Source organism: Curtobacterium sp. ISL-83 (assembly GCF_018613895.1).
Classification (GTDB): domain Bacteria; phylum Actinomycetota; class Actinomycetes; order Actinomycetales; family Microbacteriaceae; genus Curtobacterium.
Genome location: NZ_JAGGPH010000002.1, coordinates 1 through 57671, shown reverse-complemented (window position 1 = coordinate 57671; position 57671 = coordinate 1). Strand labels below are relative to the sequence as shown.

Genomic DNA, 57671 nt, shown 5'->3' with positions numbered 1-57671 from the left:
CCGCGCCAGAGGCCGCCGGGACGGCCGCCTTCTGCGCGGGTACGATGCGACGGATGGTCTGGATGTCCGAGTCCTTCAGCCAGTTGTCCACGATCCGGACGTCCTTGCCGGGGTGCGGTGCGTGCAGGACCTTGCCGTCGCCGACGTAGATCACGATGTGCCCCTCGCCCTTCGGGATGATCAGGTCACCGGGTTGTGCCTGCGCGAGGGACGGCACGGCGACCCCCATGTCCGCCTGGTCCGGGACGACCCGCGGCATCTTCACGCCGAGGTCCTTGAACACGGTCTGCACGAGTCCCGAGCAGTCCATGCCCGAGGTCGTCGTGCCGCCGAAGACGTACGGGACGCCGAGGTACTTCTTCGCGTCGGCGACGACGTCGGCGCCGGTGGCTCCGCTGCCGGTCGCGATCGTGCCCGCACCCGCGTCCACCGAGGTCGCCGTGGACACCCCGGCGCTGCCGGCGGGCGTCGGAGCGGCGGCCGTGGGCGTGCCGGTCGTGCTGCCGGTGGCGGTCCCCGTCGCGGTGGCGAGGGCGTCCGCGAACGCGGTGGAGGACGCGGCCGTGCCGGCGGTCGGGCTCGCGGCCGAGGCGCCGGGCATCCCGCTCTGCAGGGCCTGGATCTGGGTCTGGATCTCGGAGATCCGGGAGAGCACGGCATCGATGCTCATCGGACACCACCTTCCGCGCGGCGACGTGCCGCGATCTCGTCGAGGGCGTTCTGTTCGGTGCGGAGGTCCGCCGCGGTCTGCAGGGTGACGTGCTTCGCTTCGAGCTTCTCGAGCCCGAGGGCAGCACGGCGCGCGGTGGTGTACTCCGCCTGCGCTGCCGCCGCCTCGGCGCGACGGCTCAGCACGACCGCGTCGAGCTCCTCGAGCATCCCGCGGGTCGCGGCCCGTGCTGCGGCGACGGCGCTGAGGGTCGCTGCGTCCTGGATCGGCTGCGCGTCCTCCGCCTCGGCGAGGGTGCGGCGGGCGGTGACGCGGGCGTCGGCGGCGACACGAACCCGGTCGTTCGCGGACGCCAGGGTCACGGCGGCACGGTCCTGTTCGAGCGTGCGCAGCCGGAGGAGTCCGGCGAGCGGGAAGCGACGGGCCATCAGGACGCACCTCCCGCGCTGCCGACGCCGAAGCTGCCGACGAGCGAGGCCAGCGCGTCCCACGACACGGACGCCGGAGCTTGCTCGTCCATGCCCTGCTGCAGGAACGCGGCGATCGCGCCCTGGTGGTCGACGGCGGCGTCCACGAGAGGGTTCGCGCCCCGCTGGTAGGCACCGACGTCGAGCAGGTCCTGGGCCGACTTCCGCGCGGCCATCACCGTGCGGAGCGTGGTCGCTGCCGCACGCTGGGCGGGCGTGGTCACCTTCGAGGCGACACGGGACACCGACCCGAGGGCGTCCACCGACGGGAAGTGCCCGGTGATCGCGAGGGCACGGTCGAGGACCACGTGGCCGTCGAGGATGCTCCGCGCGGCGTCCGCGACCGGCTCGTTGTGGTCGTCCCCGTCGACGAGGACCGTGTAGATCCCGGTGATGCTGCCGACGCGGTCGGTGCCGGCACGCTCCAGGAGCCCGGCGAGCACCGAGAACGTCGACGGCGGGTAGCCCCGGGTCGCGGGCGGCTCGCCGACCGACAGTCCGATCTCGCGCTGGGCGGTGGCGACGCGGGTGAGCGAGTCCATCATGAGGACCACGTCCTGCCCGGCGTCGCGGAACGACTCGGCGATGCGGGTCGCGACGAACGCGGCACGCAGGCGCATCAGGGCGGGTTCGTCGGAGGTCGAGACGACGACGATCGAGCGGGCGAGACCCTCCGGTCCGAGGTCGTCCTCCAGGAACTCGCGCACCTCGCGGCCGCGTTCGCCGACCAGGGCGATCACGTTCACGCTGGCGTCGCTCCCCCGCGCGATCATCGACAGCAGCGAGGACTTGCCCACGCCGGAGCCGGCGAACAGGCCCATGCGCTGCCCGCGGCCGACGGTGGTCAGGGTGTCGAGCACGCGGACGCCGAGCTGCAGCGGGCGGTCGATGCGGGCACGCCCCATCGCGTCGGGGGTCTCGTGGTCGAGCGGGACCCAGGCGTCGGTGGCGAGCGGACCGCGCCCGTCGATCGGTCGGCCGAGTCCGTCCACGACGCGTCCGAGCAGTCCGGCACCGGTCGGCACCAGGACGGGGCGTCCGGTCGGGCGGGCCGGAGTGCCCGCCGTGATGCCGGTGAGCCGGCCGAGCGGCATGCAGCGGACCCCGTGGACGTCGGTCGCGACGACCTCGACCGCGGTGGCGTCCTCGCCGTCTCGGCCGACCAGCACGACCTCGCCCACGTGGGCGTCGAGACCCGCGATGGTGAGGCCGAGTCCGACGGCGCTCGTCACGACGCCCACACGCTGGGGCGCGGACTGCGCGATCGCGTCGTCGAGTCCGCGCGGGCGGAGGAGCGTCGCCGTCACCGGGTGACCCCCAGCGCCGTACGTGCTCGGTCGAGCGCCGTGCTGATCCGTGCGTCGAGCAGTCCGTCCGGCAGGTCGACGACGGCGTCGCCGTCGGTGAGCGAGGGATCCGCGACGACCGGGACCGGCAGGTCCAGGCCGGCGACCCGGGCCGCGTCGCCGACGCTCAGGCGCACGGCGATCGCGACCGAGCGGTCGATCGAGGCGAGCGCCCGCTCCACCGTGGCCTCCACGCCGGGGGCGACCCCGCCCTCCAGGCCGTCGACCGGACGGGAGGCACGGATCGCGTACCCGACGACGGCTTCCGCCAGCTCGACGGCAGCGGCCGTCACGGACGCTTCGGCGTCCGCCAGGACGGGCGTGGTGCGCGAGAGGAGCGCGTTCGTGGCGGCGTCGAGGACCGCGATGCGACGCGCGGTGTCAGCGTGCATCGACGCGAGGCGCGCGGTGTGCTCGGCCTCGAGCCGGGACCGGAGCGCCTCGGTCTCGGCCTGCGCGGCACGCAAGCCGGCGGTGTAGCCGGCGGCGTGCCCACGGATCTCGGCGCGGACGTCCGCACGGACGGTCGTGTCGTCGGCCCGCGGGGCCGGGCTGATCGTCGGGTAGTCGACGCGCTGGACGGCGGTGTCAGTCAACGAGCTCGTCCTCCTCGGCGCGGTGCACCGTGATGATGCCCTGCGCCTCGAGTTCCCGGACGGAGCGGACGACCTCGGCACGGGCCTCTTCGACCTGCGACACCCGGACCGGTCCCATCGCGCGCAGCTCGTCGTCGAGGAGCTCGCGGTTGCGCTCCGAGACGTTCGCGCGGATCGTCTCGATGACGGCGTCGGCAGCACCCTTCATGGCGGTCGCCAGGAGCTTCGAGTCGACACCGCGCAGGACCTGCTGGATGTCGCGTGCCTCGAGCTTGACGATGTCCTCGAACGTCAGCATGCGGGAGCGGATGTCCTCGGCGAGCTCCGGGTCGCGGGCCTCGAGCCCCTCGAGCACGGCCTTCTCGGTGGCGACGTCGGAGCGGTTGATGATGTCGACGAGGGGCTGGATGCCGCCGACGACCTCGATGGTCTCGCGCGGCGAGACGACGGCGCCGGCGCGCTGCCGGAGCACACCCGCGACGATGCCGACGGCTTCGGGGGTCGCGGAGCCCATCGTGGCGAAGGACTGCGCCACGTCGGTGCGGACGCGCTCGTCGACGCCGGCGAGCACGGCGCTGGCCTGCCCGGGCTTCAGGTGCGCGAGCACGAGGGCGATCGTCTGCGGCAGTTCGCCGTCGAGCAGGGTGATGACCTGGCCCGGTTCGGCGTCGTCGAGGAAGTCGAACGACTGTCCGGCCAGGTTCGACGCGAGACGGTCCATCACGCCGGCCGCACGCTCGGCGCCGAACGACGCCTCGAGCAGTCCGAGTGCCGTCTCCTTGCCACCGCGCTTCTGCAGGCGACCGTGCACGGTCATCCGGTGGAACTCGCTCATCGTCCGGTCCACGACCGTGTCGTCGACGCGACGCATCCGGACGATCTCGGCGGAGATCTCCTCGGCCTCGATCTCGGTGAACTGCTTCATGACCGTCGCGGCGCGCTCGGTCTCCATCTGCATGAGGATGAGCGCGACCTTCTGGGCCCCTGACAGCGCGCGGTCGCCCGCGGGGGCCGGCGTCAGCGCGCTCACACCGGTGCCCGGTCGTCGAGCAGCCCGCGGAGCAGGTCGGCGGTGCGCTTCGGGTCACGTTCCGCCAGGGCGGAGATCTCCTGGCGGCGACGTTCGGCGGTGATCTCGTCCGTCGAGAGGACCTCGGTGGGCGGCTCCTCGTCCGGCAGGGTCGGCAGCGCGACCGTGGGCAGGTCGCCCGCACCGACCGCGGCGAGGTCGGCGGCCGGGTCGACGGCCAGGGGCAGCTGGAACGTGTCGCCGGCGAAGGCGTCGAGCTCGCCGAGGTCGACAGCTTCGCGCTCCTGGCGACGACCGCGGCGGAGCAGGAAGAACACGATCACGAGGAGTGCCAGCAGGCTCGCGAGGGCGATGCCCGCGGTGCGGATGCCCGACCACAGTGCCTGCTGCTGGTCGGCACGCTGCTGGGCGGCGAGGGCCTTCGCAGCGCGGTCGGCGGCCGTGGTGTCGAAGTTCATCACCGCGACGGCGACCTTGTCACCGCGGCGGGTGTCGAGGTTCGCGGCGTTCGCGACGAGGTCGTTGATGCTCTGCAGGTTCACGTTCTTGACCGTCGAGGCCTTGCCGTTGAGGGCCACGGAGACGGACTGGTTCGACAGTGCGCCCGCCGGGATCTGCGTCGTCTCGGTGGTGTGGTCGACGGCGTTGTTCTTCGTCGCGGACGTGTTCTTGTAGCCGCCCGCACCGGGGGTCCCCGTGCCGTTCGGGACGGCGATGTTGTCCGGTCCGAGGACGCCGGTCGCGCCGGCACCGGCGGTGGAGCCGGCACCGTACTGCTCGGCCGTGGCCGACTCGTTGAGGGCCACCGGGCCGGTGGTCGGGGTCGTGTAGCTCTCCGACGTCTTCGTGCCGGAGTTCTGGTTCATGGTGGCGGACACGACGACCGTCGCGTTCCCCGGGCCGAGCGTGGTGTCGAGCAGGTCCTGGATCTTCTTGCTCGTGGTCTGGTCGTACGCGGCGGCCTGGTCGGAACCGATGCCGGTCGTCCCGGTCCCGACGGCCGACAGGGTCTGGCCCTTCTGGTCGACGACCGAGACGTCCGTCGGCTGCATGCCCTCGACGGCGGCGCTCGTGAGGTGCACGATCGCCTGGACCTGGTCGGGGGTGAGCTGTGTGCCGTTCTTCGTCGCGATGAACACCGATGCGGTGGGGTCCTTCTGCTCGGCGACGAACACGGTCTTCGCCGGGATCGCGAGCTGCACCGAGGCGGTCTGCACCCCGTCCATCGCCGAGATCGTTTTCGCGAGCTCGCCCTCGATGGCGCGCTTGTACGTGACGTCCTGCTGGAACTCGGAGCTCGTCACGCCCATCTTGTCGAGGAGCGAGTAGCCCCCCTCGTTCGACGACGGCAGCCCGTTCGAGGCCGCCTTGAGTCGTTCGGAGTACACCTGCGACTGCGGGACGAGGATCGTCGCGCCGCCGTCGGTGAGCTGGAACGGCACCCCGTCGGTCTGCAGCTGGTCGGTCACCGAGCTGGCGTCCGAGGCGGCGAGGCCCGTGAACAGCGGTGCGTACGACGCCTTGCCGAGCCAGCTCGTGAGCGCGATGCCCCCGAGCACGAGGGCGGCGACCCCGAGGATCGCGAGGGTCCGCTGGGCGGCGGAGAAGCCCTGGAAGTAGGCGCCCAGGCGGGCGAAGAGGTTCTTGACGGCGACGGGCATCAGGCCTGCATCCTCATGATCTCGTTGAAGGCGTCGACGCCCTTGTTGCGGACGGCGGCGACGAGCTCGAGCGTGACCTGTGCGCGGGTGGCGGCGATCGTGGCGTCGTGGATGTCGTTCAGGTTGCCGGTGACGGCCTTGAGTGCGAGGGTCTTCGAGTCGCTCTGGAGCGCCTGCAGCCCGTCGACCGCGTTGCCGAGCGAGGCGGCGAAGCCGCTGCCGTCGGTGCTCGGGGTCGCGGACGTGCCGGCGGTCGCGCCGAGGTCGCTCGACATCCCGGCGACGGACGACAGGCCGTTCGTCATCGCGTTGGTGGTCACACCGTTGACGGCGTCGATGGGCATCAGTTCTTCCCGATCTGCAGTGCCGCTTCGTAGGCGGTCTTGGCACGGTCCACCACGGCGGCGTTCGCCTGGTAGCCGCGCTGGGCCATGATGAGGTCCGCCATCTGCGTTCCGAGGTCGATGTCCGGCATGCGGACGTAGCCCTCCTTGTTCGCGAGCGGGCTCTCGGGGTCGTAGGTCACGCGGCCGGCGGCGCTGCCGAACGCGGCGCCCTTGACGTAGGCGCCGGAGACGCCGTTGCCCTCCTGGACCTCGACGTAGCGGGCCTGGAACGCGGACTCGTTCATCGACCGGACGGTGTTGACGTTCGCGATGTTGTCGGAGATCGCGTCGAGCCACTTCCGGTGCACGGTGAGGCCGGTGCTCGCGATGCCGATCGCGTCGAAGGTCGTCACGAGTTCGTCCGCATCGCCGCACGGACGCTCGTGAGCTCCGAGTTCATCGCCTGCGTCGCGAACTGGTACCGCAGCACGGTGTCGACGTTCGAGAGCGTCTCCTCGTCGAGGTCGACGTTGTTGCCGTTCGTGTTCGTCGGCTCGAGGCTGCGCGCGATCGTCGGCGCGGCGGATCCGTTGCCCTGCACGATCGACTGCGCGAGGGCGTCCTCGAACTGCACCTTCTCGGCGTGGTAGTTCGGCGTGTTGATGTTCGCCACGTTGTTCGCGATGGCGCGCTGGCGCATCGACAGCCCGTCGAGTGCGCTCTGCAGCGCGGCCGACGTCACGGATTCGAGCACGGTGGACCGTCCCCTCGGTGTGCGGCGCGCACTGCTGCGCGTCGCCGAATGGCGGTGGCCGATCCATGGCCGAACGAGTGAGCGATCCCTGCTCGAGGGGCGCTATCGACGCGGGGTTCCGCGGGTGTAAGTGCTCGCCCCGAACGGGGGGCCGTGCTGGACGCCGTCGTCCGCCCACCGCGGTGTCGCACCATGTCCGCGCATCCTCCGACGAACCAGGCGTCGAACGACTCGTGCATCGTTGCTGCATGCGCACGCATCCGGTGCGCGCGCATCGAGCGACGAACCACGCGTCGAACGACTCGTGCATCGTTGCTGCATGCGCACGCATCCCGTGTGTGCGCATCGAGCGACGCCGGCGCGGGCCGAGGCGTCAGGCGCTGCCGTCAGGCGGAGGCGTCGAGGTACACGGAGCGCTGCGGCTCCCGCGTGGCGTCCACTGCACGCAACGCCCCGAGGTGCTCGAGGGTCGCGCGGCGGTCCGCCTCCAGGACGGCGAGACGGTCCCGTTGCGCGGCCAGCAGCCGGGAGGCACGCCCCATCAACTCGCGCGGGATCGGTCCCAGCCCGGCCGGCTCCGACCATCCGGCGACCGTCTCGCCGACCGCGTCCTGTTCCAGGGAGGCGAGCACGGCTTCCCAGGCGGAGCGGAGCTCGGCGTCAGCCGGCCCCGGACGCTCGGCGTCAGCCGACGCCGCGCGCTCGTCGTCAGGCGACACCGAGCGCTCCCCCGCTCGCGCTGTGCGCGGCGGTGGCTGGGAGCAACGCGGCCGCCTCGTGCCACGACTGCCGCAGGGGTTCGAGGATCCGGATGCAGTCCCGGGTGGCCTGGACGTCCCGGTGCACGTTGGCCGTGATGAGCGACGACGACGCGTACGTGTACACGGCCATCAGCCCCTCGCCGCCGTCCCAGACGTCGATCCGCAGCGTGGAGGACAGCTCACCGACGATGGCCTGCGCGTGCAGGAGCTGCTCGCGCGCGGCCTCCCAGTCGGCGGCGACCTGCGCGGCCTCGGCGCGGTGCAGGTCGAGCAGCAGCCGGTCGTACAGCATCGTGACGAGCTGGGCCGGTGTCGCGGAGAGGACGGCCTCGTTCGTGTACTGGGCCCGGCGCTGGTCCGTCACGGTGCGCGGCTGAGCGGCCTGGCGGAACGCCGCTGCCTGGAAGTCGAACGTCATGGCGTCTCCTCAGCTACTTCGCCGCGAGCTGGCTCGAGAGCCAGCTCGACTGGGACTGGAGCTTGCTGAGGCTGGTCTCGAGCGAGGCGTACTGCGTCTGCAGGGCGGCTCGGCGGGCGGTGAGCCGGTCGGTCCAGCTGTCGATCTGGGTGTTGAGGTCCTTCGCGACGGACTGCTGCCCGTTGATCGAGGACGTGATCGAGCCGTTGTACTTGTCGGACGCCGCGGTCGCGGCGGCCCCGACGTTCGCCGCGGCACCGGAGAGGATCGCCTGGGTCCCCTGGGGGTCCGTCGCGAGGGCCTGCTGGAACACGTCGGCGTCGAAGGCGAAGTCGCCGTCCTTCGTGATCGAGATGCCGATCGACGAGGGCGATTTGCCGTTGACCGGAGCCGACATCGTGCTCGTCAGCCGCTGGACGGCGTCGCGCGTCGTGCCGTCCCCGAGGAGCACCCCGGCGGTGGTCGACGTGGTGCCGGTCGTCGGGCTCGTGGTGCTCGTCACCGAGGTGTTCGAGCCGTAGTAGGAGGTGACGGCGTTCATGGCGTCGACGAGGCCCGACGCGACCGACTGCGCCTTCGTCGTGTCCTGCGCGATCGTCACCGTCACCGGTGTGGTCGTCGGCTGCGTCACGCTGACGTTCACACCGGGCAGCAGGTCGGTGAACGTGTTGGTGGCGCTCGTGACGGTCTGCGCTGCGGCGGTGCCAGCCCAGAGGGTGACGCTGGCGTCCGAGGCGGCGGTGACGACGGCGGCCCCGGTCGCGGTGAGCACGTTGGTGGCGGTCCCGGCGGTGACGTCGGCGGCCGACCCGCGGTACACCGAGAACGCACCTGCGGCGCCGGTCTTCGTCGCGGTGAGCTGCAGGCGGTAGAGCTTCGCGCCGTTCGTGTCGGTGCCGGCGGCGACCTTCGTCGCGGTGACGCCGGCGCCGGCCTTGTTGATCGCCGACACGGTGTCGTCGAGGGACCCGGAGGCCGGCGTGACGCTCGTCACGGTGCCGTCGGCGGCGACGATGGTCACCGGCTGGGCGCTCGCGGCCCAGGTGGACATGGCCGCGGTGACACCGACCTGCGCGGACGCGGTGGACCCGACGGTCAAGCTGACGGAGCCCGCGGCGGCGCCGGTGCCCGCCGTGGCGGTGACGCCGGGGGCCGAGCTGGTCGCCGCGAAGAGGTCGAGCGACGACGCCTTCGAGGCGGCGGTGGCCTTGGTGGCGAGTGCCTGCACGAGCCCGTTGATCGTCTGCAGTGACGAGATGAACGAGTTCGTGTCGCTGAGCTTGTTCTTGAGGAGCGTCTGCGGGACGGCCTCGACCGACATGAGCGAGTTGATGAGGTCGGTGGTCTTCAGCCCGCTGACGAGACCGTCGATCGCGAGGCTGTTCGCCGATGACACGGACGACGTGGACATCGAGGGCTCCCTGCCGTCGGTGGTGGAGGTCGTGGAGGGGCGACGCCGCCGGCCGGGACCCTCGATCGGTCCCGGACGGCGGCGTCAGTTCGGCTAGCGCAGGAGCGAGAGCACGCCCTGGGTGCTCTGGTTCGCCTGCGCGAGCATCGACGTACCGGCCTGGCTGAGGATGTTGTCGCGCGTGTACTTGACCATCTCCTCCGCCATGTCGACGTCGGTGATGCGCGAGCCGGCAGCGGTGAGGTTCTCCTTGGCCACGTTCGTCACGTTGATGGCGTGGTCGAAGCGGTTCTGGACGGCACCGATGGCCGATCGAGCGGTCGACACGTTCTTGATCTGCGTGTCGATCGCGGTGATCGCGGCCTGCGCGTTGGTGGCGTTGTCGAACGTGAGCGAGCTCACGGCCGTCGCGACCGTGGCGACGTTCGCACCCGACAGGTCGACGTTGATCTGGCTGGACGCACCGGCATTCGCGCCGACCTGGAACACCAGCTTGCCGTCGCCCGCTGCGCCGGCGGTGCCGTCGAGCAGGTTGATGCCGTTGAAGTTGGTCGACTGCGAGATGCGGGTGAGCTCCTTGGAGAGCTCGCCGACCTCGGTGGAGATCGCGGTGCGGGAATCAGCGTTGTTCGAGTCGTTGCCTGCCTGGACGGCGAGGTCGCGCATGCGCTGGAGGATCGAGTGGGTCTCGGTGAGCCCACCTTCAGCCGTCTGCACGACGGAGATGCCGTCCTGGGCGTTGCGGGCGGCGACCGTGAGGCCACCGACCTGGGACTTCAGCCCCTCGGAGATCGACAGACCGGCCGCGTCGTCGGCAGCACGGTTGATGCGGAGGCCGCTCGAGAGCTTCTCGAGGGACTTCGACAGGTCGTTCTGCGTGGAGTTGAGGTTCCGGTACGTGTTGAGTGCCGAGAGGTTGGTGTTGATGGACATACCCATGGTGGTTTCCTCCGTGAATGTGGGTCGTACGTCTGCCCGTCCGTGGGCTGACATGGGTGACTCTCGACCGGTTGGCGGGAGCCGTTAGGAGATCGGCGGAACTTCTTCGACGAAGATCCGCCGACGGGTCAACTGGCGACGACCACCTGGGTGGTGGCCGCGTCGTGCACGGCGCGCGCGACGCCGGCGGCGGCGTTCGACGCGACCCGTGCGAGGTAGGCGCTGCGCCGGGCGGTCGTCGTGCGGCTCGCGGGTTCGGCGGCAGCCCCACCGTCGCCGTAGTGGGCGGCGAGGCCGTCGCGCAGCAACCGCATCGCTTCCGAGCGCTGCTGGGAGACGGCCGAGTGGGTGATGCCGAGCTCGGCGGCGACCTCGGTCACCGAGCGGTCACCGAAGTACACGGCGTCGACGATGAACCGCATGCGGTCGGGCAGCGCGTCGACGGCGGCGCGCAGGTAGCGGCGCTTCTCCGCCTCGAGCAGCTCGTCCCCGGGCAGGGCGACGTCGGCGATGACGGTGTCGTGCACGGCGTCGTCGATGGTCGTCACGGTGCGTCCGGCGTCGCTCATCGCGTCCGCGGCAGTCTGGCGGTCGACGCCCATCGCCTCGGCGATCTCGTCGACACCGACGGAGCGGCCGAGCCGCGCGGACAGTGCTTCCTGCGTCGCGAGCGTCTCGCGGATGCGCTTCCGGGTGCCGCGGGAGGCCCAGTCGGCCGAACGCATGTCGTCCGCGATCGCGCCGGTGATCCGGGTGCGGGCGTAGGCGCCGAACGGGACGCCGAGGTCCGGGTTGAAGGAGTCGGCCGCCGCGACGAGTGCGAGCGACCCGACGGCTGCCAGGTCGTCACGGTCGAGGTGGGTGGCGCGGGCTCGGACGTCGGACACGATGTAGCCCACGAGCGGCAGGTGCTCGACGATCATCGCGTTGCGTGCGGTGCGGTCCATGCTGATCCCCTGGTCGACGTGCTGCTGTGTGACCCGTCCGTGGGCGCGACGAACGCCGGCCTCGGTTGGCCGGTTCGATCGCCGAAGAACCGCCCGGGTCCTTCCGAGCGGTGCATCCGGGCCGTTGCGACCCGGTGCGGGGTCTCCCCCGCGCTGCAGTTCGAATGTAACGGCTGGCAATCACCTGAGGGGAGGTACATCGTCCCCAGTGCGGGGGTACGGGGCCCGTTTCGTGGTCCGCATTTGGGGGGACACCGGTGTCAGAACGACCGTTCTCACCCCCCGTTCTGGAGGCACGGATCGCGTCGGTCCCGTCGCGCACCCCCGCCACGGCACCCGTCGGGCTTACGCACCCCGGGTCGCGACCGATAGTCACCGCTGTCCACACGATTGCGGACACGTCCCCACCACACCGACCCGGGAGGAGCTGATGAGCGTGAACGACCTGTCCGCCGTGCTCTGGCGCGAACGCGAACTGCTCGAGCTGCTCACCTTCAAGCTCGAGGAGGAGCAGCTGCTCCTCGCTGCCGGCCGATCCCGTTGGGTGTCCCACGCGAGCCGTGAGGTCGAGCAGGTGCTCGAGCGCCTCCGCAGCACCGGGTTGGAGCGTGCCGCGTCGAGCGCCGAGGTCGCCGAGGAGTGGGGCGTCCCCGCCGACGCCCCCCTGCGCGACGTCGTGGCCGCCGCGCCGAACGGCCCGTGGGGCGAGATCCTCGCGGCACACCTCACCGCGATGGTGCAGCTGACGACGCAGATCGGTGCCCTCCGCGACGCGAACGACCGTTTCCTCCGGACCTCCGCACAGGCCACCGAGGAGACGCTCGCGGGTGCCCTCGCCGGACCCGCCACCTACGACGCCACCGGCACGAGCGGGTCGGCCACCGACGCCGCCCGGCTCTTCGAGGGGAACCTCTAGCACATGGTCAGCACCTTCGGCTCGCTCGCGACCGCGTACTCCGGGCTCACCGCCGCCCGCGCCGGCATCGACGTCACCGGGCAGAACATCGCGAACGCCGGCACCACGGGGTACACCCGGCAGCGGCTCACGCAGACCTCGGTGTCCCGCGCGCAGACCGGCTTCGTGCTGGGCACCGCGGCGCTCGCCGGTCAGGGCGTCTCCGTCGACGGCATCGCCCGGCTCGGGTCGCTGACGCTCGACGCCGGCGTCCGTGCCGCAACCGGGTCGTCCTCGTACGCCGACGCCCGCGCCACGGCGCTGTCGGCGCTCGAGACCGGGCTGCAGGAGCCCGGTGCCAACGGCCTCGCGACGAAGCTCGACGACTTCTGGTCGTCCTGGGGCGAACTCGCCACCCATCCCGAGGACGCCGGGGCCGCGACCGCGGTGATCGCTGCCGCGAGCACCGTCACGAGCACGCTCGCCAGCGGCTCGCGGTCCCTCGACACGCGGTGGTCCACGGTGCACGCCACGGCCGAGGCGCAGGTCGGGCAGCTGAACGAGGCCGCCGGGCAGGTCGCCGACCTCAACGGGCAGATCCGGGCCGCGCTCGCGGCCGGGGGCGCGCCGAACGAACTCGTCGACCAGCGGGACCAGCTCACCGAGCAGATCGCGACCCTCGCCGGCGGCACGACCCGCGCGAACACGGACGGGACCGTCGACGTGCTCATCGGCGGGAACGCCATCGTGCAGGGCAGCGGTGCCCGTTCCCTCGCCCTCGGCGGCGCCGATCGGATGGCCGACGGCACTGCCGTCACCCTCACCTGGACCTCCGGCAACGCGGGCGCGGTCACGCTCTCGGGCGGGTCGATCGGCGGCAACCTCTCCCTGCTCGCGCCCGCCGACCCGAACGGGACCGGCGGTGCGATCGCGCAGGCCTCCGCCGCGTACGACGCCGTCGCGACCAAACTCGCGACCGCGGTGAACGCCGTGCACACCACCGGCACGACCGCGTCGGGTGCGACCGGTCAACCCTTCTTCGCGGTGACCGCCGGTGTCCCCGCCGCACAGGGGATCCGCGTGGTCCCGACCGACGCCTCGGGCATCGCGACCCGGAACGCCGCCGGCCAGCTCGACGACTCGTTCGCCGACGCGCTCTCGCAGCTCGGCGCCGCGCCGGGCAGCCCGGACAGTGGATGGGCGACGTTCGTGGCGGGGGTGGGCACCGCCTCCAGGACGGCCACCTCGGAATCGACGCTGACCGGCCTCGCCCTCACCAACGCGCGCACGCAGCAGCAGTCGGGCGCCGGCGTGGACCTCGACGAGGAGAACGTGAACCTGTTGAACTACCAGCACGCCTACCAGGGCGCCGCGCGCGTCCTGACCGCCGTCGACGAGATGCTCGACACCCTGATCAACCACGTCGGCCTCGTCGGGAGGAGCTGAACATGATCACCCGCGTGACGACCCAGATGTCGATGGCCGCCGCCGCAGCGCGGCTGCAGGCCGGTGCCGCGAAGCTCGCGCAGCTGACCGACCAGGCCACCTCGCTGAAGAACATCCAGAAGCCGTCGGACGACCCGGTCGGCACCGCCTCGGCGATGCAGGTCCGGAAGGACCAGGCCGCGACCGCGCAGTACACCCGGAACGCGGACGACGCCGCCGGGTGGCTCGCGACGACCGACAGCGCCCTGTCCGGGGTGTACTCGGTGCTCGGCAGCGTGCGGGACCTCACCGTCCAGGCGGCGAACACCGGCATGATGAGCGACGCCGACCGCCAGACGTTCATCACCCAGTTCCAGTCGCTCAAGGCGGACCTGACCTCGCGGGCGAACGCGACCTACGGCACCCGCTCGGTGTTCGCGGGCTCCTCGACGACGCCGACCGCGTTCGACCCGACGACCGGCTGGGCGTCCGCCGGCACCGCCGTCACCCGCCGCATCGGCGACAGCGACACCGTGCGCGTCGACACCTCCGGGACCGCCGTGTTCGGCTCCGGGTCGACCTCCGTGTTCTCGATGATCGACTCAATCGTGACCGACCTGCAGAACGGAACGAACGTGAACGCCCGCATCGCCGACGTGGACAGCGCGATCACCACCGTCCGCGGCGCCCAGGCCGACGTCGGCGTCCGGCACGCCTCCGCACTCGCCGCGCAGGACTCCCTGAAGACCGTGGCGACCTCGCTCGAGGCCCGGCGGTCCGGGATCGAGGACAAGGACCTCGCGAAGGCCGTCCTCGACGTCCAGGTCCAGCAGACCAACTACCAGGCAGCCCTCGCCATCACCGCGAAGGTCCTGCAGCCGACCCTGATGGACTACCTCCGATGAGCATCGACCTGACCTTCACCGTCCCGCCGTTCGGCCTCGCCTCGGCGCCCGTGTTCACGCTGACGCCCGTCGACGGCGCCTCCGGCCTCTTCACCCTGGTGGGCGCGGACGCGCGGCTGTACCTGCTCGACGCCGCGGAGCACCTGCCCGACTACGCGCCGGAGCTCTCCGACGAGCAAGCGGCGCTGCTCGACCTGGCGTCCGCCGCCGAGGCGATGCTGCTCGTCGTGGCGAACCCCGGCGAGGCCGGCACGACCGTGAACCTGCTCGCGCCGATCGTCGTGAACGCCCGGACCTCGGTGGGCGCGCAGCTCATCCTGGAGGACCAGGACTTCCCCCTGCGCGCGGAGCTCGCGCGGCGCTAGCGCGGCGCGGCGCGGCGCGGCGGCGGCGGCGGCCGCGCACGCCGACTTCGACGTTCCACCAGTCGATCGCCGCGCACATCGTCGAAACATGCACACGCACTCGTTGCGCGAGCATGTTCCGACCGTCCACGTGTCGATCGACGAGCGTTCGGTCGAAGCATGATCCCGAATGGACGCCGGCGATTCCTCCACAGGCGACGTCAGCAGCGACGCTGTCCACTGATGTGTGAGGTCGCTCCGGCTGCACGACCGTTCCCACGACACTCGAGGCATGAGCGCCGCGAACGACATCGAACTGATCCGGACCGCCAACCTGCCCGGGGCGGAACGACGGTCGATCGAGCGGGCTGCCCGGCGCGGTGATCTCGAACGGATCCGACCCGGGGTACTCGTTCGTCGGGGCGCACTGGACGGCTTGCACCCGAACGATCGGCACGTCGTGCTGGTCCGGGCAGCACTCGCCCGCGTCCGACCGTCCGACGTGCTCTCGCACGAGTCCGCATGCGCTGTCCTCGGCTACCCGTTCACGGGTTGGTGGCCGCCCAAGGTCCACGTCGCGGATCCCACCACGACGCACACACGCGTCACTGCCTGCTTCGTCCGGCACGGCGTCGGTCACCGTCGCCCTGCACCGGGGTCGGTGTTCCGCGGCGTGGCCGTCACGACACCTGCGCGCACCGTCATCGACGTCGCTTCCGCTCGACCGCTCCTGGCCGCGCTCCCCGTTGTCGACCACGTCCTCCGGCACGGCCTGACCGATCCTGATCAGCTCCGACGTGAACTCGCGGAACTACACCAGGGGCATGCGAAGGCGCGGATCGCGATCGAGATGGGGTCTGCGGCGTCGGACTCGCCGGCTGAGTCCGTGTGCCGCGTTCGGTTCCGACAGCTCGGGACACCGGCGCCCCTGCAGCAACACGCGTTCCACCGGCCCGGCGAGCGGACAGCAGTCGTGGACTTCTGGTTCCCCGAGCAAGGGGTCGTGGTGGAGGTCGACGGGCGCGGCAAGTACGAGGACCCGGCGATGCTCGGCAACCGCACGACCGCCGATGCCCACTGGCACGAGAAACAGCGAGAGGACTTCGTGCGCTCCTTCCCCGAAGTACGGTTCGTCATCCGCCTGACCTGGGCGGACCTGATGGACCCGGACGCGGTGCGGGCGAAGCTCGTCCGCGCCGGGGTGCCCTGCCGATGAGCGCGCTGGCGGGACGCTCCGAGCGAGAGTCCCATGTCCGGAGCGTACGGTCTCCGGCATGCCCCGACAGCAGAAGGACCACGCGATCGTGCCGATGCCGCCCGCGCCGGTCCGCCCGGACACGACGGACGACCTCGACCGGAGCCGCCAGCTCGACGCGCAGTCCACCGGGTGGGCGAAGTGGCTGGACCGTGTCATCGGCGTGCAGCGACCGGCGGTCATCGCCCACGTCAACGGCGTCCGTCGGCGTCATCCGGAAGCGACCCCTGCCGAGATCATCCAGATCCTGGAGCGGCAGTACCTCGCCGCCGTCACCACGGGCGGGGCCGCGGTGGGGGCCAGCGCGGTGATCCCCGGCGTCGGCATGGTGGCGGCGCTCGGCCTGAGCGGAGCAGAGACGGTCGGGTTCCTCGAGACGACGGCGCTCTTCGCGCAGTCCATCACCGAGGTGCACGGCATCGCCCTCGACGACCCCGAGCGCGCGCGAACCCTCGTGATGGCGATGATCCTCGGCACGCCCGGCACCCAGCTGGTCAAGCAGCTCGCCGGGCAGGCCGCCGGTGGTCAGGTCCGCACCGCGTTCTGGGGGGAGATGGTGACGTCGTCGCTGCCGAAGCAGGTCGTGGGTGGGATCGGGGGCCAGATCCGCGACCAGTTCGTGAAGCGGTTCGCGGTTCGCCAGGGGTCCTCGATGATCGGCCGCGCACTGCCCTTCGGCATCGGTGCGGCGGTCGGCGGGCTCGGGAACCACGCGCTCGGGCGGAAGGTCATCCAGGCGTCGCGAACCGGGTTCGGCCTGCCGCCGGCGTCGTTCCCGTTCGTGCTCGATCCCAAGCCCGGCAAGGTCCCGAAGTCCGTGCGTGCCCCGAAGGCCGAGTCGTCATCGGACGGCGTCCGGAAGGATCGCCGGGCCCTCCCCTGGACCCGGAAGCGGGAAGAGGACCCGGAAGCCTGAAGCCTGAAGCCTGAAGCCTGAAGCGCTGCGTGAAGGCCGCAGGCGGAGGGTCTCCAGGCGCAGCGCGAAGACCGCAGGCGCAGGGTCCAGGCGCTGCTCGCAATCGCAGCGCAATCGCAGCGCAATCGCAGCGCAGTGCGCGAGCACAGCACCCAGGCGCGTGGCGCGCACATGCCCAGGACTCGTCGCTCAGCACTTAGCGCTCAGCACTTAGCGCTCGGCGCTCAACCGCAGCCCGCAGCGCCCGCCCCGCGCCTCAGCGACGAACGGGCGTGGTGACGACCTGCCCCGCGTGCGCGAAGCCTCCGCCGAACCCGAACAGCAGCGCCGGCACCCCCTCGGGCAGCTCGCCCCGCTCCCACGCCTTCGACAGCCCTAGCGGCACACTCGCCGCTGACGTGTTCCCGGACTCGACGACGTCCCGCACGACGTACTTGGACCCGCCGTCGAGCGCCGCCACGAGCGGCTCGATGATCCGCAGGTTCGCCTGGTGGAACGCGAACACCTCGATGTCGTCCATCGTGAGCCCGGCGGCTTCGACGACGGCCCGGGCGTGCCCCTCCGCCTCGGTGATGGCCCAGCGGTAGATCGACCGACCCTCCTGCGAGAACCGCTCCGGGTCCCCGGACACACGGACCGCCTGCTCGAGGTGCGGCACGCTCCCCCACGACACCGGGCCGATCTCCGCGGTGTCGGACACGCCGATCACCGCTGCCCCGGCCCCGTCACCGACGAGCACGCAGGTCGACCGGTCGGTCCAGTCCGCGATGCTCGACAGGGTTTCCGATCCGATCACGAGCGCGATGTCGGCGGCACCCGTGCGGACCGACTGGTCCGCGAGTGCCAACGCGTACTCGAACCCGCTGCATGCCGTGTTGATGTCGATCGGCGCAGGCCCGTTGGACATGCCGAGCGCCGCGGCGACGCGCCCCGCGGTGTACGGAGCCCGGTCCCGGTGCGTGGTCGAGGCGACGATGACGAGGCCGACCTCGGACGGCGCGACACCGGCATCGGCGAGGGCCTTCCTCCCGGCCTCGATCGCCATGGAGGTCACGGAGTCGTCCGGCCCCGCGATGTGTCGGGTCTTGATGCCGGTGCGGGTGGTGATCCACTCGTCGTTCGTGTCGACCATCGTCGAGAGCTCGTCGTTGGTGAGGATGCGTTCGGGCTGGTGGTGGCCGAACCCGAGGATCCGGCTGCCACGGAGTGCTGGCGTGTTCACGGTCGGCACGCTACTCCCCCGCGGCAACCCCGCATGCCGTGACGCGCATGCACCAGCACGCGGCCCACCACCCCCATCGCCACAACGCGCCCGCGCACGCGCGCACGCACCCGCGCCACCCGCCGCGCCACACCCCCGACCGGCACTCCCAGTGCCTGGCATCCGCAGCCCCCATCCCGTAGACCTGACGCATGGACTACACACATCTCGGACGGACAGGGCTGTCGGTGTCACGAGCGGTACTCGGGACGATGAACTTCGGACCGGAGACCAGCGAGGACGACTCGCACGCCATCATGGACCGGGCCCACGAGCTCGGCGTCAACTTCTTCGACACCGCCAACGGCTACGGCGGCTCGGTCGGCAAGGGCGCGACGGAGGAGATCATCGGCCGCTGGTTCGCGAAGGGCGGTGGCCGCCGCGAGAAGACCGTGCTCGCCACGAAGGTCTACGGCGACATGATCGACTGGCCGAACGGCGGGAAGCTCAGCGCGTTCAACATCCGCCAGGCCCTCGACGCGAGCCTCCAGCGCCTGCAGACCGACCACATCGACCTGTACCAGTTCCACCACGTGGACCGTGCGACCCCGTGGGACGAGATCTGGCAGGCCATCGACGTCGCCGTGCAGCAGGGGAAGGTCCTCTACGTCGGGTCGTCGAACTTCGCGGGCTGGCACATCGCCCAGGCCCAGGAGGCCGCCGCCCGCCGCCACACGCTCGGCCTCGTCAGCGAGCAGTCGATCTACAACCTCGTCGTCCGCGACATCGAGCGCGAGGTCCTCCCGGCCGCCCGCGAGTACGGCCTCGGCGTCATCCCGTGGTCGCCGCTGCAGGGCGGCCTCCTCGGCGGCGTGATCGAGAAGACCGAGAACGGCTCGCGTCGACTCTCCGGTCGGAGCGCCGCGTACGTCGACGAGCACCGCGACCAGCTCACGACGTACGAGTCCTTCGCGAAGGAGCTCGGCCACACCCCCGGCGAACTCGCCCTGGCCTGGCTGCTGCACCAGCCCGGCGTGACGGCCCCGATCACCGGCCCCCGCACGATGGAGCAGTGGGAGTCCGCGGTCCGCGCGGTCGACATCCGCCTCGACCAGCGCGCGCTCGACCGGCTCGACGAGATCTTCCCGGGCCACAAGACCTCGCCGGAGGACTACGCCTGGTAGGTCGCGCCCGCCACGCTACGGGCCACGCGCAGGCGATGCGTCCGGCGACGCGACCGGCGACGTGACCGGCCGCGCGTCTGGTGACGCGACCGGCGACGCCGCCGGGTGATCCGGACGGGAGGCGCGGTGCGGGTCCGACCCGCACCGCGCCTCCCGTCCGTGGTCACGACCACCGCACGCTCACGGCCCCCTGTCGCTGACGAACCACGGAAGCGACATCGAACCGGCCTCCGCACCTGGTTCGACGTCGAAACCTGGTTCGACCCGCTGCCGCGGCAGCGGCACACCGGTCCCGCCCCGACCGTAGCGACGCACCGCGCGGCTCCGCACGCACCACGCACAACGCACAACGCATCACGAACGACGACGGGCCCCGCGCTGCTGCGCGGGGCCCGTCGTGTCGAGGCGGTGGAGCTACCGGACGCCGACCGGGGTGTTGTCGGACTCCTCGTAGAGGACGTAGCCCTCTTCACCGTGGACCGCGGTGTCGATGCCGGCGACCTCGTCCTCGGTCTTGACGCGGAAGCCCATCGTCTTCTCGATCAGCCAGCCGATGATGAAGGCCAGGACGAACGAGTACGCACCGACCGCACCGGCGGCGGCGGCCTGCTTGCCGAGCTGGGCGAACGAGCCCGAGTAGATCAGGCCAGTGTCGTTGGCGAAGAAGCCGAGGAACAGCGTGCCGAAGATGCCGCCGACCAGGTGGACGCCCACGACGTCGAGCGAGTCGTCGAAGCCGAGGCGGTACTTCCAGTCGATCGCGAAGCAGCAGATGATGCCCGCGAGGAACCCGAGCAGCAGGCCCCAGCCCGGCGTCAGCGCAGCACAGGCCGGCGTGATGGCGACGAGCCCGGTGACGGCACCCGAGGCGGCACCGACCGAGGTCGCCTTGCCGTCCTTGAGCTTCTCGACGAGCAGCCAGCCGAGGACCGCAGCGGCCGGAGCGGCGAGCGTGTTGACCCAGGCGATCGCGGCGACGCCGTCAGCAGCGCCCTCGGACCCGGCGTTGAAGCCGAACCAGCCGAACCACAGGATCGCAGCACCGAGGAGCACGAAGGGCGGGTTGTGCGGCTTGTGCGCGCCCTTGGCGAAGCCGACGCGCTTGCCGAGGACGATCGCCAGGGCGAGACCCGCGGCACCGGCGTTGATGTGCACCGCGGTGCCACCGGCGAAGTCGATCACGCCCCACGTGGCCGCCCAGCCCGAGGTGAGGTTGAACACCCACGACGCGACCGGGAAGTAGACGACGGTCACCCAGATGCCGGCGAAGACCATCCACGCGCCGAACTTCGCACGGTCGGCGATGGCGCCGGAGATGAGCGCGACGGTGATGATCGCGAACGTGGCCTGGAAGCCGACGAACGCCATCGAGGGGTACGCGGCGTGGATCGTGGAGGCTCGTGCCTCCTCGAACGCCTGCCCGAGTCCGATCTGGTTCCAGTCGATGCTGAAGAACCCGACCGCGCCGGAGATCGCCGTGTGGGGGCCGGTGTTGGCGAAGGAGATCGCGTAGCCGTAGACGACCCACAGCACGCTCACCAGCGCGATCGCGCCGAACGACATCATCATCATGCTGATGACGGACTTGGCCTTCACCAGTCCGCCGTAGAAGAACGCCAGGCCTGGTGTCATGAACAACACCAGCGCTGCCATCACCAACACGAACGTCGTGTTGCCCTGATCAAGCATCTGCTCACCTCTCGATAGCGCAAGCGGTTCGTGGACCGCCTCGGGTGATCAGAGTCTGGCGAGGTGAGATTTCATGAGGGAGCACGAACTGTTTCGTGGGTGTAACACGATCGGGCCCAATGTAAACGTCGTGTTTCGGGCGCCTCCGGTTGCCGTGGGCAACGGCCGGGAATCGGTCAGGAGGGTCGACTCGCCCGGGCGGGACGGCGCGCCCGAGCGGGACGGCTCGCTCAGGAGGGACGGCTCAGCGCGACCACGCGCGATGCGGCCCGCAGGTACTTCTTCCGGTACCCGCCGCTCAGCATCGTCTCCGGGTACACGCGGTCGAGCGGCGTCCCGGACGCGACGATCCGAACCTGGGCGTCGTAGAGCCGGTCCACCAGCGCGACCCAGCGGAGCGCGTCCGTCTGGTCCGCGAAGGGGTGCGCGTCCGTGAGTCCCACGGCGTCGAGCCCCTCGACGAGTGCCACGTACTTCGACGGGTGCACGGACCCGAGGTGCGCGACGACGGCGTCAAAGTCGTCGAGCGTGACCCGACCGGCCGGCAGCGAGGCCGCGACGTCCGCCACGACCGCGGCGGACTCGTCCACGGCACGACGGCGGTAGTCGAGCCCGTCGATCCGCAGCGTCTCGAACCGGTCGGACATCGCCTGGATCTCGCGCAGGAAGTCCTGCGCGGCGAACCGGCCCTCACCCAGTGCGCCCGGCGGGGTGTTCGACGTCGCCGCGAACCGCGTCCCGGTCTCGGAGAGTTCCTTGATGAGGCGGGTCATCACCATCGTGTCGCCCGGGTCGTCGAGCTCGAACTCGTCGATGCAGACGAGCGAGGTCCCGCGCAGCAGGTCGACCGTGCCCTGGAAGCCGAGTGCCCCGACGAGCGCGGTGTACTCGATGAACGTCCCGAACGTCTTGCGTCCTGGCTCGGCGTGGTACGCCGCGGCGAGCAGGTGCGTCTTGCCGACGCCGAAGCCGCCGTCCAGGTACACGCCGGACCGCACGGCGGACTCCGCAGCGGGGCGGCGGCGACCGAACAGGCCACGTCGCGGTGCAGCAGCGGGTCCGGCGGCGACGAAGGCGGCGACCGCGTCGCGGACGGACGCCTGCGACGGGTAGTCGGTGTCCGGGCGGTACGAGTCGAAGGACGCCTCGGTGAACTGCGGCGGCGGCACGAGCGACGCCGCCATCTGCTGCGGCGTCACCCGAGGGTCGCGGTCGACGAGGTGTTCAGGCAATCTCCAGGCCCTCCGGGAAGCTGTTCGCGCAGTGTCACGTTGCCATGACCGACGGTACGTCCGCGTACCGTTGCCGTAGGCACCGACGACCGATCCTAGTCCGGCGCCGCACACCCACCCAGGAGGTACCCCCGATGACCGCACCGGTCGACCCGTCCGAGAAGTTCGCCGCCTACGCCCACCCGGAGCGTCTCGTGTCCACCCAGTGGCTGCAGGACCGCCTCGACGAGGGCGTGGCACCGGCCGACCTCGTGGTCGTCGAGTCCGACGAGGACGTCCTCCTGTACGAGACCGGCCACATCCCCAGCGCGGTGAAGGTCGACTGGCACACCGACCTCAACGACCCCGTGCAGCGCGACTACATCGACGGCGCCGCCTTCGCGGAGCTCCTCGGCCGGAAGGGCATCGGCCGCGACACGACGATCGTGGTCTACGGCGACAAGAACAACTGGTGGGCCGCGTACGCCCTCTGGGTGTTCACGCTGTTCGGGCACGAGGACGTGCGGCTGCTGGACGGCGGACGCGCGAAGTGGATCGCCGAGGAGCGTCCGACCACGACGGACCGCACCGAGGTCACCCCGGTCGAGTACCCCGTCGTCGAGCGCCGGGACGAGCCGGTCCGCGCCTTCAAGGACGACGTCCTGGCGCACCTCGGCAAGCCCCTCATCGACGTCCGCAGCCCCGCCGAGTACGACGGCTCGCGCACCACGGCACCGGACTACCCGGAGGAGGGCGCCCTGCGCGCGGGCCACGTCCCGACCGCGGTGAACATCCCGTGGGCCACCGCAGCCGCCGCCGACGGCACCTTCCGTCCCCGCGACGAGCTCGACGCCGTGTACCGCGACGGTGCCGGCATCGGTGACGCCGACGAGGTCATCGCCTACTGCCGCATCGGCGAGCGGTCGAGCCACACCTGGTTCGTCCTGCAGCACCTGCTCGGGTACGAGAACGTCCGCAACTACGACGGATCGTGGACGGAGTGGGGCAGCGCGGTCCGCGTGCCGATCGCCGTCGGCTCCGAGCCGGGGACGGTCCCGGCCCGATGACCGACGCACCACTCCCCCCGGCCCTCGCCGAGATCCGGGACGACTTCCTCGAGCTCTCCCAGCAGGACCGCCTCCAGCTGCTCCTCGAGTTCTCCGACGAACTCCCCGCGCTGCCGGAGCGGCTCCAGGGGCACGAGGACGAACTCGAACGGGTCGAGGAGTGTCAGTCCCCCGTCTTCATCACCGTCACGGTGGGCCAGGACGGCGACGCCCCCGACGTGGTCCGGATGCACGCGACCGCCCCGCGCGAGGCCCCGACCACCCGCGGGTTCGCGTCGATCCTCGCGCAGGGCCTGTCCGGCCTGACGGTCGACCAGGTGCTCGCCGTCCCGGCGGACTACCCGCTGACGATCGGGCTGTCCGAGGCGGTCAGCCCGCTGCGGATCCGCGGGATGGTCGGGATGCTCGGTCGGGTGCAGCGGCAGGTGCGGGCGGCGGTCGCCGCCGCGTAGACGCGCGCAGACGACGGACGGGAGGCTCCCCAGCAGCTGGCATCTGGGCCCACGCCGCCGGTTCCGGAGCGACGCGTCAGCGGCGGTCCGGCCGTGCCGGTGGGGAGCCTCCCGTCCGCATCGCACCCGCGTCTACGACGCGTGCGTCGCGCTGGTCGGCTGCACCACCTCGGTCAGCCACGCGAGGATCCGCGCATCGAACCAGTCTGCGTCGTGGTTCCAGAGCTTGGTGTGCCGTGCCGTCGTCTGGATCGCGAGCCGCACCAGATCGGGCCGGGCGGCGGCCAACGCGTGCGAGGCCGACGACGGCACGAACCCGTCGTCGTCGCTGTGCATGAGCAGGATCGGCACGTGCAGTTCGTCGGCGCGCGCGACCATGTCGAGTTCGCGCAGGTCGACCGGGTGTCGGAGGCCCGTGAGCCGGTGCAGGACCGGCGTGCGCAGGAGGCGCTGCGCCACCTTCCGGACCGGTCGCGGCAAACGCATCAGCCGGCTCTGCGACTTGAGGACGGCGTGCCAGTCGACGACGGGCGACTCGAGCACGACCCCGTCGACCAGGTCCGCGAACCCGGAGCGCAGCAGGGTCTGGAGCACCACGGCACCGCCCATCGACCACCCCATGAGCACGACGCTCGAGGCGTCCTGGGCGGCGAGCCAGCGGAGTGCGGCGTCGACGTCCTCCCACTCGGTGCTCCCGAGCCCGTAGCGGCCGTCGTCACTCGGCGGGGCGACCCCGTCGTTCCGCCACGACACGAGCAGCACCGAGTAGCCGGCGGCACGGAACACCGGGACCGCCCGGATCGTCTCCGCGCGGGTGACGCCACGGCCGTGGACGAGCACGGCCCAGGATGCTGCCGGGTCGTCGGCGCGGACGACCCAGGCGGGTGCCGGGCCGTTCGGCGTCGGGATGTCGACGTCCTCGACGGGGACGTCGAGCTCGCCCGGGTTGAGGTAGAACCAGCCGCCCCAGCGACCGCGCCGGGCGTTCGTGGGGTCTCCGGCGTCGACCGCGATGATGCGACGGGTGACGGTGGTGTCGGTCGTGCCGAGGACCTCGCCGACGCGCATGTGCCCGGTCCCGCCACCGAACCAGAGGCTGTACCGCCCCTGCAGCTCGGTGTCGGCGGTGCGCTCGATCGTGACCGTCCCGCGGGTCGTGTCGACGGCGTGGATCGGGACCCGTTCGGTGCGCTTGCGGTCCGGGGTGACGACGGCCCGGGCGATCGCGGCGACGAAGCCCCCGACGACCGCGGTGGTCACGGCGGCTGCTGCGACGCCCACCCCGAGCGCGATCAGGCCGGCCGACCGCGCGGCGTCCTGGGCGACGTCCTCGGCGGGTCGCGCTGATCGGGACATGGTGCGGAGCCTAGTCTGCAGTCGTGTCCGAATCCCGAGAGCCCGACGCCTTCGCGCGGCTCCGCGCCTTCGTGGCGTCGGGCGGTACCCGCGTCGAGACGACGATCACGGAGATCCCCTCGCCGTCGCGCATCGCGCCGTTCTCGATCGCCCTCGCGGCGGACGTGTCAGGCGTCGCGCACGGCATCGACTCCGACCTCGGGACCGGCCGGTTCATCGCCCTGCACGACCCGGACGAACCCGAGGGCTGGGCGGGCGCGTTCCGCATCGTGACGTTCGCACAGGCGCCGCTCGAACCCGAGATCGGCGTGGACGAGTTCGTCGCCGACGTGACGTGGAGCTGGCTCGTCGACGCCCTCGCAGCGCACGGCGCGGAGTACGACCACGCCTCCGGGACGGCCACCAAGATCATCTCCCGCGGGTACGGCAACCTGGCGGCGCAGGGCGACGGTGCGCAGCTCGAGCTCCGCGCGTCCTGGACGCCCCGGGGCGACGACCTGACCGCGCACGTGACAGCCTGGGAGGAGATCGTGACGATGCTCGCCGGTCTGCCGCCCGCGTCGGACGGCGTGACCCTGTTGGCCCCGAGGAGGCTCGCCAAGTGAACGACCCCGCCACCGGGACACCGCAGTCCGGAGACCCCGCGTCGGGGCCGCGGACTCCCGTCTCCACCGTGCCCGCACTCACGTTCTCCTCGCCGCCAGCGTCGTCCCTCGCGGCCGCCGCGGCGGCTGCGTCGTCCGAGCCGGACGACGCGGCGGAGACCGCGCCGGCCGCGGAGGCCGCGCCAGCCGACGCGTCCGCGCCAGCCCTCGGGGCCGCGCCAGCCGGAGCATCCGAGACCTCGCAGGCCGTCGCAGACGCGGCGTCCGCACCTGCCGCGTCGCCCGCTGCATCCGGACCTGCCACGCCGCCCACCGCCTCCACGCCGTCCGCGCCGCCCGCTGCGTCCGCGCCCGCCGCGCCTCCCGTCTCCGGCCGGCCGGCCGCCTTCGAGGAAGGCCACGACGCCGTCCACGTCATCAGCACGCGCGACGAGTACCTCGAGGCGGTCGCCGCCATCGCCGCGGGCCACGGGCCGGTCGCCGTCGACGCCGAGCGCGCCAGCGGCTACCGCTACTCCCAGCGGGCGTACCTCATCCAGGTCTTCCGCCGCGGGGCCGGCGCCTTCCTCTTCGACCCGATCCCGATCGCCGACTTCACCGAGTTGCAGGACGCGATCGTCCACGAGGAGTGGCTCTTCCACGCCGCCTCCCAGGACCTGCCGTGCCTGCAGGAGGTCGGCCTCGTCCCGGAGCGCATCTTCGACACCGAGCTCGGGGCACGCATCGCCGGCTTCCCCCGTGTCGGCCTCGGTGCGGTCGTCGAGCAGCTGCTGGGCATCACGCTCGCCAAGGCGCACTCCGCCGCCGACTGGTCGACCCGGCCGCTCCCGCAGTCCTGGCTCGTCTACGCCGCGCTCGACGTCGAGCTGCTCCCCGACCTGCGCGACGCCCTGTCCGCCGCACTCGACGAAGCCGGCAAGTCGCACATCGCCGCCGAGGAGTTCGCGGCCGTCCTCACCCGCGCCCCGAAGGCACCGCGGGCCGAGCCCTGGCGGCGGATCTCCGGGATGCACGCGCTCCGCGGCGCCCGGGCCCTCGCGATCGCCCGTTCCCTCTGGCTCGCGCGGGACGCGTTCGCCCGCGAGACCGACATCGCGCCCGGCCGGACGATCCCCGACGCCGCGATCGTCGCCGCGGCGGCGGCCAGTCCCGCCTCGCGCGGGGAGCTCAGCGCCCTGAAGGCCTTCACCGGTCGGGCCAGCCGCTCCGAGCTCGACCGCTGGTGGGCCGCCGTCGACGAGGGCCGCACCACCGAGGACCTGCCGAAGCTCCGGGGCGCCGGCGAGCCGTCCCTGCCGCCACCCCGCTCGTGGGCCGATCGCAACCCGGCCGCCGACCGTCGCTACAAGGCGGCCCGCGCAGCGGTCGTCGCCCGTGCCGAGGAGCTCGACCTCCCCGTCGAGAACCTGCTGACGCCGGAGACCCTCCGCGTCGTCTCGTGGGACCCGCCGTCCCCCGTCACCGCCGAGACCGTCGGCGCCGTGCTCGAGGACCACGACGCCCGCGCGTGGCAGGTCGACGAGACGGCGTCGCGCATCGCGGCCGCGTTTGTCGCTGCTGCACAGCGGCCCGACGCGACAGCCGTCGCCGAGTCGTAGGAACCGCCCAACCGGTATGCGGGCCCCCAGCGTCGGGGCATAGCGTCGGGAAGGTCGCCGGGGCATGCCCCGGCCTGCCGGGGCGAGCTGCGTCCCGGCCTGATCGAAGAGGATCTGGAGGCCCAGATTGCCAAAAGCATCAGATGTCGTGTTCGTTGACGGCGTGCGCACACCGTTCGGCCGAGCCGGGGAGAAGGGGGTGTTCTGGAAGACCCGCGCCGACGACCTCGCGGTCCACGCGATGCGCGGACTCCTCGACCGGAACGCCTCGCTCGACGGCGCCGCCGTGGACGACGTCGCCGTCGCGGCCACGACCCAGCAGGGCGACCAGGGGCTGACCCTCGGGCGCACCGTCGGGATGCTCGCGGGTCTGCCGAAGACCGTCCCCGGGTACGCCATCGACCGGATGTGCGCCGGTGCGATGACGAGCGTCACGACCCTCGCCGGCGCGATCGCGTTCGGCGCGGCCGACGTCGCGATCGCCGGCGGCGTGGAGCACATGGGACGCCACCCGATGGGGTTCAACGCCGACCCGAACCCGCGGTTCGTCGCCGAGCGCCTCGTGAACGCCGACGCTCTGGTGATGGGCAAGACCGCCGAGCGCCTGCACGACCGGTTCCCGGCCATCACGAAGGACCGCACGGACGCCTACGCCGTCCAGTCCCAGCAGCGCTACGCCGCTGCGTGGGCCGCGGGAAAGCTCCAGCCGGACGTCATCCCGGTCGAGGTCAACACCGGTGCGGGCTGGGACATCGTCTCGACCGACGAACCGCCGCGGCCCGGCACCACCCTGGAGGCGCTGGCCGCCCTGAAGACGCCGTTCCGGCCCCACGGACGGATCACCGCCGGCAACGCCGCCGGCCTGAACGACGGCGCCACCATGAGTCTCCTCGCGTCCGAAGCGGGCGCGAAGCAGCACGGCCTGCCGACGAAGATGCGCATGGTGAGCTTCGCGTTCGCCGGGGTCGACCCCGAGGTCATGGGCATCGGCCCGGTCCCCGCGACCGACAAGGCGCTGGCGAAGGCTGGCCTGTCGATCGACGACATCGGCCTGTTCGAGATCAACGAGGCGTTCGCCGTCCAGGTGCTCGCCTTCCTCGACAACTACGGCATCGCCCAGGACTCCCCGAACGTGAACGGGTGGGGCGGCGCGATCGCCGTCGGCCACCCGCTCGCGTCGAGCGGTGTCCGCCTGATGACCCAGCTCGCGGCGCAGTTCGCCGAGCGTCCGGACGTCAAGTACGGCATCACCACGATGTGCATCGGGCTCGGCCAGGGCGGCACCGTCATCTGGGAGAACCCGAACTTCAGCAAGTCCGCGGCACGGAAGGCGGCCTGACCATGACCATCGTCGACAACGACCGTCTGCTCGCGATGAGCGAGGACGAGGTCGTCACGCACTCGTACGTCAAGCACGTCGCGCTGCCCTCCGGCGGCACCCTCGCGCTCATCACGCTCGACAACGGCAAGGACTACAAGCGCCCGTCGACCCTCGGGCCGCGCACGCTGCACGAGCTGTCCGGGGTCCTCGACACGCTGCGTGCCGAGGCCACGGCCGGCACCATCCAGGGCGTGGCCATCACGGGCAAGGAGTACTGCTTCGCCGCCGGTGCCGACCTGACCCAGGCGGCCTCGGTGCCGTCGCGGGACGTCGCGCACGACCTCGCCGCCCTGGGCCACGCGACGCTCCGGAAGCTCAGCGACCTCGGGGTGCCCTCGTTCGCGTTCGTGAACGGCATCGCGCTCGGTGGCGGACTCGAGATCGCGCTGCACTGCACCTACCGGGCGTTCTCGTCCGCGGCGCAGGGCATCGGGCTGCCCGAGGTCTTCCTCGGGATCATCCCGGGCTGGGGCGGCGCGACGCTCCTCCCCCGCCTGATCGGCCCGGAGAAGGCGCTCCGCGTCATCGTGGAGAACCCGCTCAAGAACAACCGCCTGATGGACGGCCCCGCTGCCGTGGAGATCGGCATCGGCGACACGCTGATCCCGTCGGTGACGTTCCTGCCGTCCGCGGTCTCGTGGGCCGACGGCGTGATCGCTGGCCGGACGAAGGTCACGCGGAAGAACGAGCCAGGCATGCTCGAGAAGGCCGCGTGGGGCACCGTCGTCAAGGTGGCTCGTGGTCAGGTCGCGTCGAAGATCGGCACGGTGCCGAAGTCGCCGTTCCGGGCCCTCGACCTCGTCGCCGCTGCTCGTGGTGGAAGTCTGGACGAACGGTTCGCCGACGAGGACGATGCCCTCGCCGACCTGCTGTCCGGCGACCAGTTCGCGGCGTCGATGTACGCCTTCGACCTCGTGCAGAAGCGCGCGAAGCATCCGGTCGGCGCGCCCGAGGGTGTGGAGCCGAAGAAGATCACCAAGGTCGGCGTCCTCGGCGCTGGGCTGATGGCCTCGCAGTTCGCGTTGCTGTTCGCCCGTCGTCTCGGTGCACCCGTCGTGATCACCGACGTCTCGCAGGAGCGCGTCGACGCGGGTGTCGCCCGCATCGGTGGCGAGGTCGCGAAGCTCCTCGAGAAGGGGCGGATCTCCCCCGACGACGCCAACCGCATCACCGCGCTCGTGACGGGTTCGGTGTCCTACGACGCCTTCGCCGACGCCGACTGGGTGATCGAGGCCGTGTTCGAGGAGATGGGCGTCAAGCAGGACGTCCTGCGGAAGATCGAGCAGGTCATCGCGCCGGACGCGATCCTCGCCACGAACACGTCGTCGCTGTCGGTCGACGAGATGGCCTCCGTGCTGACGAACCCGGAGCGCCTCGTCGGGTTCCACTTCTTCAACCCGGTGGCCGTGATGCCGCTGCTCGAGGTCGTCCGCGCGACGAAGACATCGGACGAGGCCCTCGCCACCGCGCTGAGCGTGGCGAAGTCCCTGAAGAAGACGGCGATCATCACGGCGGACCAGCCGGGCTTCGTCGTGAACCGGGTGCTCGCCCGCGTCCTCGGTGAGGCCATGCGCGGCGTCGAACAGGGCACGCCGTTCGAGGTCGTCGCCGCCGGTGCCGCTCCCCTGGGCCTGCCGATGTCCCCGTTCGAACTGCTGGAGCTCGTCGGCCTGCCGGTCGGCGCGCACGTCCTCGACTCGCACCACGCGGCGTGGCCGGAGCGCTTCTACCCCGGTGACGGGCTCGTGAAGCTCGCGGAGTTCGGCCACATCCTGACGCGCGACAAGAAGGGCAATGCGACGGGCTACGACCCCGCCGCCGTGAAGCTCGTCGCCCCGTCCAAGCAGGACGCCCAGCCGGTCGACGCCGCCGAGATGCAGCGCCGGTTCGAGGACGCCCTGGCCGACGAGCTCCACCGCATGCTCGAGGACCACGTGGTCGAGCACGTCGAGGAGATCGACCTCGGGCTCATCCTCGGCGCGGGCTACCCGTTCCAGGCCGGCGGGATCAGCCCGTACCTCGACCGCTCGGGCGCCTCCGAGCGGGTCTTCGGCGGAACGTTCCACGACCCGCGGATCGTGGGTCCCGCCTCCCGCTGAGCGCCGGCGGGGCGTCGCGCGTGCGGCGCCCCGCCCCCGACCCGCCGTCGAACCACGAAACCGACGTCGAACCAGGCCCTCCCGCTGGTTCGACGTCGGTTTCCTGGTTCCACCCGGCCGCCGTCTCCGCCCGCTGCCTGGCGGCGTACGGTGCAGACATGACGCAGGAGTGGTGGGCGCCGCGGGCTCCGGCTGGCCCGGCGGTCACGGTCCCGGTGCCGCTGGGTGCCGTCCCCTCGCTGTTCCGCCAGGCGGTGGATGCCGTGCCGGGCGCAGCGGCGATGGAGGTCCGTGACGACGGTGCGGTCGTGAGTCGCCGGACGTCGTTCGCCCTCCGCGCCGAGAACATCGTCTTCACGTTCCGGTCCGAGGGTCCGTCGTCGTCCCGGGTGCAGATCCTCCGCGAGGGTCGCGACGGGCTGAACGCCGGTCAGGTCCTCTTCGTGACGCCGATGGCCCGCGCGATCCTCGCACCACTCCGGGTCACGGCTGCCGACGCGTGACGCACCGCCGATCGGCGCCGCGTCCCCACGGCGCCCGGAGCCGCCCCGGCCGGGCGCCCGCCGTCGAATCACGAAACCGACGCCGAACCAAGCACTCCGCCTGGTTCGATGTCGCTTTCGTGGTTCCACGCGGCCCGCTGCCCGCCGCGTGACGCGCGGCGCCCGCCGCGGACGCACCGCGCCCGCGCGCCCGCGCGACGCGCTCAGCGCTCCGCGGCCGCCTCGGAACGCGACCGCGCCGGCTTCGCCTGCGGCACCTTCGTGCCCACCACCTGGTCGATCACGTCACGTGCGATCGCCTGCGCCGTCAACCCGGCGTCCGTCAGGATCTGCGACCGGGACGCGTGGTCGATGAACGCATCGGGGAGCCCGAGCTCGTTCACCCCGGTGTCGACCCCGGCTGCGCGCAGGTCCTGCCGCAGTCGCGTGCCGACACCCCCGACACGGACTCCGTCCTCGAGCGTGATCACGAGCCGGTGGTCGCGCGCCAAGCCGATGAGTGACGCGGGGATCGGCACGACCCAACGCGGGTCGACCACGGTGACGCCGATGCCCTGCGCCTCGAGCAGCTCCGCGGCGTCGAGCGCCACGGGGACCATCGACCCCACGGCCACGAACAGCACGTCGGGCGACGACTCCTGGGCATCACGCAGGACGTCGACGCCATCGGACAACCGACGGACCGCGGGGATGTCCGGGCCGACCTGGCCCTTCGACCAGCGCAGCACCGTCGGGGCGTCGTCGACCGCGACGGCCTCGCGGAACTCCTCGCGCAGGGTGACGGCGTCACGCGGGGCGGCGATCCGGATGCCGGGCACGACCTGCAGCAGGGCCAGGTCCCACATCCCGTGGTGTGAGGGACCGTCCGGTCCGGTCACCCCGGCGCGGTCGAGGACGAACGTCACGCCCGCCCGGTGCAGGGCGACGTCCATCAGTACCTGGTCGAAGGCACGGTTGAGGAACGTGGCGTACAGCGCGACGACGGGGTGCAGCCCCCCGAACGCCAGGCCCGCGGCCGTGGTCACCGCGTGCTGCTCGGCGATGCCGACGTCGTACACGCGCTCCGGGTGTCGCTCCTGGAACAGGTGCAGGCCGGTGGGGCGGAGCATCGCCGCGGTGATGGCGACGATCCGGGGGTCCTCGTCGCCGACCTCGGCGAGCGTCGATGCGAAGACCGAGGTCCACGACGGACCCGACGACACGTCGAGCGACTCACCCGTCTCGGGGTCGATGTGCCCGACGGCGTGGAACTGGTCCGCCTGGTCGCGGAGCGCCGGTTCGAAGCCGTGCCCCTTCTCGGTGATCGCGTGCACGATGGTCGGCGCACCGTAGGCCTTCGCTTGCCGGAGCGCCGCCTCCATCGCCCGCTGGTCGTGTCCGTTGACCGGCCCGATGTACTTGATGTCGAGGTTCGAGTACAGCGCCTCGTTGTTCGTGAAGCGTGCCAGGAACCCGTGCAGCCCACCGCGCATCCCGCGGTAGATCGCCCGCCCAGGGGCGCCGAAGCGGTCCGCCACGGCGCGTGAGGTCTCGTAGAGCGCGCGGTACTCGCGACGGGTCCGGACGGAGCTGAGGAAGCGGGCCATGCCCCCGATCGTCGGGGCGTACGAGCGACCGTTGTCGTTCACGACGATCACCAGGCGACGGTCGTTCGCGTCGGAGATGTTGTTGAGCGCCTCCCACGTCATACCCCCGGTCAGGGCACCGTCACCGACGACCGCCACGACCGTCCGGTCCTCTTGCCCGGTCTGCCGGAACGCACGGGAGATGCCGTCCGCCCAGGACAGCGACGACGACGCGTGCGACGACTCCACGATGTCGTGCTCGGACTCACTCCGCTGCGGGTACCCGGCGATGCCGCCCCGCTCGCGCAGGTGCGAGAAGTCCTGCCGGCCGGTGACGAGCTTGTGCACGTACGACTGGTGCCCGGTGTCGAAGACGAACGGGTCGTGCGGCGAGTCGAAGACGCGGTGCATCGCGAGCGTGAGTTCGACGACACCGAGGTTCGGCCCGAGGTGGCCACCGGTCTTCGCGACCTCCGCGACGAGGAACCGGCGGATCTCCGCCGCGAGCTCGGTCATCTGGGCGTCGGACAGACGCTTCAGGTCGCGCGGTGACGTGATGCTGGCGAGCAGGCCCACGGGCGCTCCTTTCGTGGTGCTGACCACTCACTCTATGCGCGCAACCGGGATACGGACTGGAGGCCCGTGGCGGTGTCACCACGGGCCTCCAGTCCGGCGGTCGGGTCACCGACCCGCCATCACCTCGCTCAGACGAGCGACCGCAGCACGTACTGCAGGATGCCGCCGTTGCGGTAGTAGTCCGCTTCACCCGGGGTGTCGATGCGGACGACCGCGTCGAACTCGATCGTCTGCTTGCCGGCCGGCGAGTGCTCGCTGGGCGCGGCGGTGACGTGCACGGTCTTCGGCGTCCGGCCCTCGTCGAGCTCGGTCAGGCCGGAGATCGAGACGACCTCGGTGCCGTCGAGCCCGAGGGAGTCGACCGATTCGCCCGCCGGGAACTGCAGCGGGACGACGCCCATGCCGATCAGGTTCGAGCGGTGGATGCGCTCGAAGCTCTCGGTGATGACGGCGCGGACCCCGAGCAGGTTCGTGCCCTTGGCCGCCCAGTCGCGGGACGAGCCCGAGCCGTACTCCTTGCCACCGAAGATGACGAGCGGGATGCCCTGCTCCTGGTAGTGCTGCGACGCGTCGTAGATGAACGACTGCGCACCGTCGGGCGTGGTGAAGTCACGGGTGTACCCGCCCTCGACGCCGTCGAGCAGCTGGTTCCGGAGCCGGATGTTCGCGAACGTGCCGCGGATCATGACCTCGTGGTTGCCGCGTCGCGAGCCGTAGGAGTTGAAGTCCTTGCGGTCCACGCCGTGCTCGGCGAGGTACTGCCCGGCGGGGCTGTCGGCCTTGATCGAACCGGCCGGCGAGATGTGGTCGGTCGTGACCGAGTCGCCGAGCTTCGCGAGCACCCGGGCGCCGGAGATGTCCGACACCGCGTCGGGCTGCATCGTCATGCCCTCGAAGTACGGGGGCTTCCGGACGTACGTCGACTCCTGGTCCCACTCGAAGGTGTCGCCCGTCGGGGTCGGCAGGTTCTTCCAGCGGTCGTCGCCCTCGAACACGGAGCCGTACTCGTGCGTGAACATCTCGGTGTCGATCGACTCGTCGATGACCTGCTGCACCTCGGCCGCGTCGGGCCAGATGTCCTGCAGGAAGACGTCCTGGCCGTCCGAGTCCTTGCCGAGCGAGTCCTTGTCGAAGTCGAAGTGCATCGACCCGGCGAGGGCGTACGCGATGACGAGCGGCGGGGAGGCCAGGTAGTTCATCTTCACGTCGGGGTTGATGCGCCCCTCGAAGTTGCGGTTGCCCGAGAGCACCGCGGTGACCGCGAGGTCGTTGTCCTGCACGGCCTGGGAGATCTCCTCGGGCAGCGGACCCGAGTTGCCGATGCAGGTCGTGCAGCCGTAGCCGACCGTGTAGAAACCGAGCTGCTCGAGGTAGGTCGTCAGGCCGGCCTTCTCGTAGTAGTCCGTGACGACCTTCGACCCGGGAGCCAGCGTCGTCTTGACCCACGGCTTGGCCTTCAGGCCCTTCTGCGCGGCGTTCCGGGCGAGGATGCCGGCGGCCATCATGACCGACGGGTTCGACGTGTTGGTGCACGACGTGATCGCGGCGATGGCCACGGCACCGTGGTCGATCGTGAACGGATCGGCGCCGTCCATCGCGACCTTGGTCGGCTGCGAGGCGTGCGACGGGGCGCTCGACACGAAGTCGTGGTGGTGCGTCGTGATGTCGCCCGTCGTGGAGCCCGCGGCGATCGGGTCGGAGGCCGGGAAGGTCTCCTCGACCGCGTCGTCGAGGTCGGTCTGGCCAGCCGGGTCGGTGTAGTTCGCGAGGTCGACCTCGAACTGGTCCTTCGCCTTGGACAGCTCGATGCGGTCCTGCGGGCGCTTCGGGCCGGAGATCGACGGGACGACCGTCGACAGGTCGAGCTCCATGTACTCGGAGTACTTCGGCTCGACGGAGGCGTCGTGCCACAGCCCCTGGGTCTTCGAGTAGGCCTCGACGAGGGCGATCTGGGCTTCGTCGCGACCGGTCAGGCGCAGGTAGTCGAGCGTCACGTCGTCGACCGGGAAGATCGCCGCGGTGGAGCCGAACTCCGGCGACATGTTGCCGATGGTCGCGCGGTTCGCGAGCGGGACGGCGCTGACGCCCTCACCGTAGAACTCGACGAACTTGCCGACGACGCCGTGCTTGCGGAGCTCCTGGGTGATCGTGAGGACAACGTCGGTCGCGGTCACGCCGGCCGGGATCTCCCCGGAGAGCTTGAAGCCGACGACCTTCGGGATGAGCATCGACACGGGCTGCCCGAGCATCGCGGCCTCGGCCTCGATGCCGCCGACGCCCCAGCCGAGCACCCCGAGGCCGTTGACCATCGTGGTGTGCGAGTCGGTGCCGACGAGGGTGTCCGGGTAGGCGTAGGTCTCGCCGTCGAAGTCCCGCGTGTACGTGACCTTCGCCAGGTACTCGATGTTGACCTGGTGCACGATGCCCGTTCCCGGCGGGACGACCTTGAAGTCCTCGAACGCGGTCTGGCCCCAGCGGAGGAACTGGTAGCGCTCCCCGTTCCGCTCGTACTCCAGGTCCGTGTTGCGCTGCAGCGCGTCCTCGCGACCGAAGAGGTCGGCGATGACCGAGTGGTCGATGACCATCTCGGCCGGGGACAGCGGGTTGATCTTGCTCGGGTCGCCGCCGATGTCCGCCATCGCCTCGCGCATGGTGGCGAGGTCGACGATGCACGGGACGCCCGTGAAGTCCTGCATGACGACGCGCGCCGGCGAGAACTGGATCTCGGTGTCGGGCTCGGCCTCGGGGTTCCACGAGGCGAGCGCGCGGATCTGCGACTCCGTGACGTTCTTGCCGTCCTCGGTGCGGAGGAGATTCTCGAGCAGCACCTTCAGGCTGTACGGGAGCTTCTCGTGCCCGGGCACCGAGTCGATCCGGTGGATCGCGTAGTCGACACCCCCAACGCTCAGCGTGTCCTTCGAGCCGAAGCTATTGACTGCAGCCACCGTGCCGCCTCCCTCACTGATCGGAATGCCCTCATCCTCGTGGGCCGCGGTACGTCCCACCAGCAAGGCAAACCTAATCCCGCGCAGCGTGGTGCGCCCCGCGGGAACTATCTTGATGTCGAGAGAACTCTACACCGCGGCGGCGTCGTCGCGACGCTCGAACACGGTGCGGACGAGCAGCCAGGTCACCCAGAGCAGCGCCGCGTAGAGCGGGACGCCGGTGATGAGCTTGATGCCGGCCAGCAGTTCGACCTGCGCGGTCAGGTACAGCGGGACCTCGATGACCAGCCGGATCGCGAAGAGCGCCACCCAGAGCCAGGTCGCCACGGTGAGCACCCGGCGCTTCCCGGGGTCGGCGCGCCAGTCCTGGTGGGAGCCGTCCTCGTTCGGCGGCAGCAGGAACCCGACGATGACGCCGATCAGCGGACGCCGGATCGCGAGGGTCAGCAGCAGCCCCACGAGCCAGACCGCGTTGATGATGATGCCGGGGATGAAGTTGCTCTCGGCACGTCCGGTGATCAGGGCGAGCCCCGCCGAGATGGCCACGCCGAGGATGCCCGCGAACGCCATCGCGAGGGACTGCCGCTGCACCAGCCGGAGCACCACGAAGACCAGACCGACGACGACCGGGATCACGACGCTCGGGACGAGCTCCTTCGTGATCGCGTAGACGACAAGGAACGCCAGACCGGGCAGCACCGACTCGGCGAGCCCGCGGACACCGCCGACCGCTGCCACGAGCGCGCGGCCGGTCGGAGCTTCGCCCGGGGCGACCTGGCTGATGCCGGCCTTCCGGACGGCCTCGCGCAACTGCGCGTGCAGCGACAGCGGCTCGTCGCCCGCGGCGACCGGCTCCTCGCCCACGGCGACCGCCTCCTCGCCCACGGCGACCGGCTCGACGCGGGGCGTGACCAGCTCGTCGCCGGGCGCGACCGGCTCGGGACGGGGGGTGTCGTCGTGGTCCGGCACCGTGCCTCCAGGCGGGGTCAGATGGCCGACTGCGTCGACTTCGGCATGTGCAGCGGGATGAGGTCGCGCGGCGGCATCGGCGTGGTGCCGCGCACCACGACGACGCTGCGGAACAACTCTTCGATCTCACCCGCACCGTCCGGGTCCTCGGCGGCCTTGCCGGCGATCACGCCGCGCAGGAACCACCGGGGGCCGTCGACGCCGATGAAGCGGGCCGGGCGGGCACCGTCGGTGACGTTGCCGTCGGTCGCGACGGGGACCTGCGCGTGCAGCTCGGGTCCGAACGGGCCGTCGACCTCGGTCACGACACCGCCCTGGCGCTCGATCTGCTCGGCGATCTGCCCGCGGATCTCGTGCCAGAGGCCGGTGGACCGCGGCGCCGCGAACGGCTGGACCTGCAGCGTCGAGTCGTCGTAGTCGAGCCCCACCGCGACGACGCGCTGCGAGCCCTCCTCGACCTCGAGGCGCAGGTGCAGACCCTCGCGGGGCAGCACCTTCACGCCGCCCAGGTCGACGTACGGACGGACCAGGTTCGCCTCGGTCTCGTCGTGCGGGCCGTTCTCGGCACGATCGAACGGAGCCGACTTGTCCGTGGGGGCGACCGCGTCGACCTCGTCCAGGTCGGCGTCGGCGTCCGTCGCGATGTCGACCTCGGGGCTGGTGTCCGCGACCTCGGCGTCGTTGACGACCGCTTCGGCCACCTCGACCTCGTCACGCTTGCGTCGCCCGAACTTCATGCGCGCGTTCCTTCCTGGGATGTCGTCGTGGCCGGTGCGGCCGTGTCGTCCGTGCTGCCGGCCGCGGCGTGGGCAGCGTCGGCTCCACCGACGGTGCCCTGCGAGTCCTGTACGTGCTGTCCCCGTGTGCCCCCGCCACCGTAGCCGGAGGAGCCGAACCCGCCCTGGCCGCGCACGCTGTCCGGCAACTCGTCGACCCGCGTGAACACCACCCGCGGCACCGGCATCACGATCATCTGCGCGATGCGGTCGCCGACGTGGACCTCGTAGGGCTCGTGCTGGTCGGTGTTGAGCAGGGCGACCTTGAGTTCCCCGCGGTACCCGGCGTCGACGGTGCCCGGAGCGTTGACGATGGTGATGCCGTGCTTCGCGGCGAGACCGCTGCGCGGGACGACGAACGCGGCGTACCCGTCGGGCAGCGCGATGCGCAGGCCAGTCCCCGTCAGCCGGCGTTCGCCGGGCTGCAGGACGAACGACTCGGTGGACACCAGGTCCGCTCCGGCATCGCCGGGATGGGCGTAGCCGGGGGCGTTCTCCCCCGTCCAGAGGACGTCGACTGGTTCGGTCACGTGACGAGGGTAGTGCAGACCGTGACCGTCCCGTGACCTGCGGTGAATCGTGGTCGAATGGTCTCGTGACCCTGTACCGCGAACGACTCTGGGCGCCGCCGGCCCTCTACCTGGCGACCGCCCTCGTGATCCCCGCCAGTCTCCTCGTGTTCCTGCCGATCAACGTGCTGACGGGGGTCCTCGTCGCCATCGGGATGGAGCTGGGCGTCCTCGTGCTCCTGTGGGTCCTCGCACCCGTCGTCGAGGTCACGGACACCGAGTTCCGGGCCGGCCGCGCCCACCTACCGAGGGCGCTCGTCGGCGATGTCTCGGGGTACGACGGCGCCGAGGCGACGAAGCAGCGCGGGCCGGTGCTCGACGCGCGAGCGTGGACGCTCTTCCGCGGGTACGTGCACGGCGTCGTCCGCGTCGAGGTCCGCGACGACGCGGACCCGACGCCGTACTGGTTGGTCAGCGTCCGGCACCCGGACCGCGTGGTCGCGGCGCTCCGCACCTGACGGGAGGCGCGGCTCGCGTGGTCAGCGGAAGCGCGCGTCGTGAGCGGAACCGCGCGCGCTGAGAGGAATCGCGCGTACTGAGCGGAATCGCGCGTGGTGAGCGGAATCGCTCGTACTTGCCGGAAAAGCACGACCGTGTACGCGCAGAACCGCTCAGTACGCGCGGCCCCGGTCAGCACGCGCGGAGCCACGGCAGTCGCACGCTCTTTCCCATGACGCCCGCGATGGAGTGTGGAATCGCGCGTGCCTGATGCGAATGAAGCACCCGGCACGCGCGGGAACACCACCTACGCGCGGAACCGCCGGGCACGCGCGGAAACGCCACCTCCGCGCGGAACCCGCCCGGCACGCGCGTAACACCGCGCACCGCGCACCGCGCCCCCCGCACCACACGCAGAACGGCCCAGCACCCCTGATGGGGTGCCGGGCCGTTCCGAGTCGTGCGGTCTACAGTGCGGCGCACTCCGCGCACACGGGTCCGAGCTTGGACTCGTGGTCGAGCTGCGAGCGGTGCTTCACCAGGAAGCACTCGACGCAGGTGAACTCGTCGACCTGGGGCGGGAGCACGACGACGTCGAGGTCGACGTCGCTCAGGTCCTGTCCGGCGAGTTCGAAGCTGCCGGGGTTGTCGGAATCATCGTCGACGACCCCCGACATCTTGTCGGGAACGCGCTCCTTCAGAGCCTCGATCGACTCCGAATCAGAGGAGTCGTCGGTCTTCCGGGGGGCGTCGTAATCGGTGGCCATGCCCATCCATTTCTCGTATCGAGAGATCGTCGCCGGTGATCGGCGGCGACAGTTTGCACCACGGCCCGCCAGAGCGCAAACCGGTTGTCCGGGCGGGTCGTCCTGGCGCTGCAACCCGCGACCGTGCCCGGCCATTCCCGGCGGCCGGGAACCGGCCCGTTCAGTCCGCGGCGCGCCCGTGCGCCTCCCGCTGATCGGCGCCACCCCGCTGCATACTCCTCGGGTACGACGCACGACCGTACGCAACGCTCGGAAGGCGGAACCATGCAAGACGTGAGGGTCATCGGGGTCGAGGCCGGGGCACTCCTGCTGGCCACGGACGGCGGGACCGAGTACCGGTTGCCCGTGACGTCGTCGCTGCCCGGCCAGGTCCGGCAGGCGAGTCCGGAGTCCGGTCCGCACAAGCGCGTCTCCCCCAAGGACGTCCAGGCGCGCATCCGTGGTGGCGCCGACGCCGCCGAGGTCGCCGCCGCGCTGGACATCGACGTCGAGTACGTCCGCCGGTTCGAGGGACCCGTCCTCGCCGAGCGCGCCTTCATCCTCGACGCCGCACACCGCGTGCCCGTGACCCCGGTCGACGACGAGTCCCCGGACACGTTCGGCGACGCGATCACGACGAAGCTCGAGTCCGGCGCCGCCAGCGGTGTCGCCTGGGCCTCGTGGAAGAACCCGGAGAACGGCTGGCAGATCCGCGTCCGCTACACGGCCGGCGAAGTCGAGCACGACGCCCAGTGGCGCTTCGACCCGAAGACGTCGACCCTGACGCCGGACAACGGGGACGCACACCGTCTGTCGCACACCGACGACGAGGGCATCGCTCCGCGGCTCCGCGCCGTGGAGAACGAGGACGCCGACGGCACCCGGTTCGACTCCGGCGCGTTCCGGGTCGACGAGTCGGACGACGCTCCCACCGCCGCGGAGACGCCGGACCGTGCACCGCTCCGTCCACCGCTGCCGCGCATCGGCGCCGCGGCGGTCGAGGAACGCGCACCCGGCAACGAGACCGCCGACCTCCTGGAGGCGCTCCGCCGCCGCCGGGGCGAGCGCGAGTCCGCCGCCTTCGGCGAGCAGCAGGGCGACCAGCGCGGGACATCGGTCGGCGTGGTCGACATCCCGCTGCAGGGGTTCGAGGACCCGGCGCACCACACCGCGCCGCAGTCGTCCGACGCGCGTCCCGCCTCCGCTCCGGAGGGCGACGGGCGACAAGACCGCAAGAAGCGCACCCGCCGCTCGATGCCGAGCTGGGACGAGATCGTCTTCGGCACGCGCCCGGACGACGACCTGGCCTGACCCGTACGAGCGACGAGCCGTCCGGCCGTCGACCCGTCCGGGCGACCCGTCCGGGTCTGGCAGCCGGGAGGCGCGGCGCGGCCCCGGCACGTGACGGACGTCCCGCAGGCTGCGTCAGTTCGCGAAGGCCCCGGCCAACCGGAGCGGTACGAGCGTCTCGTCGTCCGTCATCGCCCCGTGCTGGCCGATCATCCGCTTCGGCACGTCGCGAGGCGTGAGGGCGCGGTCGTCGTTGAACGCCCAGGCACCGCGCGCGACCACGATCACGTCGCCGATCCGCGGCAGGACCTCGTCCGTCACGGTCCCGAACCACCCGGCAGCGACCGCTTCGTCGCGACTCGCGACGAACGCACGCTTCCCGGTGCGGGCACGCCACGCCTCCACGAGCGCCGGGACGTCGGTCCCCGGGGCGACCGTCAGCTGTCGGCAGCGCGGGTCCCCGGCCACCCCGATGACGTCCACGAGCAGTTCCGGGTCCATCGCGATGTTCGCGTCCTCCGGGACGTCCAACACGCCGTGGTCCGCCGTCACGAGGATCCCGACGTCCGCGGCCGACCTGGCGTCGAGCCGGGCGAGCTCACCGTCGAGCAGCTCGAGCGCGGCCGTCCACCGGTCCGACTGCCAACCGTGCTTGTGCCCGATCGAGTCGAGCTCCGGGACGTAGAGGTAGACGAGCGAGCGCCCGGCGGCCGTGGCCTCGAGCGCGGCGTCCACCCGGGCGGGGATGCTGTCGGCCGACACGTACCGCCCGCCGCCCAGCACGTTCGCCGTCATCCCGGACGACCGGTACCGCCCCGGGCCGACCACCACCGGTTCGACGCCGAGCGACTCGGCGACCGTGAACAGCGTCGGAGCGAGGAGCCAGCCGGCCGGGACCTCGTCGTCCCACCCGCTGAGCAGGTTCATCACCGTGCCGGTGTCCGGGTTCCACCCGCTGTACCCGACGATGCCGTGCGTGCCCGGCGAGCGGCCGGTCGTGAGCGTGCTGAGTGCCGCCGCCGTCGTGGTCGGGAAGCCGCTCCGCAGGCGCTTCTTGCCGGCGGCGAGCCAGCGGGCGTGCCCGGCGCGCGCGCCGAGCGCGTTCGCGCCGAGTCCGTCGACCAGCACGACGATCGCGGAACGGGCGGGGTGGAGGGTGATCCGTGCCTCCAGTGCGGTGGTGCGCAACCACGCGTCGTCCGCAGCCCCGAGCGCGACGAGGCAACTCGGGAAGACGTCGGCGAGGTTCGCGGTGGCGTCGGGGGCCGTCGGTACGCTTGTTCCCATCCTGCCCAGTGTCCCAGAAAGGTGCCATGGCACGCACGGAAGCAGTCGGCCTGCCCGACGGTGAGCGCATCGAGGACGTCGACGTCTCCGAGGAGATGCAGGGTTCCTTCCTCGAGTACGCGTACTCCGTCATCTACTCCCGGGCGCTGCCCGACGCCCGTGACGGCCTGAAGCCGGTGCAGCGTCGCATCCTGTACCAGATGGCCGAGATGGGGCTGCGGCCGGATCGTGGGCACGTCAAGAGCGCCCGCGTCACCGGCGAGGTCATGGGCAAGCTGCACCCGCACGGTGACGGCGCGATCTACGACGCCCTGGTCCGGATGGCGCAGCCGTTCACCATGCGGGTCCCGCTGGTCGACGGCCACGGCAACTTCGGATCGCTCGACGACGGGCCGGCTGCCGCCCGCTACACCGAGGCCCGGCTGGCCGAACCGTCGATGGCGATGACGGAGAACCTCGGCGAGGACGTCGTCGACTTCGTCCCGAACTACGACAACCAGATCATGCAGCCGAGCGTCCTGCCGGCCGCGTTCCCGAACCTGCTCGTCAACGGCGCGTCGGGGATCGCGGTGGGCATGGCGACCAACATGGCGCCGCACAACCTCGGCGAGGTCGTGGAGGCCGCTCGGCACCTCCTCGCCCACCCCGACGCCACGCTCGACGACCTCATGGAGTTCGTGCCCGGCCCCGACCTGCCGTCCGGCGGCACGATCGTGGGGCTCTCGGGCGTGCGCGACGCCTACGCCACCGGGCGCGGCTCGTTCCGCACCCGGGCGAAGGTGAGCGTCGAGAACCTCACCCCCCGCAAGATGGGGCTCGTCGTCACGGAACTGCCGTACCTGGTCGGTCCCGAGCGCATGATCGAGAAGATCAAGGACGGCGTCCAGTCCAAGAAGCTCGTCGGCATCTCGGACGTGAAGGACCTGACCGACCGGACCCACGGCCTCCGGCTCGTCATCGAGATCAAGAGCGGGTTCAACCCGACCGCGGTCCTCGAGCTGCTGTACAAGCACACCCCGCTCGAGGACGGCTTCGGCATCAACAACGTCGCCCTCGTCGACGGATCGCCACGGACGCTGGGGCTGCGCGAGCTGCTCGACGTCTACGTGCGGCACCGTCTGTCCGTGGTGACCCGCCGTTCCGAGTACCGCCTGGCCCGACGCCGTGAGCGACTGCACCTGGTCGAGGGGCTGCTCGTCGCGATCCTGGACATCGACGAGGTCATCCAGGTCATCCGGACGTCCGACGACTCCGAGGCCGCTCGCGCCCGACTGCGCGACGTGTTCGACCTCTCCGAGGTGCAGGCCGAGTACATCCTCGAACTCCGCCTGCGTCGACTCACCAAGTTCTCGCGCATGGAGCTCGAGGGCGAGCGCGACCAGCTCCTCGCCGACATCGCCGCGCTCGAGGAGCTGCTCTCCTCCGACGATCGCCTGCGCGCGCAGGTGTCGACCGAGCTCGCGGAGGTGTCCGACCGCTTCGCCACCCCGCGGCGCACGCTCCTGACCGAGGCGGATGCACCGGTCCGCGGTGGTCGCAAGGCCGCGGTCGACCCGGAGTCGCTGCAGATCGCGGACTCCCCGTGCCGGGTGCTGCTCTCCACCACGGGCCGACTCGTCCGCGTCGACATCCCCGAGTCCGAGACCGGCATCGTCCGCGTCCCGAAGCGATCGAAGCACGACGCCGTCCGCTCGACCGTGGTCACCACCGTCCGCGGCCAGGTCGGTGCGCTGACCTCGACCGGCCGGGTCCTCCGGTTCTCGCCGGTCGACGTCCCGTCCGTGCCGCCCGCCGCCGTCCGGCTCGATGCCGGCGTCCGGGTTGCCGAGTACCTGGGGACCCCGAAGACCGAGACCGTCGTGGCGCTCGTCGACATGTCTCCGGGCGCCGAGGACTCGCTGGCGATCGGGACCCGGTCGGGCGTGGTCAAGCGCGTCGTCCCAGGAGGCTGGCCGGACAAGCCCGAGGCACCTGCGATCACACTGAAGCCCGGCGACCAGGTGATCGGAGCGACGCAGGCACCCGCCACCGACGACCTCGTGTTCATCACGTCGAACGCCCAGTTGCTGCGGTTCCCGGCGGAGGGCGTCCGCCCGCAGGGACTCGCTGCTGGCGGCGTCGCCGGAGTGGCGCTCGCACCGGGCGCGTCCGTGATCTGGTTCGGCTCCGTTCCCCGCTCGGACGATGCCGTGGTCGCCACGGTGTCGACGGCGTCCTCGGCGCTGCCGGGCACGGACACGGGCCGCGCGAAGGTGTCGTCGCTCGCGGAGTTCCCGGCGAAGGGCCGGGCGACGCAGGGTGTGCGGGCGCACGCGTTCCTGAAGGGCGAGGACGGGCTGACGGTCGCGTGGGCGGGCATCGCTCCCCCGCACGCCGTCGGGACCGATGGTGCCGCACGGACGCTGCCGGACTGGTTGTCGAAGCGTGACGGGTCGGGCAGTCCGCTCGAGGCCGTGATCGGGACGATCGGCGGCAGCGCCGCGGCGCTGGACGGGACCGCGGGCGAGGCGTAGGGCGCGGGCGCTGGGGCGCGTCGGGTCGACGCGGCGCGGCGCGGCGGCGGGGCCGCGCCCAGTCGGGTCGGGTCAGGCCGGCCCGGAATTGGCTCGCCCGTTGGCGGCGCCGCGCGGTGCCGAAACGCGCGCGTCCCACCGAGACACCGTCCCTCCGCCGAGACGCCGCCGAATCCGGCCTCGTCTCGATGGGGAAGCGGCGTCTCACGGTGACGCCTCCGTCTCACGCAGACGGACGCGTCCCGCTCGGACACCCTTGCCGCGCCGGCACACGGCGTTCCGTGCGAGACGCCGCCGAATACGGGCCCGTCTCGACCTGGAGGCGGTGCCTCACGATGACGCCCCCGTCTCACGTCGACGGCCGCGTCCCGCCCTGACTCCGCCGTCCCCCGCGGACGCCGCCGTCGTCCGGAGACGCCGCCGTCCCGCGCGGACGCGGCCGCCGCGCACGGCCCGCGCGCGCCTACGCGTCGATACGGTCCCGGTCGAGCCCCTCGCCCGCCAGGATGAACTCCTTGCGCGGCGCAACGTCGTTGCCCATCAGCAGCTCGAACACCTTCGCAGCACTCTCGGCATCCGGCACCTGCACCCGCCGGAGCGTCCGGTGCGTGCGGTCCATCGTGGTCTCCGCCAACTGGTCGGCGTCCATCTCGCCCAGGCCCTTGTACCGCTGGATCGGCTCCTGGTACTTCTTGCCCGACTTCTCGAGCTTCTTCAACACCGTCTGGAGCTCCTGCTCCGAGTACGTGTACAGCGTGTCGTTGGGCTTGCCCCGGTTGATGACCACGACCCGGTGGAGCGGCGGCACCGCGGCGAACACGCGCCCCTGCTCGATCATCGGCCGCATGTACCGGAAGAACAGCGTCAGCAGCAGCGTGCGGATGTGCGCGCCGTCGACGTCGGCGTCCGACATGATGATGATCTTCCCGTAGCGGGCCTGGTCGAGGTCGAACGTGCGACCAGAGCCGGCGCCGATGACCTGGATGATCGACGCGCACTCGGCGTTGGAGAGCATGTCCGACACGGACGCCTTCTGCACGTTGAGGATCTTGCCGCGGATGGGCAGCAGTGCCTGGTACTCGCTGTTCCGAGCGAGCTTCGCCGTCCCGAGCGCGGAATCGCCCTCGACGATGAACAGCTCCGTGCCCTCGGTCTCGTGGGACCGGCAGTCGGCGAGCTTCGTCGGGAGCGAGGAGTTCTCGAGCGCGTTCTTCCGGCGCTGGGTCTCCTTGTGCGCCCGTGCGGAGATGCGGGTCTTCATCTCGGCGACGACCTTCTCGAGCAGGGTCGCGGCCTGCGCCTTCTCCGTGCGCTGCGACGACGTCAGGATCTCGGTCAGCTTGGTCGACACGACCTGGTCGACGATCTTCCGGACGGCGGGCGTGCCCAGGATCTCCTTCGTCTGCCCCTCGAATTGCGGTTCGGGCAGGCGGACGGTCAACACGGCGGTGAGCCCGGCGAGCACGTCGTCCTTCTCGAGCTTGTCCTGCCCGACCTTCAGCTTGCGGGCGTTCGCGTCGACCTGGGCGCGGACGGCCTTCACGAGCCCGCTCTCGAACCCGGCCTGGTGCGTGCCGCCCTTGGGCGTCGCGATGATGTTCACGAAGCTGCGGAACATCGTCTCGAACCCGGTGCCCCATCGCAGGGCGAGGTCGACCTCGCACGTCCGGTCGACCGACGTCGAGACCATGTGTCCCTTGTCGTCGAGCATCGGCACGGTCTCGGTGAAGGTGCCGGTGCCCTGGATACGCCACACGTCGGTGACCGCGGCGTCGACGGCCAGGTGCTCGGCGAACTCCGCGATCCCGCCCTCGTACCGGAAGCGCTCGACCACCGGTCCGGTGGCCACGGCCGTGCCGGTCGCTGCAGCCCGAGCCGCCGCGGCCTCCATCGCGGTCGGCCGTGCGTCGGTGATGGTGATGCCGAGCCCCGGCACGAGGAACGCCGTCTGTCGGGCCCGGGTGACCAGGTCGTCCGTGCTGAACCGGGCGTCTGCGGTGAAGATCTGCCGGTCGGCCCAGTAGCGGATCCGGGAGCCGGTGACGCCCTTATTGACCTTCCCGACGACCCGGAGCTCGCTGCCCGACGTGAACGGAGCGAACGGCGCGTCCGGACCGATGCCCTTCGCGTCGTCGAAGGTGCCCGGCTCACCACGGTGGAAGGACATCGCGTAGGTCTTGCCGCCACGGTCGACCTCGACGTCGAGACGCTCGGACAGCGCGTTCACCACGGACGCGCCCACACCGTGCAGACCGCCGGAGGCCGCGTACGACCCCGAACCGAACTTCCCACCGGCGTGCAGCTTCGTGAACACCACCTCGACCCCGGTCAGGCCGGTCTTCGGCTCGACGTCCACGGGGATGCCCCGAGCGGTGTCGCGGACCTCGACCGAGCCGTCGGCGTGCAACACGACGCCGATCTCGTCCCCGTGCCCGGCGAGGGCTTCGTCCACCGAGTTGTCGATGATCTCCCACAGGCAGTGCATGAGTCCGCGGGAGTCCGTCGACCCGATGTACATGCCCGGTCGCTTCCGGACCGCCTCCAGCCCTTCGAGGACGGAGAGATGGCGTGCGGAGTAGTCGGAGCTCACCTCCCGATCGTAACGATCCGGACCGACAGTCCCGGCCCCGGCAACCGGCGCGCCTCGGACTGGGGACAACCGCTCCGCGCTCAGCGAAACCGGCCCTCCACAATGCGGTGCTCCCAGCCATCACGTGTTGAAATAGGGGAACCGACCCCCGGTACCCTGCGATCCGTGAGGAGCACAGCAATGACCCAGACCGTGCAGGACCTCTCCATCGACCAATTCGGCAGCAACCAGCTCACCGCTGCTGACCGCTGCGACAGCTGCGGAGCGCAGGCGTACATCCGAGCCACCATGGCGAGCGGCGAACTCTTCTTCTGCGCACACCACGGTGCGGAGTTCAAGGAGAAGCTCGCCGCGACCGCGATCGAGTGGCACGACGAGAGCAGCCGACTCTACGAGTCCAAGTAGCGCTCCGAGCAACAAGAACAAACAGCACAGTTCGAAACGGGAGGCGCGGTGCCAGCTGGCACCGCGCCTCCCGTTTCGTGTTTGGTCTCGTCCGGATCAGGCGATCCGCTTGAACGCCTTGTCGACGTACCGGTCGATCGTGGCGCGCGCTTCGCGCGCGTACCGGTCGATCGTCTCGGTCCGGGCGGCGTCGGGAGCGTAGTCGCGGCCCCGACGGGCAGCCGCTGCGGCGAGCACTCCGTCCGTCAGCTGCGGGTTGAGCGGCAGGAGCGGTCCCTGCGTGTGCGTGCCGAACGAGGCACCGGCGATCGCCCCCTCGACCGGTGCCCCGGCCTGGTTGCCACCTCCCGACACCACATCGGCGAAGGGCTCGACACCCGGGGCGAGCTCGATGCTCGTCGCGTGGTCCTCGAAGCCGGCGAGCCGAGTGGGTGCTCCCGGCAGCAGCGGGTACCGCGTGTCGAGCACGAAGTAGTTCACGCGACGCTCAGCACCGCGGACCGCGCGGGCGTCGAACACGCCGAACCCGGCGACGGGCGGACCGTCGGTCGGGACAACTTCGTTCGTCGCGAGGTCGAACCCACCGCCGACCGCGACGACCGGCACGCCGGCGACTGCGAAGTCCCGCAGGGGGGCACCGATCCGCGTGATGTCCGTGGCCAACGACCGCATCGCGCTGAGCGGGCCGTTGCCGATGACCACGACGTCGGCCGAGGCCGGCAACGGGTCGCCGGGTGCGTACTCGAGCACCTCGGTCGCGAGGTCGGCGGCCGCAGCCCGGCGGACGAGGGCTGCGACGTTGCCGCGGTCCCCCGAGACCCCCATCTGCCGCGGGTAGACGTGCAGGATGGTCAACCGGTCGGCCGTCATGCGGTCTTCTCCATGTCCGGGTGGCCGAGGGCCTTCCGGGCGATCATCATGATCTCGTAGTTGACGATGAAGTTCTTGGTGCCGGTGGTGGTGGCCCCCAGCTGCTCCATGTGCTTGATCGCGGACTCGACGTCGGGGTCGACCTTGCCGATGCGCACCCCGGCGTGTTCGAGTGCGACGGCGATCTGCCACGCCTTGTCGCCGGAGACGACGTCTACGTGGTCGAGCTTCGAGAAGTCGATGTCGTAGATCCACGAGATGTCCGGCGTGCCCTCGTCGATCGCCATGAGCACCTGTTCGGGGTGGTCTGGCAGTGCGTCGAGGTTCAGCTGCAGGCTCGCGGCGTTCTTGAACATCGTGAACTCGGCCGACTCGCCTGCGATGGGCAGCCGCTCACCACGGCCGTACGCCGGCTTCATGGTGCCGAAGGCCTTCGTCACGGCCTCGGCACGGAACTGCGGACCGAGCGCAACACTCGCCGTGGCGGTCGCCGCAGCGGCGTCCACCGCGTAGTGGAGGCCGCGGGCCGGCAGACGCACCGGGATGTCGACGCCGTCGAAGCGGATCGTCGCACCGTCGCCGGTGTGCGTCACGACCTCGGCGTCGGCCACGGTCGTCGGACGGTCGCCCGCCTCGAACGAGTCCGCGTTCTGCAGGCCGTTCGGCGCGGCGGCCACCACCTCGGCGCTGGCACCGAAGCGCAGCACCCGCTGCCCGTCGACACCCTGGTAGGCGTCGAGGAAGTGGTCGTCGTGGTTCGTGATGACGTTCGCCGTGGACAGCGCGGCGGTGTCGAGCATCATCGTCGCGACGCGCTCGGTCTCGAAGAACCGGTACAGCTGGTCCACCTGGACGTTCAGCATCGTCACCGTGGAGGGCGACAGGATGCCGGCGAGCTCGACCGCGAAGGCCTCGTCGACCTCGAGGATGCCGATGTCCGCCTTGAGCCGCCCGGTGAGGGAGACCTCGGACAGCAGCGCCGACGCGATGCCCTGCGGCAGGTTCGCCCCGGACGGGTTCGTGAAGACCCGGAGCCCGTGCGCCCGGACGATGTCCGAGATCATGTGCGTGGTCGTCGACTTGCCGTTCGACCCCAGGACGAAGACGACGCCGTTCGGGAACTGCTTCGTCACGTGCTGCAGGAAGTCCGGCACGAGCTTCAGGACGATGTAGCCCGGGTAGGCGGACCCGCCGCCCCGCGCACGGGCGAGGGCGCGGAGGATCCGCCCGACCAGGATCGGGATCAGGAAACGCATGCCGGCTTACTCGAGGTAGTCGCGCAGCGACTGCGATCGCGACGGGTGGCGGAGCTTCGCCATCGTCTTGGACTCGATCTGACGGATGCGCTCACGCGTCACGCCGAACGTGTCGCCGATCTGGTCGAGGGTCTTCGGCTGACCGTCACCGAGGCCGAAGCGCATGCGGATCACTCCCGCCTCGCGCTCGGACAGGGAGTCGAGCAGGCTCTCGAGCTGCTTCTGCAGCATCGTGAAGCCCACGGCGTCGGCCGGCACGACCGCCTCGGTGTCCTCGATGAGGTCACCGAACTCGGAGTCGCCGTCCTCACCGAGGGGCGTGTGCAGCGAGATCGGCTCGCGGCCGTACTTCTGGACCTCGACGACCTTCTCCGGGGTCATGTCGAGCTCGCGGGCGAGCTCTTCCGGGGTGGGCTCGCGACCGAGGTCCTGCAGCATCTGCCGCTGGACACGCGCCAGCTTGTTGATGACCTCGACCATGTGGACCGGGATGCGGATCGTCCGCGCCTGGTCGGCCATGGCACGGGTGATCGCCTGACGGATCCACCAGGTGGCGTACGTCGAGAACTTGAAGCCCTTGGTGTAGTCGAACTTCTCGACCGCACGGATCAGGCCCAGGTTGCCTTCCTGGATGAGGTCGAGGAACTGCATGCCGCGACCGGTGTAGCGCTTGGCCAGCGAGACGACCAGGCGGAGGTTCGCGCCGAGCAGGTGCGACTTCGCACGCTGCCCGTCACGAGCGACCCAGCGCAGCTCGCGCTCCTCGGGCTTGGACAGCCCGGTGGAGTGCTGCAGCTTGTCCTCGGCGAACAGGCCGGCCTCGATCCGCATGGCGAGCTCGACCTCCTGCTCGGCGTTGAGGAGCGCGACCTTGCCGATCTGCTTCAGGTAGTCCTTCACCGGGTCGGCGGTCGCACCGGTGATGGTCGTCGAGTACACCGGCGCTTCGTCGTCGTCGGACTGGGAGATGACGAGGGCTCCGGCGGCGACCGCAGCAGCGGCGTCAGGGACGGTGCTCGTGCTCGTCGTCTCGGTGTCGTCGTCGTCGGTGGCCTCGACCTCGGGCGTCTCGTCGGCGATCTCGTCGTCGTCGCTGGACGCCGTCTTCTTGGTCTTCGGGGCGGCCTTCTTCGGCGCGGCCTTCTTGGCCGCCGTGGTCTTGGTGGCGCGCTTCTTCGGCGCGGCGGTCCCCTCGGTCTCCGCGGCCTCAGCCGTGGTGCCCTCGGGCTCGGTGTCCTTCGTGGGATCGATCGTCGTGCTCCGGGCAGCCATGCGATCACCTCTCTCGTCGTGCCACGTTCCTGGGGTCGTGGCCTCCCTCGCCGCCCAGGGCCTGCGCCGCGGTCATCCGCGTCATCAGGTCCGACTGTTCCGGGCAGCACTAGGACCCATGTCAAGTCCCCCGCGTCTTCAGGCGCTCACGAGCGTTCCGAGACAAGGGGATCCCGACCGGGTCCGACCTCATTATTGCACGCTCTGCTTCCGCAGGCGCGCAACGAGTGCAACCCAGAGTGGGGCCACCCGTATTCCGTCCTCGACCCGCATCGCCCGGCGTGTCCGTCGGCGGGCCTGGAGCAGCATCACCACTCCGAACCCGACCACCACGTACTGCACGGTCAGCGCGATGCGGAAGTTCTGCCAGGCGAACACCGTCGTGCCGGATGCCCGTGCGGTCGCGTCGAGCAGCGTGCCGATCAGGAACATCATCACGAAGGCGGCGAGGAAGCCCCCGACGTTCACCACGCCGTTCGCCGAACCGAGCGAGCCGACCGGGTTGAAGGTGCGCGCGAAGTCGAACCCGATGAGGGACCCGGGTCCGCCGATGCCCATCACGACGACGAGGAGCACCAGCAGCCAGGTCGGCGGGTGACCCGGCCAGAGCAGCACGGCGGTCCACACGAGCGCCAGCGCCGCGACGATCCCGAGCACCAGGTTCGACCGACGCATCGGGAACCGGGCGCACAGCACGCCGAGCATCGGCCCCGCCACGAACCCGACGACCACGATCACCGTCAGGAAGCCCGCGGCCTCGGAGGACGTGTACCCGAGCCCGCGGAGCATCGGCACGCCCCAGAGCAGCGAGAACACCGTGCCCGAGGACTGCGTCACGTAGTGCGACCAGAAGCCGAGCTGCGTCCCCGGGCGCCGGAGTGCGTGCCCGAAGGTGTGGAACGCACCGCGCCACGAGTGGGGCAGCGGGAGCGGGATGGTGTCGGTCCGGACCGGGACGGGCCCGTTCCGTACGAACACCACGGCCAGGACGAGCCCGACGGCACTGGCGGCGGCCGCGACCGAGAACGCGGGTGTCCACCCCGCCGTGTGCAGCAGCACCGCGAACGGGAACGCCGACAGAATCTGCCCAATCTGCCCGAGGTTGCCGGTCCACTGCGAGATCTGCGGCAGGATCCGCCCGCTGAACCACATCGGGACGAGCCGGATGACCGAGATGAACGTCATCGCGTCACCGGCGCCGACGAGCACCCGACCGGCGATCGCCGGGCCGATGGAGGGCGACACCGCCACGATCGCCTGGCCGACGACGAGCAGCGCGGCACCGAGCAGCACCAGACGGCGTGGGCCCACGCGGTCGAGCGCGATCCCGACCGGGATCTGCAGGCCCGCGTAGACCGCGATCTGCACCACGGCGAGGGTCGAGAGGACCGCGGCCGAGACCGCGAAGCGGTCCTGGGCGTCGACACCGGACACGCCGAGCGACGAGCGTTGCACGACCGCCAGCACGTAGGCCAGGACCGCGACGCCCCACACGATGAAGGCACGCCGGGAGTTCACCCCGACAGGCTACCGGCGCTCGCGTGGTCGCCGACCCGGCCTGTGGACGACGCGACGAGCGCGCGTCACCTGTGGAGCGCCTCCCGTCCGACCGGCCTGGAGGCGCCACCCGCGCCCGCGGCGCACGTCGCGCTCCGGCGGTGGGTCGAGCTGGAGCGGGTCAGTCCGCGCTCGGGTCCCCGTCGGACCGGCGGTCCGCCAGGAACCGCTCGAGCTCCGCGGCGATCGAGTCCGCCGTGGGGACCTGCCCGTCGACGCCCGTGAGCGGCGAGGCGATCGGGTTGCCCTCCATGTAGGTGTCGTGGCGCTCCTCGAGCACGGACACCAGCCGCTGCAGTTCCTGGTTGCCCGCGACCTGCTCGTCGACACGGGCACGGAACTCCCGGCCCTCCTCGCGGAGCGCATCGGTCGGGAAGATCAGACCGGTCGCGGCGGAGATGCCCGAGAGCGCCGCCACCGCCGTGTCCGGGAACTCCGTGTCCGAGAGGTAGTGCGGGACGAGCAGGACGAGGCCCGTGACCTGCTCGCCCAGCTCGGAGAGCCGGTGCTCCACCAGGTGCAGGACGTTCGCGGGCGCCTGCGTCTCCGGCTTCCACACGCTCATCTGTTCGACGAGGTCGGCGCGCGTGCCCGACACGGTCAGGCTGATCGGCCGCGTGTGCGGCACGGGCATCGGGATCGACTGGATCCAGGTGGTGTCGGCGACCTGCAGCTCGGCGGCGAGGTCGGTGACGGCGCGCACGAACCGGTTCCACTGGAAGTCCGGCTCGTACCCGGACAGGAAGAGGAACGGCTGGCCGAGCTCGTCACGCACCAGGTGGAGCGCGAGCCGCGGGGACTCGACGGCGGTGATGTGGTCGTGTTCGAAGGTGATCACCGGACGCCGTGCGCGCCAGTCGAGCAGCACGTCGGGGTCGAACTCCGCGACCAGCTGCGTCTCGAGGGAACCGAGCACCGCGGTGGTCACCTGCGCGACGGCGGAACCGGCGTCCGCGAAACCGGTCAGACCGGCGATGAGGTGCAGGCCCGCCGGGACGGTCGGCGCGTCGCCGTCGAACGTGTAGAGGTCCTCGGGGTGGTTCACCGTTCCCATGCTAGGCGGGCCGTTCCCGTCCCCCGTGCGCGCTGGCCACGCCGACAGCGAACAGCCCCTGGCTAGGGTGGTCGGCATGGTCCGACCGACGCTGCACACCACCAGTTCCTCCCCCGCCACCATCGACGCCGACGTCCTCGTCGTGGGGGTACGGCCCGGCGCAGACGGCGCACCCGCCGCCGTGGAGTCCAGCGCGGCCGGCGCGGTCGACGCCCTCGCCGGTCTGGACCTCGCGGCCATCGGCGTCACGGGCGCGAAGGACCAGCTCGTCCGCCTGCCGGGCACCGACGTGGCCGCGGCCTCGATCGCCCTCGTCGGCCTCGGCAGCACCACCGGGGCGGCTGCGCTCCGGTCGGCGGCCGGGAGCGCCGTCCGGCAGCTCCCCCAGGTCGCCTCGATCGCGCTCGCGCTGCCGACCACGTCGGCCGCCGAGGTCGAGGCCGTACTCGAGGGCGCGGCGCTCGGCGCCTACGCGTTCACCCGGCACAAGGGGGCCGGCACGACCGGTCCGACGCGGGGCGACCAGCGCATCGAGGTCGTCGCCCCCGAGGACACGGCTGCCGATGCCACGGTCCGGCCGGCCGTGATCGCCGACGCCGTCGCGCTCGTCCGCGACCTCGTCAACACCGCGGCCGGCGACCTCGGTCCGGCTGACGTGGCCGACGTCGCGACGTCCGTCGCGGACGGGCTCCCGCTGACGGTCGAGGTCCTCGACGAGACGGCGCTCGCCGAGCAGGGGTTCGGCGGCATCCTCGGCGTCGGGCGCGGATCGGTCCGCCCGCCGCGACTCGTCGTCGTCCGGTACGCGCCGGAGTCCGCCACCAAGCACCTCGCCCTCGTCGGGAAGGGCATCACGTTCGACTCCGGCGGCCTGTCCTTGAAGCCCGCAGCCGGCATGCTCGGGATGAAGACCGACATGACCGGAGCGGCCACCGTCCTCGCGGCCACCGTCGCAGCGGCACGGCTCGGGCTGGACGTCGCGGTCACGGCGTGGCTGTGCCTGGCGGAGAACATGCCGTCCGGCTCGGCGATCCGCCCCGGCGACGTCCTGACGCTCAAGAACGGCAAGACCGTCGAGGTGACGAACACCGACGCCGAGGGTCGACTCGTCCTCGGTGACGGCATGGCCGCCGCGTCGCTCGAACACCCCGACGCGCTCGTCGACGTCGCCACGCTCACCGGCGCGCAGGTCGTCGCGCTCGGCGACCGGACGTCCGGCCTGATGGGCAGCGACGACCTCGTCGCCCGGGTCCGGGCGGTGGCCGAGTCGGTCGCGGAGCCGGTCTGGCCGATGCCGCTCCCGGAGGAGCTCGACGCCCGGCTCGCCAGTGAGGTCGCCGACATGGTGAACGCCACCGTCGGCAACCCGGCCGGCGGCATGCTGCTCGCCGGTAAGTTCCTCGAGCGCTTCGTCGGCGAGGGCGTCCCCTGGGCGCACCTCGACATCGCCGGGCCGTCCGAGAACAAGGGCGGCGGGTACGGGTGGCTCGGCAAGGGCGCGACCGGGGTCATGGTGCGGACACTCGTCGCACTCGCAGAAGAGCTGCAGTCCAGGTAGTAGGTTGGGTGTCGGTGGGACGGGCGCGTCGCCGCGCCTCCCACCGGTACTGCACGGGACGGGACCGGAACCATGCGGTCCGACCGTCGGACGCCGCTCGCGCGGTGTCCAGGAGGGCCCGATCGGCCCGACACGCACGAGGGAGTTGCACCAGGTGACGGAACAGACTTACGACGTCGTGGTCCTCGGTGGCGGCAGTGGCGGGTACGCCGCAGCGCTGCGAGCCGCCGAGCTCGGCATGAGCGTCGCGCTCATCGAGGGCGACAAGCTCGGAGGGACGTGCCTGCACCGCGGGTGCATCCCGACCAAGGCGTTGCTCCACGCCGCCGAGGTGGCCGACGCCACCCGCGACGCCGAGAAGTACGGCGTCGTCGCCGAGTTCGCCGGCGTCGACGTCCCGAAGGTGATCGAGTACCAGCAGGGCGTCATCACGTCCAAGTACAAGGGCCTGCAGGGCCTGATCAAGGCCCGCGGCATCACGGTCGTCACCGGCTGGGGCCGTCTGACCTCGCCGAACACGGTGCAGGTCGGCGACCAGACCGTCACCGGCAAGAACGTCGTCCTCGCGACCGGCTCCTACTCGAAGTCGCTGCCCGGGCTCGAGCTCGGCGGCCGTGTGATCTCCTCCGAGACCGCGCTCCGCATGGACTACGTCCCGAACAAGGTCGTCATCCTCGGCGGCGGCGTCATCGGCGTCGAGTTCGCGAGCGTCTGGAAGTCCTTCGGCGCCGAGGTCACCATCGTCGAGGCGCTGCCGCACCTCATCCCGGCCGAAGACGAGTCGATGTCCAAGCAGCTCGAGCGTGCGTTCCGGAAGCGCGGCATCGAGTTCTCGCTCGGTGTGCGGTTCCAGGGCGTCGAGCAGCACGAGAACGGCGTCGTCGTCACGCTGGAGGACGGCAAGACCTTCGACGGTGACGTCCTGCTGGTCGCCGTCGGGCGTGGCCCCGTCACCCAGAACGTCGGCTACGACGAGGTCGGCGTCACGATGGACCGTGGCTACGTCATCACGAACGAGCGCCTCGCCACGAACATCCCGAACGTGTACGCCGTCGGCGACATCGTGCCGGGGCTGCAGCTCGCCCACCGCGGCTTCCAGCAGGGCATCTTCGTCGCCGAGGAGATCGCGGGTCTGCACCCCGTCGTCATCGAGGACAAGAATATCCCGAAGGTCACCTACAGCGACCCCGAGGTCGCGTCGGTGGGCCTCTCGCAGGCCAAGGCCGAAGCCGAGTACGGCGCCGACAAGGTCGACTCGTACGAGTACAACCTCGCCGGCAACGGCCGCAGCCACATCATCGGCACGTCGGGTTCGGTCAAGGTCGTCCGCGTGATCGACGGCCCGGTCGTCGGCGTCAGCATGATCGGCGCCCGCGTCGGCGAGCTCATCGGTGAAGCGCAGCTCGCGGTGAACTGGGAAGCGCACCCGGAGGACGTCGCGCCCCTGGTCCACGCGCACCCCACCCAGAACGAAGCCCTCGGCGAGGCCTTCCTGCACCTCGCGGGCAAGCCGCTGCACGCGCTGTGACCATGACAACCACCAACACCGCAATTCCCCGCGAAGAGGAGTCCACCCGATGAGCGAATCCGTCAACCTCCCGGCGCTCGGCGAGAGCGTCACCGAGGGCACGGTCACCCGATGGCTGAAGAACGTCGGTGACCGCGTCGAGGTCGACGAGCCGCTGCTCGAGGTCTCGACCGACAAGGTCGACACCGAGATCCCGTCGCCGATCGCCGGCGTGGTCGAGGAGATCCTCGTCCAGGAGGACGAGACCGTCGAGGTCGGGACCGCCCTCGTGAAGATCGGGGACGGCGCCGGTTCGTCCGACCAGGGTTCCGACGACTCCGCGAACGCTGCAGCGGCCGAGCAGAGCGAGCCCGAGGCCGCCCCGAGCACCGAGCAGGAGTCCGAGGCTCCCGCCCCGGAGCCCGTCCAGCCCGACCCCACGCCCGCCGGCCAGACGCAGCCCGCAGCCCCGCAGGCCCCGGCGGCACCGCCCGCCGCCCCGCCGGTGCCGCAGGC

51 protein-coding genes and 1 pseudogene (1 of these 52 running past the window's edge) are annotated in these 57671 nt (G+C 71.3%); 21 read left to right on the top strand and 31 right to left on the bottom strand.

Annotated elements, in window-relative coordinates:
* The 14 genes from J7E22_RS17810 to J7E22_RS00470 form a co-directional block, all read right to left on the bottom strand.
* On the bottom strand, nt 1-670 hold the 5' portion of the coding sequence (locus J7E22_RS17810) for a C40 family peptidase (RefSeq protein ID WP_214977878.1). 59 nt of this gene lie to the left of the window's left edge; 670 of the gene's 729 nt are visible here — the first part of the coding sequence; the start codon lies at nt 668-670; its stop codon lies off the left edge, out of view.
* On the bottom strand, nt 667-1098 hold the full coding sequence (locus J7E22_RS00530; RefSeq protein WP_214977876.1) for a flagellar export protein FliJ: 432 nt from the start codon (nt 1096-1098) through the stop codon (nt 667-669). Before J7E22_RS00530 ends, J7E22_RS17810 begins: the two co-directional genes overlap by 4 nt.
* Entirely contained in the window at nt 1098-2444 is a 1347-nt protein-coding gene (locus J7E22_RS00525) for a FliI/YscN family ATPase (RefSeq protein WP_214977874.1), read from the bottom strand. Before J7E22_RS00525 ends, J7E22_RS00530 begins: the two co-directional genes overlap by 1 nt.
* Nucleotides 2441-3079 (bottom strand): hypothetical protein, encoded by a 639-nt coding sequence (locus J7E22_RS00520; protein ID WP_214977872.1) that lies wholly within the window; start codon nt 3077-3079, stop codon nt 2441-2443. The genes J7E22_RS00525 and J7E22_RS00520 overlap by 4 nt, the downstream gene beginning before the upstream one ends.
* The gene (fliG, locus tag J7E22_RS00515; protein ID WP_214977870.1) at nt 3072-4109 is read right to left on the bottom strand and encodes a flagellar motor switch protein FliG; all 1038 of its coding nucleotides are present in this window, start codon (nt 4107-4109) and stop codon (nt 3072-3074) included. The genes J7E22_RS00520 and fliG overlap by 8 nt, the downstream gene beginning before the upstream one ends.
* Nucleotides 4106-5770: a flagellar basal-body MS-ring/collar protein FliF gene (fliF, locus tag J7E22_RS00510; protein WP_214977868.1), complete on the bottom strand. Its 1665-nt coding sequence runs from the start codon at nt 5768-5770 to the stop codon at nt 4106-4108. The genes fliG and fliF overlap by 4 nt, the downstream gene beginning before the upstream one ends.
* Nucleotides 5770-6114 (bottom strand): flagellar hook-basal body complex protein FliE, encoded by a 345-nt coding sequence (fliE, locus tag J7E22_RS00505; RefSeq protein ID WP_214977866.1) that lies wholly within the window; start codon nt 6112-6114, stop codon nt 5770-5772. Before fliE ends, fliF begins: the two co-directional genes overlap by 1 nt.
* On the bottom strand, nt 6114-6509 hold the full coding sequence (locus J7E22_RS00500; RefSeq protein ID WP_214977864.1) for a flagellar basal body rod C-terminal domain-containing protein: 396 nt from the start codon (nt 6507-6509) through the stop codon (nt 6114-6116). The genes fliE and J7E22_RS00500 overlap by 1 nt, the downstream gene beginning before the upstream one ends.
* Nucleotides 6506-6850, bottom strand: coding sequence for a flagellar basal body rod protein FlgB (locus J7E22_RS00495; protein WP_214977862.1), 345 nt, complete (start codon nt 6848-6850; stop codon nt 6506-6508). Before J7E22_RS00495 ends, J7E22_RS00500 begins: the two co-directional genes overlap by 4 nt.
* 386 nt (nt 6851-7236) lie before the next feature.
* Nucleotides 7237-7569 carry a hypothetical protein gene (locus tag J7E22_RS00490; protein ID WP_214977860.1) on the bottom strand — a complete coding sequence of 111 codons (333 nt, stop codon included), beginning with the start codon at nt 7567-7569 and terminating at the stop codon, nt 7237-7239.
* Entirely contained in the window at nt 7559-8029 is a 471-nt protein-coding gene (fliS, locus tag J7E22_RS00485; RefSeq protein WP_214977858.1) for a flagellar export chaperone FliS, read from the bottom strand. Before fliS ends, J7E22_RS00490 begins: the two co-directional genes overlap by 11 nt.
* Before the next feature lie 13 nt (nt 8030-8042).
* A complete protein-coding gene (gene fliD / locus J7E22_RS00480) occupies nt 8043-9440 on the bottom strand; it encodes a flagellar filament capping protein FliD (RefSeq protein ID WP_214977856.1) in 1398 nt (465 codons plus the stop codon).
* Between the two features lie 93 nt (nt 9441-9533).
* Nucleotides 9534-10379, bottom strand: coding sequence for a flagellin (locus J7E22_RS00475; RefSeq protein ID WP_214977854.1), 846 nt, complete (start codon nt 10377-10379; stop codon nt 9534-9536).
* Nucleotides 10380-10507: 128 nt separating this feature from the next.
* Nucleotides 10508-11326: a sigma-70 family RNA polymerase sigma factor gene (locus J7E22_RS00470; protein WP_214977852.1), complete on the bottom strand. Its 819-nt coding sequence runs from the start codon at nt 11324-11326 to the stop codon at nt 10508-10510.
* A gap of 430 nt (nt 11327-11756) precedes the next feature.
* Here J7E22_RS00470 and J7E22_RS00465 point away from each other — a divergent pair, with 430 nt between their 5' ends.
* From J7E22_RS00465 to J7E22_RS00440, 6 genes are all read left to right on the top strand, one after another.
* Complete coding sequence (locus J7E22_RS00465; protein ID WP_214977849.1) at nt 11757-12242, top strand: flagellar protein FlgN; 486 nt, start codon at nt 11757-11759, stop codon at nt 12240-12242.
* Nucleotides 12243-12245: 3 nt separating this feature from the next.
* Nucleotides 12246-13667: a flagellar hook-associated protein FlgK gene (gene flgK, locus J7E22_RS00460; RefSeq protein WP_214977847.1), complete on the top strand. Its 1422-nt coding sequence runs from the start codon at nt 12246-12248 to the stop codon at nt 13665-13667.
* A 2-nt stretch (nt 13668-13669) separates the two neighbouring features.
* A complete protein-coding gene (gene flgL / locus J7E22_RS00455) occupies nt 13670-14551 on the top strand; it encodes a flagellar hook-associated protein FlgL (RefSeq protein ID WP_214977845.1) in 882 nt (293 codons plus the stop codon).
* Nucleotides 14548-14916 (top strand): flagellar assembly protein FliW, encoded by a 369-nt coding sequence (fliW, locus tag J7E22_RS00450; protein WP_214977843.1) that lies wholly within the window; start codon nt 14548-14550, stop codon nt 14914-14916. The genes flgL and fliW overlap by 4 nt, the downstream gene beginning before the upstream one ends.
* Before the next feature lie 271 nt (nt 14917-15187).
* Nucleotides 15188-16111 (top strand): hypothetical protein, encoded by a 924-nt coding sequence (locus J7E22_RS00445; protein WP_214977841.1) that lies wholly within the window; start codon nt 15188-15190, stop codon nt 16109-16111.
* Between the two features lie 58 nt (nt 16112-16169).
* Nucleotides 16170-17066 (top strand): hypothetical protein, encoded by an 897-nt coding sequence (locus J7E22_RS00440; protein WP_214977840.1) that lies wholly within the window; start codon nt 16170-16172, stop codon nt 17064-17066.
* A 256-nt stretch (nt 17067-17322) separates the two neighbouring features.
* Here J7E22_RS00440 and J7E22_RS00435 read toward each other — a convergent pair whose 3' ends face one another.
* On the bottom strand, nt 17323-18288 hold the full coding sequence (locus J7E22_RS00435) for a beta-ketoacyl-ACP synthase III (RefSeq protein ID WP_214977839.1): 966 nt from the start codon (nt 18286-18288) through the stop codon (nt 17323-17325).
* A 191-nt stretch (nt 18289-18479) separates the two neighbouring features.
* Between J7E22_RS00435 and J7E22_RS00430 the strand changes: the two genes are divergently transcribed.
* A complete protein-coding gene (locus J7E22_RS00430) occupies nt 18480-19451 on the top strand; it encodes an aldo/keto reductase (protein WP_214977837.1) in 972 nt (323 codons plus the stop codon).
* A gap of 414 nt (nt 19452-19865) precedes the next feature.
* Here the strand turns inward: J7E22_RS00430 and J7E22_RS00425 are convergent, their stop codons facing one another.
* A complete protein-coding gene (locus J7E22_RS00425; protein WP_214977835.1) occupies nt 19866-21140 on the bottom strand; it encodes an ammonium transporter in 1275 nt (424 codons plus the stop codon).
* Between the two features lie 230 nt (nt 21141-21370).
* Nucleotides 21371-22324 (bottom strand): cell division protein ZapE, encoded by a 954-nt coding sequence (gene zapE / locus J7E22_RS00420; protein WP_214978180.1) that lies wholly within the window; start codon nt 22322-22324, stop codon nt 21371-21373.
* Between the two features lie 182 nt (nt 22325-22506).
* Here zapE and J7E22_RS00415 point away from each other — a divergent pair, with 182 nt between their 5' ends.
* A complete protein-coding gene (locus J7E22_RS00415) occupies nt 22507-23418 on the top strand; it encodes a sulfurtransferase (RefSeq protein ID WP_214977833.1) in 912 nt (303 codons plus the stop codon).
* A complete protein-coding gene (locus J7E22_RS00410; protein ID WP_214977831.1) occupies nt 23415-23870 on the top strand; it encodes a SufE family protein in 456 nt (151 codons plus the stop codon). Before J7E22_RS00415 ends, J7E22_RS00410 begins: the two co-directional genes overlap by 4 nt.
* Before the next feature lie 132 nt (nt 23871-24002).
* On the opposite strand, the gene J7E22_RS00405 is transcribed toward J7E22_RS00410, so the two are convergent.
* On the bottom strand, nt 24003-25226 hold the full coding sequence (locus J7E22_RS00405) for a S9 family peptidase (protein WP_214977829.1): 1224 nt from the start codon (nt 25224-25226) through the stop codon (nt 24003-24005).
* A 23-nt stretch (nt 25227-25249) separates the two neighbouring features.
* Here J7E22_RS00405 and J7E22_RS00400 point away from each other — a divergent pair, with 23 nt between their 5' ends.
* The 5 genes from J7E22_RS00400 to J7E22_RS00380 all read left to right on the top strand — a co-directional run bounded on the left by J7E22_RS00400 (nt 25250) and on the right by J7E22_RS00380 (nt 31412).
* The gene (locus J7E22_RS00400) at nt 25250-25831 is read left to right on the top strand and encodes a DUF3000 domain-containing protein (protein WP_214977827.1); all 582 of its coding nucleotides are present in this window, start codon (nt 25250-25252) and stop codon (nt 25829-25831) included.
* A gap of 416 nt (nt 25832-26247) precedes the next feature.
* Nucleotides 26248-27429: an HRDC domain-containing protein gene (locus tag J7E22_RS00395; protein WP_214978178.1), complete on the top strand. Its 1182-nt coding sequence runs from the start codon at nt 26248-26250 to the stop codon at nt 27427-27429.
* Nucleotides 27430-27556: 127 nt separating this feature from the next.
* A complete protein-coding gene (locus J7E22_RS00390; RefSeq protein ID WP_214977825.1) occupies nt 27557-28768 on the top strand; it encodes a thiolase family protein in 1212 nt (403 codons plus the stop codon).
* 2 nt (nt 28769-28770) lie between these two features.
* On the top strand, nt 28771-30909 hold the full coding sequence (locus J7E22_RS00385) for a 3-hydroxyacyl-CoA dehydrogenase NAD-binding domain-containing protein (protein WP_214977823.1): 2139 nt from the start codon (nt 28771-28773) through the stop codon (nt 30907-30909).
* Nucleotides 30910-31067: 158 nt separating this feature from the next.
* On the top strand, nt 31068-31412 hold the full coding sequence (locus tag J7E22_RS00380; RefSeq protein WP_214977821.1) for a hypothetical protein: 345 nt from the start codon (nt 31068-31070) through the stop codon (nt 31410-31412).
* 203 nt (nt 31413-31615) lie between these two features.
* Here the strand turns inward: J7E22_RS00380 and dxs are convergent, their stop codons facing one another.
* The 5 genes and pseudogenes from dxs to dut all read right to left on the bottom strand — a co-directional run.
* Nucleotides 31616-33553 carry a 1-deoxy-D-xylulose-5-phosphate synthase gene (dxs, locus tag J7E22_RS00375; protein WP_214977819.1) on the bottom strand — a complete coding sequence of 646 codons (1938 nt, stop codon included), beginning with the start codon at nt 33551-33553 and terminating at the stop codon, nt 31616-31618.
* A gap of 128 nt (nt 33554-33681) precedes the next feature.
* The gene (gene acnA / locus J7E22_RS00370) at nt 33682-36498 is read right to left on the bottom strand and encodes an aconitate hydratase AcnA (protein ID WP_214977818.1); all 2817 of its coding nucleotides are present in this window, start codon (nt 36496-36498) and stop codon (nt 33682-33684) included.
* A 129-nt stretch (nt 36499-36627) separates the two neighbouring features.
* Entirely contained in the window at nt 36628-37467 is an 840-nt protein-coding gene (locus J7E22_RS00365) for a DUF3159 domain-containing protein (RefSeq protein WP_308159086.1), read from the bottom strand.
* A 17-nt stretch (nt 37468-37484) separates the two neighbouring features.
* On the bottom strand, nt 37485-38204 hold the full coding sequence (locus tag J7E22_RS00360; RefSeq protein ID WP_251008531.1) for a DUF3710 domain-containing protein: 720 nt from the start codon (nt 38202-38204) through the stop codon (nt 37485-37487).
* A gap of 140 nt (nt 38205-38344) precedes the next feature.
* Nucleotides 38345-38773: pseudogene (gene dut / locus J7E22_RS00355) on the bottom strand (dUTP diphosphatase); the annotation flags it as partial.
* Nucleotides 38774-38838: 65 nt separating this feature from the next.
* Here dut and J7E22_RS00350 point away from each other — a divergent pair.
* Nucleotides 38839-39270, top strand: a complete 432-nt coding sequence (locus J7E22_RS00350; protein WP_214977816.1) for a DUF3093 domain-containing protein — start codon at nt 38839-38841, stop codon at nt 39268-39270.
* A gap of 447 nt (nt 39271-39717) precedes the next feature.
* Here J7E22_RS00350 and J7E22_RS00345 read toward each other — a convergent pair whose 3' ends face one another.
* On the bottom strand, nt 39718-40017 hold the full coding sequence (locus J7E22_RS00345) for a DUF4193 domain-containing protein (RefSeq protein ID WP_031272446.1): 300 nt from the start codon (nt 40015-40017) through the stop codon (nt 39718-39720).
* Nucleotides 40018-40281: 264 nt separating this feature from the next.
* On the opposite strand from J7E22_RS00345, the gene sepH reads away from it, so the two are divergent.
* Complete coding sequence (sepH, locus tag J7E22_RS00340; protein ID WP_214977815.1) at nt 40282-41307, top strand: septation protein SepH; 1026 nt, start codon at nt 40282-40284, stop codon at nt 41305-41307.
* 114 nt (nt 41308-41421) lie between these two features.
* Here the strand turns inward: sepH and J7E22_RS00335 are convergent, their stop codons facing one another.
* A complete protein-coding gene (locus J7E22_RS00335; RefSeq protein ID WP_214977814.1) occupies nt 41422-42573 on the bottom strand; it encodes an alkaline phosphatase family protein in 1152 nt (383 codons plus the stop codon).
* A 26-nt stretch (nt 42574-42599) separates the two neighbouring features.
* Here J7E22_RS00335 and J7E22_RS00330 point away from each other — a divergent pair, with 26 nt between their 5' ends.
* Entirely contained in the window at nt 42600-45086 is a 2487-nt protein-coding gene (locus J7E22_RS00330; protein WP_214977813.1) for a DNA topoisomerase (ATP-hydrolyzing) subunit A, read from the top strand.
* Nucleotides 45087-45549: 463 nt separating this feature from the next.
* On the opposite strand, the gene J7E22_RS00325 is transcribed toward J7E22_RS00330, so the two are convergent.
* Complete coding sequence (locus J7E22_RS00325; protein ID WP_214977811.1) at nt 45550-47676, bottom strand: type IIA DNA topoisomerase subunit B; 2127 nt, start codon at nt 47674-47676, stop codon at nt 45550-45552.
* Between the two features lie 180 nt (nt 47677-47856).
* Here J7E22_RS00325 and J7E22_RS00320 point away from each other — a divergent pair, with 180 nt between their 5' ends.
* Nucleotides 47857-48081: a hypothetical protein gene (locus tag J7E22_RS00320; protein WP_214977810.1), complete on the top strand. Its 225-nt coding sequence runs from the start codon at nt 47857-47859 to the stop codon at nt 48079-48081.
* A gap of 96 nt (nt 48082-48177) precedes the next feature.
* On the opposite strand, the gene J7E22_RS00315 is transcribed toward J7E22_RS00320, so the two are convergent.
* The 5 genes from J7E22_RS00315 to J7E22_RS00295 all read right to left on the bottom strand — a co-directional run bounded on the left by J7E22_RS00315 (nt 48178) and on the right by J7E22_RS00295 (nt 54090).
* Nucleotides 48178-48951: a hypothetical protein gene (locus tag J7E22_RS00315; protein ID WP_214977809.1), complete on the bottom strand. Its 774-nt coding sequence runs from the start codon at nt 48949-48951 to the stop codon at nt 48178-48180.
* Nucleotides 48948-50207: a MurT ligase domain-containing protein gene (locus tag J7E22_RS00310; protein WP_214977808.1), complete on the bottom strand. Its 1260-nt coding sequence runs from the start codon at nt 50205-50207 to the stop codon at nt 48948-48950. Before J7E22_RS00310 ends, J7E22_RS00315 begins: the two co-directional genes overlap by 4 nt.
* 6 nt (nt 50208-50213) lie before the next feature.
* The gene (locus J7E22_RS00305) at nt 50214-51479 is read right to left on the bottom strand and encodes an RNA polymerase sigma factor (RefSeq protein ID WP_214977807.1); all 1266 of its coding nucleotides are present in this window, start codon (nt 51477-51479) and stop codon (nt 50214-50216) included.
* A gap of 192 nt (nt 51480-51671) precedes the next feature.
* Nucleotides 51672-52997, bottom strand: a complete 1326-nt coding sequence (locus J7E22_RS00300; protein ID WP_214977806.1) for a nitrate/nitrite transporter — start codon at nt 52995-52997, stop codon at nt 51672-51674.
* A gap of 160 nt (nt 52998-53157) precedes the next feature.
* Nucleotides 53158-54090, bottom strand: coding sequence for a proteasome assembly chaperone family protein (locus J7E22_RS00295; RefSeq protein WP_214977805.1), 933 nt, complete (start codon nt 54088-54090; stop codon nt 53158-53160).
* Nucleotides 54091-54166: 76 nt separating this feature from the next.
* Here J7E22_RS00295 and J7E22_RS00290 point away from each other — a divergent pair, with 76 nt between their 5' ends.
* From J7E22_RS00290 to J7E22_RS00280, 3 genes are all read left to right on the top strand, one after another.
* Nucleotides 54167-55648 (top strand): leucyl aminopeptidase, encoded by a 1482-nt coding sequence (locus tag J7E22_RS00290; protein ID WP_214977803.1) that lies wholly within the window; start codon nt 54167-54169, stop codon nt 55646-55648.
* 154 nt (nt 55649-55802) lie between these two features.
* Complete coding sequence (gene lpdA, locus J7E22_RS00285) at nt 55803-57176, top strand: dihydrolipoyl dehydrogenase (RefSeq protein ID WP_214977801.1); 1374 nt, start codon at nt 55803-55805, stop codon at nt 57174-57176.
* A 49-nt stretch (nt 57177-57225) separates the two neighbouring features.
* A partial coding sequence (locus J7E22_RS00280) for a biotin/lipoyl-containing protein (protein WP_285439807.1) occupies nt 57226-57671 on the top strand: 446 nt, incomplete at its 3' end.

Excerpts from the sequence above, each read along its gene's own strand:
- sepH (WP_214977815.1), top strand. The coding sequence starts at position 40,282 with ATGCAAGACGTGAGGGTCATCGGGGTCGAGGCCGGGGCACTCCTGCTG.
- J7E22_RS00380 (WP_214977821.1), top strand. The coding sequence starts at position 31,068 with ATGACGCAGGAGTGGTGGGCGCCGCGGGCTCCGGCTGGCCCGGCGGTC.
- J7E22_RS00440 (WP_214977840.1), top strand. The coding sequence starts at position 16,170 with ATGCCCCGACAGCAGAAGGACCACGCGATCGTGCCGATGCCGCCCGCG.
- J7E22_RS00385 (WP_214977823.1), top strand. The coding sequence starts at position 28,771 with ATGACCATCGTCGACAACGACCGTCTGCTCGCGATGAGCGAGGACGAG.
- fliS (WP_214977858.1), bottom strand. The coding sequence starts at position 8,029 with ATGACGTTCGACTTCCAGGCAGCGGCGTTCCGCCAGGCCGCTCAGCCG.
- J7E22_RS00345 (WP_031272446.1), bottom strand. The coding sequence starts at position 40,017 with ATGGCCACCGATTACGACGCCCCCCGGAAGACCGACGACTCCTCTGAT.
- J7E22_RS00475 (WP_214977854.1), bottom strand. The coding sequence starts at position 10,379 with ATGGGTATGTCCATCAACACCAACCTCTCGGCACTCAACACGTACCGG.
- J7E22_RS00465 (WP_214977849.1), top strand. The coding sequence starts at position 11,757 with ATGAGCGTGAACGACCTGTCCGCCGTGCTCTGGCGCGAACGCGAACTG.
- J7E22_RS00530 (WP_214977876.1), bottom strand. The coding sequence starts at position 1,098 with ATGGCCCGTCGCTTCCCGCTCGCCGGACTCCTCCGGCTGCGCACGCTC.
- fliD (WP_214977856.1), bottom strand. The coding sequence starts at position 9,440 with ATGTCCACGTCGTCCGTGTCATCGGCGAACAGCCTCGCGATCGACGGT.
- J7E22_RS00410 (WP_214977831.1), top strand. The coding sequence starts at position 23,415 with ATGACCGACGCACCACTCCCCCCGGCCCTCGCCGAGATCCGGGACGAC.
- J7E22_RS00315 (WP_214977809.1), bottom strand. The coding sequence starts at position 48,951 with ATGACGGCCGACCGGTTGACCATCCTGCACGTCTACCCGCGGCAGATG.
- fliW (WP_214977843.1), top strand. The coding sequence starts at position 14,548 with ATGAGCATCGACCTGACCTTCACCGTCCCGCCGTTCGGCCTCGCCTCG.
- J7E22_RS00305 (WP_214977807.1), bottom strand. The coding sequence starts at position 51,479 with ATGGCTGCCCGGAGCACGACGATCGATCCCACGAAGGACACCGAGCCC.
- J7E22_RS00405 (WP_214977829.1), bottom strand. The coding sequence starts at position 25,226 with ATGTCCCGATCAGCGCGACCCGCCGAGGACGTCGCCCAGGACGCCGCG.
- flgK (WP_214977847.1), top strand. The coding sequence starts at position 12,246 with ATGGTCAGCACCTTCGGCTCGCTCGCGACCGCGTACTCCGGGCTCACC.
- J7E22_RS00330 (WP_214977813.1), top strand. The coding sequence starts at position 42,600 with ATGGCACGCACGGAAGCAGTCGGCCTGCCCGACGGTGAGCGCATCGAG.
- J7E22_RS00295 (WP_214977805.1), bottom strand. The coding sequence starts at position 54,090 with ATGGGAACGGTGAACCACCCCGAGGACCTCTACACGTTCGACGGCGAC.
- J7E22_RS00360 (WP_251008531.1), bottom strand. The coding sequence starts at position 38,204 with ATGAAGTTCGGGCGACGCAAGCGTGACGAGGTCGAGGTGGCCGAAGCG.
- flgL (WP_214977845.1), top strand. The coding sequence starts at position 13,670 with ATGATCACCCGCGTGACGACCCAGATGTCGATGGCCGCCGCCGCAGCG.
- J7E22_RS00470 (WP_214977852.1), bottom strand. The coding sequence starts at position 11,326 with ATGGACCGCACCGCACGCAACGCGATGATCGTCGAGCACCTGCCGCTC.
- J7E22_RS00290 (WP_214977803.1), top strand. The coding sequence starts at position 54,167 with ATGGTCCGACCGACGCTGCACACCACCAGTTCCTCCCCCGCCACCATC.
- J7E22_RS00335 (WP_214977814.1), bottom strand. The coding sequence starts at position 42,573 with ATGGGAACAAGCGTACCGACGGCCCCCGACGCCACCGCGAACCTCGCC.
- J7E22_RS00415 (WP_214977833.1), top strand. The coding sequence starts at position 22,507 with ATGACCGCACCGGTCGACCCGTCCGAGAAGTTCGCCGCCTACGCCCAC.
- J7E22_RS00445 (WP_214977841.1), top strand. The coding sequence starts at position 15,188 with ATGAGCGCCGCGAACGACATCGAACTGATCCGGACCGCCAACCTGCCC.
- J7E22_RS00320 (WP_214977810.1), top strand. The coding sequence starts at position 47,857 with ATGACCCAGACCGTGCAGGACCTCTCCATCGACCAATTCGGCAGCAAC.
- J7E22_RS00310 (WP_214977808.1), bottom strand. The coding sequence starts at position 50,207 with ATGCGTTTCCTGATCCCGATCCTGGTCGGGCGGATCCTCCGCGCCCTC.
- J7E22_RS00425 (WP_214977835.1), bottom strand. The coding sequence starts at position 21,140 with ATGCTTGATCAGGGCAACACGACGTTCGTGTTGGTGATGGCAGCGCTG.
- zapE (WP_214978180.1), bottom strand. The coding sequence starts at position 22,324 with ATGGCGGCGTCGCTCGTGCCGCCGCCGCAGTTCACCGAGGCGTCCTTC.
- fliE (WP_214977866.1), bottom strand. The coding sequence starts at position 6,114 with ATGCCCATCGACGCCGTCAACGGTGTGACCACCAACGCGATGACGAAC.
- fliF (WP_214977868.1), bottom strand. The coding sequence starts at position 5,770 with ATGCCCGTCGCCGTCAAGAACCTCTTCGCCCGCCTGGGCGCCTACTTC.
- J7E22_RS00430 (WP_214977837.1), top strand. The coding sequence starts at position 18,480 with ATGGACTACACACATCTCGGACGGACAGGGCTGTCGGTGTCACGAGCG.